This is a genomic window from Bacillus cereus group sp. MYBK5-2 (assembly GCF_051915685.1).
GTDB classification, from domain to species: Bacteria; Bacillota; Bacilli; order Bacillales; family Bacillaceae_G; genus Bacillus_A; species Bacillus_A cereus.
Map to the genome: position 1 here is coordinate 1,494,184 of NZ_JBQAFE010000001.1, position 57,671 is coordinate 1,551,854.

Consider the following 57,671-nt stretch of genomic DNA (forward strand, 5'->3'; position numbering starts at 1 on the left):
TTAGCTTCTTCAATTTTAAAAAGAGGACTTTGAATTTTATTTATAATATAAGTACTTTTAATGCGTTTACATATGATTTTATTAAGAAGCATTAAAATACTTTATCTGAAAAATAAAAAAAGATTGACAAGTTTATTGAGAAACATTATCATTTCGGTGTAAGATAGTAAATGAAAAACATTATCAATAAAATGGATTTTAAAGTAATGCGCACTTGACCAATTAGTTTAGTAAGTGTATTATTTTTTACAACACAACTGATAATGAAAATCAATATCAGTTGTGTCACTTAATGAAATTAATGTTTATGTGAAAGGATAGAGAAAATGAACTTAGGGGAATTTGATGGGAAAACAGTTTTAGTAACAGGTGCAGCACAAGGCATAGGCAGTGTTGTTGCCAAAATGTTTTTAGAAAGAGGAGCCACAGTTATTGCGGTTGATCAAAATGAAGAGGGGTTAAATGTACTCTTAAATCAAAATGAATTAAATAAAACACGTATGAAAACGTTTCGTTTAGATGTGAGTAATAGCGCTGCTGTTGAAGACATGGTAAATCATATTGCAAATGAAATAGCGCCAATAGATATTTTAATAAATGTTGCAGGGGTTTTACGTATGGGACCAATTCATTCGTTAAGTGATGAAGATTGGAATAAAACATTCTCTGTAAATACTACAGGGGTTTTCAATATGTCCCGAGCGGTAAGTAAAAATATGATGTTAAGAAAATCAGGGGCAATTGTTACAGTCGGTTCAAATGCGGCAAATACGCCGAGAATGGAGATGGCTGCGTATGCTGCGTCAAAGGCTGCAACGACGATGTTTATGAAATGTTTAGGACTAGAGCTTGCGGCATACAATATACGCTGCAACTTAGTTTCTCCAGGTTCTACTGAAACTGAGATGCAAAGATTACTATGGGCTGATGAGAATGGAGCTAAAAATATAATTGCTGGTTCTCAAAATACATATAGACTCGGAATTCCATTACAAAAAATTGCACAACCTTCAGAAGTTGCTGAAGCCGTGTTATTTTTAGCCTCAGATAGAGCAAGTCATATTACAATGCACAATTTATGTGTCGATGGCGGTGCTACGTTAGGAGTTTAATAAAAATTCAGGAGGTTATTATATTATGAATGAACATATAGCTGTAAAGGAATTGTCAGAAAAACTTTTAGAAGATTATAAGACTGAATCTTCATTCTTTTTTGCTTCACCAACTCGAACGATATTAGCAGAAGGAGAGTTTACTACAGTAAAGCATCGTGAAATTGAAAATTTCCCAGAGCTTGTGCAAGCGACATTAAGTAATGCGAAACAAGCTGGAAATCCAAATCCTATCGTTGTGGGTGCTTTGCCATTTGATCGTAGAAAAGAAGTCCAACTTATCGTACCAGAATATAGTAGGATTTCTGAGCGTTTACAATTGGATACAACAAATCAGCTTGAAACAAATGAGAACGTAACATTTGAAATGACGCCAATGCCAGACCCTGAAGTTTATATGAATGGTGTGAAGCAAGGAATTAAAAAAATACAGGACGGTGATTTAAAGAAAATCGTTCTATCCAGATCGTTAGATGTTAAATCTTCCGAAAAGATTGATAAGCAAAAACTTCTGCGAGAATTAGCAGAACATAATAAGCATGGTTATACATTTGCTGTGAATTTACCGAAAGATGAAAAAGAGAACAGTAAGACGCTAATTGGAGCAAGCCCTGAATTACTTGTTTCACGTAATGGTATGCAAGTTATTTCTAATCCGTTAGCTGGTTCAAGGCCACGTAGTGAGGACCCAGTAGAAGATAAAAGAAGAGCAGAGGAATTACTTTCTTCTCCAAAAGATTTACATGAACATGCGGTAGTAGTGGAAGCGGTTGCCGCTGGACTTCGTCCGTATTGTCATACATTACATGTTCCAGAAAAGCCATCAGTTATTCATAGTGAAGCGATGTGGCATTTGTCTACAGAAGTGAAAGGTGAACTGAAGGATCCAAATACTTCTTCTTTACAATTAGCAATTGCCCTTCATCCAACTCCAGCAGTTTGCGGAACTCCGATGGAAAAAGCAAGAGAGGCTATACAGCATATTGAGCCATTTGACCGCGAGTTCTTTACAGGAATGCTAGGATGGAGCGATTTAAATGGAGATGGAGAATGGATTGTTACAATTCGTTGTGCTGAAGTACAAGAAAATACACTGCGTTTATATGCAGGAGCTGGAGTTGTTGCTGAGTCAAAACCAGAAGATGAGTTAGCAGAAACATCAGCCAAGTTCCAAACAATGCTAAAAGCTTTAGGGCTAAGAGATAGTTCACTTAATGAAAAATAGGGGGAAGAAAGAATGCTAGTAGGTTATACAGAATGGCCAAAAGAATTTGCCGATCGTTACCGAGAAGAAGGATGTTGGCTTGGTGAAACATTTGGAGGAGTGTTAAGAGAGCGGGCTGAGAAATATGGAGATCAAATCGCGGTTGTAAGTGGTAAGAAGCATATAACATATAGTGAACTTAATAAAAAGGTAGATCGTTTAGCAGCAGGTTTACTGAATTTAGGAATAAAGAAAGAGGACAGAGTTGTAATCCAGTTACCTAACATTATCGAGTTTTTCGAAATATGTTTTGCACTATTTCGAATTGGAGCGCTTCCTGTCTTTGCACTGCCGTCACATCGAAGCAGTGAAATTAGTTATTTTTGTGATTTTGGCGAGGCGAGCGCTTACGTTATTTCAGATAAGGCTCTCGGTTTTGATTATCGAAAACTAGCAAGAGAAGTGAAAGAGAAAGTGCCAAATTTACAACATGTAATTGTAGTGGGAGAAGAAGAAGAGTTTGTGAACATAAATGATCTGTATATGGATCCCGTCTCATTACCAGAAGTTCAGCCAAGTGATGTTGCGTTTCTCCAATTATCAGGAGGCACAACAGGTCTTTCTAAATTAATTCCTAGAACACATGATGACTATATTTATAGTTTACGTGTTAGCGCTAAAATTTGTAATTTGAATGCAGAAAGCGTCTATATGGCAGTTCTTCCAGTAGCACACAATTACCCAATGAGTTCTCCAGGGACATTTGGAACTTTCTATGCGGGTGGAAAAGTGGTATTGGCAACTGGTGGTAGTCCAGATGAGGCCTTTGCTCTTATTGAAAAAGAAAAAGTTACAATTACAGCGCTCGTTCCGCCATTAGCAATGATTTGGCTTGATGCTGCATCTTCTCGTAATGCCGATTTATCGAGCTTAGAGGTTATTCAAGTAGGTGGTGCTAAGTTTAGCGCTGAGGTTGCAAGACGTATACGCCCTACATTTGGATGTACGTTACAGCAAGTATTCGGTATGGCGGAAGGATTAGTGAACTATACAAGATTAGACGATCCGGAAGAAATTATTATTCATACACAAGGTAGACCAATGTCTGCACTCGATGAAGTACGAGTTGTTGATGAAAATGACAACGATGTACAACCGGGCGAGGTAGGTAGTTTATTAACACGAGGTCCATATACAATTCGTGGTTACTATAAAGCTGAAGAGCATAATGCACGATCATTTACAAAGGATGGGTTTTATCGCACAGGTGATCTTGTAAAAGTAAATGAACAAGGATACATCATTGTAGAAGGAAGAGATAAAGATCAAATTAACCGTGGTGGTGAGAAAGTTGCTGCGGAAGAAGTTGAAAATCATCTATTAGCACACGATGCGATCCATGACGTAGCAATCGTATCTATGCCTGACGATTATTTAGGTGAACGCACCTGTGCTTTTGTTATAGTTCGCGGACAAGTTCCGGCAGTAAGTGAATTAAAAATGTTTTTAAGAGAACGTGGTATAGCGGCTTATAAAATTCCAGATCGAATTGAATTTATTGAATCATTCCCGCAAACAGGAGTCGGAAAAGTCAGCAAAAAAGAACTACGTAAAGTCATTGCTCAAAAACTTATTACAGTAAAACAATAATAAAAATCGGAAGGAAGTGATTAGATGGCTATCCCATCTATTTCAGTATATAAAATGCCAATTGAATCAGAACTACCAAAAAATAAAGTGAATTGGACACCAGATCCGAAACGTGCAGTACTTTTAATTCATGACATGCAAGAATACTTTCTTGATGCATATAGCGATAAAGAATCACCAAAAGTAGAACTTATTTCAAATATTAAAATGATAAGAGAAAAATGTAAGGAACTTGGTATACCAGTTGTTTATACAGCACAACCTGGTGGGCAAACGTTAGAACAACGAGGTTTATTACAAGACTTTTGGGGTGACGGTATACCTGCTGGACCAGATAAAAAGAAAATTGTTGATGAACTTACTCCTGATGAGGATGATATATTCCTCACAAAATGGAGATATAGTGCATTTAAAAAGACAAATCTATTAGAAATTTTAAATGAACAAGGAAAAGATCAACTCATTATTTGCGGTATTTATGCGCATATTGGCTGTCTTTTAACAGCTTGTGAAGCATTTATGGATGGTATAGAGCCGTTCTTTGTAGCAGATGCAGTTGCTGATTTTTCACTAGAGCATCATAAACAAGCATTGGAGTATGCATCTAATAGATGTGCAGTAACGACATCAACAAACCTACTGTTAAACGATTTACAAAGTGTAAAAGATGATGAGAGTGAAGGAATCACTATACAGGAAGTGCATGAACTAGTTGCACAACTACTTCGTGAGCCAGTAGAGAGTATTGATATTGATGAGGACTTATTAAATAGAGGGCTTGATTCGGTCAGAATTATGAGTTTAGTAGAGAAGTGGCGTCGTGAAGGGAAAGAAATCACTTTTGCAGATTTAGCAGAACATCCAACTGTTGCAGGTTGGTACAGTTTACTATCTTCACAAACAGCACAGGTGCTGTAACAAATAGACTACATAATAAAGGGGTAGTAAAGAATGCCTAACAGTCAAAAGATTCGTCATTCGTTATCATCTGCGCAGTCTGGTATGTGGTTTGCGCAACAATTAGATCCGCTTAATCCAATTTATAATACTGGGGAATATGTAGAAATAAACGGAAATATTCATCAAGACATTTTTGAATTAGCTGTACGTAAAGTTGTAATGGAAACAGAAGCACTTCATGTTCGCTTCGAAGAGGATGAAATTGGCCCATGGCAAGTTATTGAAGAATCACAGTTTCATATGCATTTTATTGACGTTCGTAAAGAAGAAAATCCTGAAGAAGCTGCTAAAGTATGGATGAAAAATGATTTATCTATGCCAGTCGATTTGAAAAAAGATACTTTATTTACTGAAGCACTTATTCAAGTTGAAAATAATCGTTTCTTTTGGTATCAGCGCATCCATCACATTGTGATGGATGGCTATGGATTTTCACTTCTTAGCCAAAAGGTAGCGAATGAGTATACATCACTTATAGAAGAAACAAACAAGAATGAAAAACCATTTGGTTCTCTTGCAAAAGTCGTGCAAGAAGATATTGAGTATCGTGAGTCTAAACAATTTCAGGAAGATCGTATTTTTTGGTTAGAAAAGTATGCAGATGAACCAGAAGTTGTAAGTTTGGCAGAACGAGCACCGAGAACATCAAATGGATTTTCACGAGAAACAGCTTATTTATCTAGTTCTAGCACGAAAACTTTACTAGAAGATATCAATATTTCGTTAACAAGTTGGCCGGAATTCATTGTCGCTATAACAAGTATTTATATGCATAAATTAACAGGTGAAAATGATATTGTTTTAGGTTTACCGATGATGGGACGTCTAGGTTCTGTATCTATTCATACACCAAGTATGGTAATGAATTTAGTTCCACTTCGTATTACAGTAACTCCAAATATAACTCTTGCAGAATTATTGCAACAAGTTTCTAAAGAAATCCGAGATGTACGTCGCCATTATAAATACCGTCATGAGGAATTAAGAAGAGACTTAAAGTTACTAGGTGAAAATCAAAGGTTGTTTGGACCGTTAGTGAATGTTATGCCTTTTGATTACGGGCTTAACTTTGCTGGAAATCGTGGTATTACGCATAACTTATCAGCAGGACCTGTCGATGATTTATCAATAAATGTATATAAACGTTTTGATCAAAATGAGCTAATGATTCATTTTGATGCGAATCCCGAAGTATATAATGGCGCGGAGCTAGCATTGCATAAAGAAAGATTTATGAATCTATTTGAATTAGTAGTAAATAATTATGAGAAAAACGAGTCGATTGGAAAAATAAACATTACTCTGCCTGAAGAAAATCATAAAGTTTTATTGGAATGGAATGAAACGAAGGAAGACGATGAGTTAATCAGTCTGCCTATATCATTTGAAAAACAAGTGCAAAAAAATCCCAATAAACTAGCGATTACTTGTGACGGTGTAAACCTTACGTATAAAGAGCTAAATGAACGAGCGAATGAACTAGCACATTATTTAGTAGAAGAAGGAATACGACCAAACCAGTTTGTAGCTTTAGTATTCCCTAGATCAATAGAAATGGTAGTTAGTATGCTAGCAGTCTTAAAGGCTGGTGCAGCGTATTTACCAATAGATCCAGAATACCCAGCAGATAGAGTTACTTATATAGTAAATGATGCAAAACCAGTTTGTATCATAACACATTCATCTGTTTCATCTAAGTTAGTTATAGAAAAGGATATGAAAAAAATTGTATTAGATGACGAAGAAACGAAACTAGCGTTACATACATATTCTCGTATGAATATAGCATGTAAGAATGATGTATCACTGTTAAACCCAGCCTATACAATATATACTTCAGGCTCAACAGGAAACCCAAAAGGTGTAATTGTTCCTATGAGAGGTTTAAGTAACTTTTTAATGGCTATGCAACAAAAGTTTTCATTAAATGAAAATGATCATTTATTAGCAGTTACAACGTTTGCATTTGATATTTCTGCACTAGAAATTTATTTACCTCTTATTAGTGGTGCAAGTTTAACAATTGCGCAAAAAGAAGACATACAAGAGCCTTCTGCATTAACGACACTTTTACATGAAGAAAGAGTGACCATTATGCAGGCTACACCGACGCTTTGGCAGGCGTTAGTAACTGATTATCCAGAGAAGCTACAAGGGCTAAGCATACTTGTTGGTGGTGAAGCTCTTCCAGCGCATTTAGCAAATAAATTACGAGAATTAGGTTGCTCAATAACTAATTTATATGGACCAACTGAAACGACGATTTGGTCTACTTTCATGAACATTGATGAAGGTGAAAAGGGTATACCTCCTATTGGAAAACCAATTTGCAATACAGAAGTGTATGTATTGGATGCAGGGTTACAACCAGTTCCACCTGGAGCTATTGGTGAATTATATATTGCAGGGGAAGGACTTGCAAGCGGATATTTAGGAAAACCTGAGTTAACAGCTGAACGGTTTGTTGCAAATCCTTATGGAGAATCAGGGAAGCGCATGTACCGTACAGGAGATCTTGTGAAATGGCGTAGTGATGGTGCGTTAGAGTACATTAGTCGCGCAGATCATCAAATTAAAATTCGTGGATTCCGAATTGAATTAGCTGAAATTGAAACGGTATTACAACGACATAAAAATATTCAACAAGCGGTAGTAATGGTACGAGAAGATCGTGCAAATGATAAACGCATCATTGCGTATATCGTTGCAGAAGAAAAGGAACCGATTAATCTTTCAGAAATTCGTTCTTATGTTTCAGAAAGTTTAGCGAATTACATGATACCATCAGCATTTGTTGTGCTAGAAGAATTACCATTAACGCCAAATGGTAAGGTGGATAGAAAGAAATTACCTGCTCCTGATTTTAATGGAATGAACAATGAGAGAGTTGCTAGAAATCCGAAAGAAGAAATATTATGTGATTTATTTGCAGAAGTACTTGGTGTCTCTCGAATTAGCATTGATGATAATTTCTTTGAAATGGGTGGACATTCACTTCTCGCATCTCGTTTAATGGCTAGAATTCGTGAAACGTTAAGTGTGGAATTAGGAATTGGGAAACTATTTGAATCACCAACTGTTGCCGAACTGGCGAAACAATTAAACGATGCAAAAAGTGCAAGACCAGCTATTCAGAAAGCAAGTAGGCCAAATGAAGTTCCACTTTCATTTGCACAGCGCAGGTTATGGTTCTTAAATTGTTTAGAAGGTCCAAGTCCTACTTATAATATTCCGCTAGTCATTCGTATGAATGGAATATTGAATCGGGAAGCATTACAAGGTGCTTTTTATGATGTAGTTGAGAAACATGAAACACTTAGAACAATTTTCCCTAACGTATTAGGTAGTTCCTATCAGAAAATTTTAGATATGGAAAACTTAAATCTAGAAATGGTTATAACTAATACATGTAAAGATGAATTAGAAAGTGTACTTTCAGAGGCGGTAAGATATAGCTTTAACCTCGATTTTGAGCCGGCAGTTCGTTTACAACTTTTTACAGTGAGTGAAAACGAACATGTATTATTAATTCTATTACATCATATTGTAGGTGATGGCTGGTCATTACAGCCGTTAACGAGAGATTTTACAGCGGCGTATAAAGCGCGATGTCAAGGGGACAGAATTCAGCTGGAGTCACTTCCAGTTCAATACGCAGATTATGCACTTTGGCAACAGCAATTGCTAGGTGATGAAACGACACCAGAGAGTCTTATTTCAACACAATTAGATTTTTGGAAAGAAGAACTTAAAGGTTTACCAGACCAAATGGAGTTACCTACAGATTTCCAGCGTCCAATTGAGACGAGTTACCGCGGGGAAACAATTCATTTTCATATAGATGAAGGTATGCATAGTAGGTTAGTAGAGCTTGCACGTGAGAATGGAGTTAGTTTGTTTATGGTATTGCAAGCAGGGCTTAGTGCACTATTTACAAGATTAGGTGCAGGCACTGATATACCCATTGGAAGTCCGATTGCTGGAAGAAATGATGATGTACTTTCAGATATTGTTGGTTTATTTGTAAATACATTAGTGTTACGTACAAATACTTCAGGAGATCCAAGTTTTAAAGAATTATTAAATAGAGTGAAGCAGGTAAACCTTGCAGCTTATGAAAATCAAGATGTTCCATTTGAAAGGCTTGTTGAAGTATTAAATCCAGTACGTACTCGAAACAGCCACCCGTTGTTTCAAGTTATGTTAGCTTTTCAAAATACACCAGAAGCAACGTTTCATGTACCAGATTTAGAAGCGAGCCTTGAAATTCAAAGCGTCGGTTCTGCAAAATTTGATTTAACATTTGAAATTAGTGAGAATAACGGAGTTGATGGTACTCCGAACGGTTTACATGGATTACTAGAGTTTAGTACCGATTTATATAAACGTGAAACGGTTCAAAAACTAATAGAACGATTCATTTTGTTATTAGATGATGCAGCTACAAATCCGGATCGATCAATTGGCACATTAGAAATATTAGCTGTAGCAGAGAAAAATACAGTGTTAGAAAAGTGGAATGGTGGTTTTCAAATTGCACCAGAAATGACATTGCCACAATTGTTTGAAAAGCAGGTTCATATAAATCCAAATTCTATTGCTGTTGTCTTTGAAGATAAGAAATTAACTTATGAAGAGTTAAATAGAAAAGCAAATAAAATAGCTCGATTCCTAATAGCAAAAGGGATTGGTCCTGATCAACTCGTTGCTTTAGCGATGCCAAGATCATTAAACATGGTTGTAAGCTTATTAGCTGTTCTTAAAGCTGGTGCTGGATACCTTCCGTTAGATCCAGATTACCCAGCAGACCGTATTTCATTTATGCTACACGATGCGAAACCATCACGTGTTTTAACGAATTCAGAAGTGGAAATTGAATGTGATGAGGCACTAAAAGTTTTAGTTGATGATGTGAAAGTACTAGCAGAAGTTGAGAAATATAGTGAAGAAAATATTGATGAAGTGGAACGAATTAAGCCATTATCTCCATCACATATTGCTTACGTTATTTATACGTCAGGCTCAACGGGTAGACCGAAAGGCGTTATGATACCTCATCAAAATGTAGTAAGACTTTTAGGAGCAACTGATCATTGGTTCCAGTTTGACGGAAACGATGTTTGGACGATGTTCCATTCATACGCTTTTGATTTCTCGGTTTGGGAAATTTGGGGACCTTTATTATACGGAGGGCGTTTAGTTGTAGTTCCACATACTGTAAGTCGCTCGCCGAAAGAATTTTTACAGCTTCTTGTTAAAGAAAAGGTTACGGTTTTAAACCAAACTCCATCAGCGTTCTATCAATTGATGCAAGCAGATCGTGAAAATGAAGAGATCGGCCAAAAATTATCTTTACGATATGTTGTTTTTGGAGGAGAAGCACTTGAGCTAAGTCGCTTAGAAGATTGGTATAGTCGACATCCTCATAACGCACCAAAGCTTATTAATATGTACGGTATTACGGAGACGACAGTGCATGTTAGTTATATTGAATTAGATGAAACTATCGTCTCTTTACGAGCAAATAGTTTAATTGGGTGCAGTATACCTGACCTTAAAGTGTATGTGTTAGACAACTATTTACAACCAGTCCCACCTGGAGTAGTTGGAGAAATGTATGTTGCAGGTGCAGGACTTGCGCGTGGATATTTAGGAAGAGCAGGATTAACGGCTGAACGCTTTATCGCAGATCCATTTAGCAAGCCAGGTACAAGAATGTATCGTACAGGAGACTTAGCTCGCTGGCGTAATGATGGGACGCTAGATTATATAGGACGTGCAGATCATCAAATCAAAATTCGTGGATTCCGAATTGAATTAGGAGAAATAGAAGCAGTCATAATGAAGCACCCTAAAGTTGAGCAAGTAGCCGTTATTGTACGTGAAGATCAACTAGGGGATAAACGGTTAGTTTCTTATATCGTTGCATCAAATAATGAAGCAATTGATACGAATGAAATGCGTCAGTTTGCTAGTGGTAGTTTACCAGATTATATGGTTCCATACGCTTTTGTAGTAGTAAATGAGTTACCTTTAACTCCAAACGGTAAATTAGATAGAAAGGCATTGCCAGCTCCAGAATTTATCGCATCATCTTCTAGTCGTGGTCCAAGAACACCGCAAGAAGAAATGTTATGTGACTTGTTTACAGAAGTGCTAAGTGTACCTCAAATTGGAATTGATGACGGATTCTTTGATCTTGGTGGTCATTCACTCCTTGCAGTGCAGCTTATGAGCCGCATGAAAGAGGCGCTTGGAGTGGAACTAAACATTGGTACTTTATTTGCAGCACCGACTGTTGCAGGGTTAGCTGAAAGACTTGAGATGGGGAATGGTCAAAGTGCACTTGATGTGTTGCTTCCATTACGAGCAAGCGGGGATCAATTACCACTATTTTGTGTACATCCAGCAGGTGGATTAAGTTGGTGCTATGCAGGACTTATGAAATCTTTAGGAACAGATTATCCAATCTATGGTGTACAAGCACGTGGTATTGCTAAAAATGAAGAACTTCCAAAAAGTTTAGAGGAGATGGCGGCGGATTACTTGAAACATGTTCGTGAAGTACAGCCTTATGGACCATATCGTTTATTAGGTTGGTCGCTTGGAGGAAATGTTGTGCATGCAATGGCGGCGCAACTACAAAATGAAGGGGAAGAAGTAGAATTACTCGTTATGCTTGATTCTTATCCTGGACACTTCTTACCAAATACGGAAGCGCCTACTGAAGAGGAAGCGTTAATTGCATTACTTGCTTTAGGCGGATATGATCCAGATAACATGGATGGTAAACCCCTTACAATGGAAAGTGCAGTTGAAATCCTTCGTAAAGATGGAAGTGCATTAGCAAGTCTTGAAGAAGAGACTATATTGAACTTGAAAGAAACATATGTAAATTCAGTAGGGTTGTTAGGGAAATATGTACCGAAAGTTTATAACGGAGATATCTTATTCTTTAGATCTACTGTTATACCAGACTGGTTTGATCCTATTTCTCCAAATACGTGGCTAAATTATTTAGACGGGCAAATTGTGCAGCACGATATTGATTGTAGACATAAAGATCTATGTCAGCCAGGTCCACTTACGGAAATTGGGCAAGTATTAGCGAAATATTTGCAGAATAAGAAAGGGGTAAGTAGAGTATGACGAATCCATTTGAAAATGATAATTACACATATAAAGTATTAATAAATGAGGAGGGCCAGTATTCTCTCTGGCCTGCTTTTCTCGATGTACCTATTGGCTGGAATGTCGTATATGAAGAAGCTAGTAGGCAGAGCTGCTTAGAATATGTTGAATATAACTGGAAAGATTTGAATCCACAAGGTAATCAAGTTCGCGAAAAAACATTAGTAGGAAAACGATAATGAAAGAAAAACTAAATCCAAAAGTAGTTGTAAGTATCGTTTATATAACTGCGATGTTTATGGCTGCGATGGACGCAACGATTGTAAATGTAGCACTGCAAACGATAAGTAGGGAACTACAAGTACCTGCATCTGCAATGGGGACGGTGAATGTTGGGTATTTAGTTAGTTTAGCTGTTTTCCTTCCGATTTCTGGTTGGTTAGGAGATCGTTTTGGTACGAAAAGAGTATTTTTAATTGCTCTTTTCGTATTTACAATTGCCTCTGCTTTATGCGGAATGGCTAACGATATTACTTCATTGAATATTTTCCGTATCATCCAAGGTGCTGGTGGAGGGCTTTTAACACCGGTCGGAATGGCGATGTTATTCCGAACATTTTCACCAGAGGAAAGACCGAAGATTTCCCGGTTCATTGTACTGCCAATTGCTGTAGCACCAGCAGTTGGTCCTATCATCGGTGGTTTCTTTGTAGATCAAATGTCTTGGCGTTGGGTATTTTATATTAATCTACCGTTTGGAATCGTTGCATTGCTCTTTGGACTTCTATTTTTAGCAGAGCATGTTGAAAAATCAGCTGGTCGCTTTGATTCGCTCGGCTTTATTTTATCAGCACCAGGATTTGCGATGCTCATATATGCGCTCAGCCAGGGACCATCAAAAGGGTGGATTTCTCCAGAAATTATGAGTACTGGGATAGCTGGGGGTGTATTCATTACATTGTTTATAATCGTAGAACTGAAAGTAAAGCAACCGATGTTAGATTTACGTTTATTAAAAGAACCAGTCTTTAGAAAGATGAGCCTTATATCATTATTTTCATCAGCTGGTTTACTAGGAATGTTATTTGTTTTTCCACTTATGTATCAAAATGTGATAGGAGTTTCCGCGCTGGAATCAGGACTTACGACATTTCCAGAGGCGATTGGATTAATGATTTCTTCACAAATTGTGCCATGGTCATATAAGAAATTAGGAGCTCGAAAGGTAATTTCTATTGGATTAATTTGTACCGTGGTTATCTTTGTTTTATTAAGTTTTGTAAATCACGATACGAATCCGTGGCAAATCCGCGCATTATTGTTTGGTATCGGTATTTTCTTAGGTCAATCTGTCGGTGCGGTTCAATTTTCTGCCTTTAACAATATCACGCCGCCTTCTATGGGGAGAGCTACTACTATATTCAATGTGCAAAATCGATTAGGTTCAGCAATAGGAGTAGCTGTTTTAGCTAGTATACTAGCTGGTTTTGGAAGTAATAACGCTCAATCCGATTTTTTACCATATCAAGCAGCATTAATTGGATCAGCAATATTTTTGCTCATAGCACTACTATTTTCTTTACGTATTTCCGATAAAGAGGTAATGTCAAAGAAGAAAGAAAAAACATTATCTGTATCAGAAAAAGAGAAAGTACTTGTCAATGAATAACAATATACGCATGCTTTCTTATGAAAATTGATATTCGTTGAATAAAGGAGAGTTTACATGATAGAAAGTAAAGTTGTAGATTCTATTCCAACTTTGAATGAGAATGATTGTCAAATATGGTGGGCAAGAATTTCGGATTTACAATCATGGCATTACAATTTACTAAATGATATAGAGCGAGAGAAAGCAAATTCGTATCATCATTCGGCAGATCGAGCTCGTTTTATAATAGGTTGCGTAGTAAGTAGATTAGTTCTCGGTAAGATACTTTCTATGTCACCAGTCCAAGTACCAATTGATCGAATGTGCTCAGTATGTAAAGTGCAGCATGGAAGACCACAATTACCAGAAGGTATGCCGCAATTATCCGTTTCGCATTCAGGTGAGTGGGTTGTCGTTGCTTTTACAAAATCTGCACCTGTTGGCATAGATGTAGAACAAATGAATCCAAATGTAGATGTTATGAAAATGGCAGAAGGTGTATTAACAGACATTGAAATAGCGCAAGTTATGAAACTGCCAAATGAACAGAAAATAGAAGGATTTTTAACATATTGGACTCGAAAAGAAGCGGTGCTGAAAGCGACAGGTGAAGGACTAATGATTCCGCCAGTACATATTACAGTATCAGCTCCAAATGATCCTCCAAACTTGTTGGTTTTTAAGGATAGACAAGAGTTATTAAATAATACAATGATGGAAGATGTAAAGCCTAGTTTAGATTATAGGGCCTCTGTTGCAATATTCAGTAAGGAAGTAACTGAAATTACGCAATTAGATGCGGCAGCACTTTTAAATCTTAAATAAAAAAATTATAGAAGAGGTGTTCCTCATGTTAGTAGCGGAAAATAGAAAGAATGAATTCACTTATAACGTACAAGCAATTAAAAATATTTTATTTTCTGGAGATACATCATCCATTCATGCTTTAGAAAAGCTTTTAAATGATACAGTTCAGTTTGATGTTCTTGAACAAGAGGCACTTGGTAGACAGTACATTCCGAAAGAAGCAAAGAATTTCTTTGATAAAGATGGAACATTTCTTTACCGTGTATCTAATGTTAGTTATAAAGGCAAGGTGTTATCTGAAAATCTAATTTTTGCAGACACTTCGTTTTTACCGGACGCAATAAAGAGTGAATTAGAGAGTGGAAATATTCCTGTTGAAAAGCTTATAGAAAAGATGGAAGTAAGAAGAAATGTATTATATGAAGGATATCAGCCATCTGGAAATATTATTGAATTGTTTGATGGATGTTCTGTTACAGCGAATGTGTATCCAACTAGAAAGTATCAAATTGTAAGTAAATGCAAATGTGTATTTTATATTTGTGAAGTGTATCATGCAGAGAATATAAAGCAATTGCTTAAATAAAAACAAGAAACCAGCCTATAAAATGGCTGGTTTCTTGTTTATTTAACAGCTTCTTTTAATTCTTTACCTGCTTTAAATGCAGGAACTTTACCAGCGGCGATTTGAATTTCTTCGCCAGTTTGCGGATTACGTCCTGTACGAGCAGATCTTTCGCGCACTTCAAAAGTTCCAAAACCGATTAGTTGAACTTTATCTCCAGATTGTAATGCATTAGCAATTGTGTCAAATACGGATTGTACAGCTGCAGAAGCGTCCTTTTGAGAAATATCAGCTGATTGAGCTACGTTTTTAATTAATTCTGTTTTGTTCATGTTTTCACCTCATAAAAAAATTTTTGGAATGAATGTTTTAGTATAATAGATAGTAAAGATAAAGCTATCACTATGATTAGATAGAATACTATATAATTATGTTAATTTCGTTGCAAGAGACTGAATCCCTTCTATTATTTAGGGATTAATTAAGAATCGATGCATATAAAAAGCTTTAATATGAGGATGAGGGGGAGTATATGAATGATTTTTCGTGAAAAAAATGAGAAGGAAAGTATATTAATTCGTCAACATGATCATGGTTTTTTAGCTGGAGAGATTGCAAAACATATAAAAGAAGACTTTTTTGAAAGTAAAACATATTTAAAAGAAACAGTTGATGCAATATATGAGCATGACAGAGGATGGATAGAGCTTGATAAAGTACCAATTTTGAATGATGCTAAAAATATTCCATATACATTTATGGATTGTCCAAGCCCATTACGTTTTGTTTTTTATACGATTGGTTTGAATGAAATTGAAAATTCTAATCCATACGGGGCATTGCTTTGTAGTAAACATTTTTTATCATTTCCACTAAACGAGGAAGATGAAGAGATGATGTCATTTTATAAACATGAATTAGAACGACAAAAAAGAATCTTGAAAACGTTAACAAAGGAACAGTTTGCGATGTTCGATAAACATTATAGATTATTAAAGTTTTGTGATGAACTTTCTTTATACGTATGTATGAATAAGCCTGGTGTCAAAAAGAAAGATGAAATTGACTTATTTAAAGATGGTTTTGAAGGAACAGAAATCTTTAATAGTAAAGAGGAGAAACTTATTCAAGCTGAATGGGTGGACGAGGAAACGATTCGGATTACACCATTTCCATTTCAAACGGAATTTTATACGTATGTAAAATATAAAACGATAAATAAGCATGAAATGAAAGAAAAAGGGATTGCAAAGGCTGATAGAGAATCAGAAATGAAGAAACAAACCATTCGTTTCATACAATAAGGAGGTAATATAAGTTGAAAGATTATATATTAAAACAGTGTGATTACCATGCTTGGGCTAATACTAGATTATTCAATCGATTAAAAGAGTTACCAAACCATGAGACGATTTTTAATGAGCAGATACAGAGTGTATTCCCATCCATTAAGGATACTTTTGTGCATATTTATATTACAGATCAAGTGTGGTTACATATATTGCATGGTAAAAGTATGAATGAAGCAATACAAGACCGAGAAGATTTACGAAAACAAATTGAAACTAAATCGTTACATGAATTAGAAAAAATGTTTGAAAACATGGCAAATCAATATAAAGAGTTTTTAATTACAATACAAGATGTGAATGCTGTATTTGTTATTGAGAATCCATATGTAGGGAAATTAGAAACTTCGATTTTAGAATTAGTGCAACATGTCGTAAATCATGGTACATATCATAGAGGAAATATAACAGCGATGATCCGTCAACTTGGTCATTCGTCAACAATGATGGATTTTGTACTGTATTTACATATGGTTAAAAAGCAGGGAGAGTAATATAGTTTGTAAAAAGGAGAGGCTTTAATTGTAGAAGTCTCTCCTTCTATTTTATCCGGCATTAATGGTAGATCGACTGATTAAAATTTTACTTTATTTATTAAGAAGCTTTATTTTCTTGTAATTGCTTAGCGTATTGTACAGCCTTATATGCATTGACTCTACCGTTTTTCCAGTACGTACCTGTACCACTAATTTTATCAGTAGTAGACTCAATAATTTGGCGGATTTGTGTATTGCTATATCCTTGATTTGCTAAAAGAGCTGCGACTCCTGCAACATGAGGTGTTGCCATAGATGTACCACTTAATGATTGATACGTACTTCCTTTATATGTTGAATATATATTTGAACCTGGTGCTGCAACATCTACCCAGCTACCATAAGTAGAGAATGAAGATTTTCTATCTGATTGATCTGTAGAAGCAACTGCAATTACTTCGCTGTAATAAGCAGGGTAATTAGCTTTTGTATTTCCAGCATTTCCAGCAGCTGCAACTATAACAGAGCCTTTATTCCATGCATATTGAACGGCTTGTTGTAATGCAGTACCACCATTTGGAGCTCCTAAACTTAAACTAATTACTTTTGCACCCGAATCAGCAGCTTCTCGAATACCTTGCGCTACAGCATCAAGAGTACCACTTCCTTGATTATCTAATACGCGGACAGCATAAATTGAAGTTTGTGGGGCAACACCAGCAATTCCGACGCTGTTATTCGTAAGTGCTCCAGTAATTCCAGCGCAATGTGTACCATGACCATTACCATCATCAGATGTATTGTCGTTATCAACATAATCATGCCCGTAAATTACTTTCGAAGCCAGATCAGGGTGTGAGCCTTGAACTCCTGTATCAATAATAGCTACTTTTACACCAGGATCACTTCGTTGGCTATCCCAAGCTTGTGGAGCTTGAATCTTTTGTAATCCATATTGATTATTAAAATATGGGTCGTTTGGAGTCCAAAAGGCGTGAACGTAATAATTCGGTTCTGCATATTCCACATCTGGATTATTTTTATAACTCTTTATTTTTTCTTTTACAGTACCTTTTGAAAATTGTACGACTTCAAAACCTAACTTATCATCTTTAGATAAGACATTAGCTCCGACAGATTTATGAAAAGATTGCACATTACTTAAAGATGCATTTTGTTTGAACTTAACGATTAATTGGTTAGGAACGTAATCAGTAGATGATGTTTCAGCACTTGAAGTATTCGTGTTAAAGAAGAAACCACCAATAATAAATGATAAAACAGATAGGAAAACAATGATTTTGTTTTTCAAAAGATTTTTCCTCCCTTTTCTTGGATGAGTTTTTCAGCGACACTTTAATGTCGCATTCCTTTTCAACTATATAGTTAGACCATACGATTTATGACATTTATGTGAAAAACTTTTGGAGGAATAAAAAGGAGTAAATATTGATATAAATATATTTTTAATGATAGTAATTAAGTAAAAGAGGGGATGAAAAAAGGAATGCTCATCATGTATGAGTCATTCCTTTTTTCATAGATTAACTTGCCTGTTTTTTATTATTTTCTTTCAATTTCTCTGCTTGTAAAAAACGATTCGTTTCAGCAACAACAATACTACTTAATCCAATTAGACCAATCAAGTTTGGAATTGCCATAAGTCCATTTGCAATATCAGCAAATGTCCATACGATTCCTAGCTTTAAATTAGCACCAATTGCAATCATGACAATAAAGATTGCTTTATAATATTTAACTGCACTTTCTCCGAATAAATAAGCTACACATTTTTCTCCATAATACGACCAACCTAAAATAGTAGAGTAGGCAAATAAAATAATTGCGATACCGAGAATCATACTACCAGCAGTACCAAATACAGATTGGAATGCAAGTGTTGTAGCTTCAACGCCAGTTTTACCAGATTTCCAAGCGCCTGTAGTGATTAATACTAGTCCTGTAATTGTACATACAATAAACGTATCTAGAAAAGTACCAGTCATTGAAACTAAAGCTTGCTTTGCAGGCGAATCAGTTTTTGCAGCCGCAGCAGCAATTGGTGCACTCCCTAAACCAGCTTCGTTCGCAAATACACCACGTGCCATTCCGATTTGGATAGCGGATGCAACTGTTGCCCCGATAAAACCACCAGCAGCTGCTGTACCATTAAATGCACCAGAAAAAATAAGTGAAAATGCTTCTGGAATTTGGTCGTAGTGATAGAAAATAATGATAAGACCAGCAATTATATAAAAGAAAGCTTTAATAGGAACGACATATCCCGTCACTTTCCCGATTTTTTTTACACCGCCTAAAATAACAATTGCGATTAAAAATGACATTACTATACCAGTTAAAGCAGGAGGGAAAGAGAAATTAATTCGCATTGCCTCTGCAACTGAATTAGATTGCACCATATTACCAATACCGAAAGAAGCAGTTGTACCAAATATAGCGAATAATATAGCAAGCCATTTCTTACCTAAACCACGCTCTAAATAATACATTGGTCCACCTGAATATTCACCATTTTCATTACTAACACGGTATTTCACTGCAAGTATTGCCTCTGCATACTTTGTTGCCATACCGAATAAAGCGGTAATCCACATCCAAAATATTGCACCAGGACCACCAATTGTAACAGCTGTTGCAACACCGGCTATATTTCCCATACCAATCGTTGCGGCCATAGCTGTCATAAGTGCTTGGAAGTGACTAATATCTCCAGAAGAAGAGGCATCTTCTGATTTTTTAAATGCTAGTTTGTGAGCGTATAATAGTTTACTAAACTGTAAACCTTTTAAACGCACTGTGAGAATGATACCTGTTCCAACGAGTAGCAACAAAGTTGGTAATCCCCACACGTATTGATTCAGTTGTTCTAATACTTTACTTACTGTCTCCATCTTTATTCTCCTTTTTTAGAAAAAATAAAAACCACTTCAAGTAAATGAAATGGTCTCTGGAGAAACAAGGGATAGAAAAATAAACCGATACAATCGGCTTTTTCTTTCGCTTGTCTCTGTCCTTTTACCTGAGAGATTATCCGCTAAAGTAGCGGATTTGCTCCTTCGGTGCTCGTTTTCCTCCGCGCTCTATGAAAGCGAGAGGGAGTCTCTCCAGAGATTCGTCCCCATGCAGTTCTACTTGTAACCAAGACCTGAGAGTTTCAAAGTTGGTATAACAACTTTTTGCCCCGTCGGTAGATCAATAGACCTTCTCCTGAATGGTTCATCCGAATTATAAAATTTATAAACACATTGATTGTAAATCAATAAAAACATTATAGACATACAAATTGTGAATTGCAATCATTTTTTATTTTAAAATAGTAAATAGTTTTATTTTTTTGTAAGTCCTAATTTATCTTCAACTTCATTTAAAGTAGATAAAGCGATGACAATATGTTGATCCGCAAGTCCTAAAGCTTGTTTTGTTTTTTCAATAGTTTCATTTGTTGGAGTAGAGTTATTTGCTCCGTCTATAATTAAATTTGCTGCATTTTTCATGAAATTTGATGCGGATTTAAACTGAGTTGTGAATTGAAGTAGTTGTTTTTGTATATCTATATCTGTTATGTTTTCTTCAATTTTAAGCGTGTCTATTTCGTTCATAATTGTTTCGTACTGTTTGGAAACAGCACTCATTGTAACTAATAGTTTATTTCGATCTACTGAATCTCCATTCGTGTTAATCTCTTCCCAGGCAGGTAACCAATCTTTTTCGATGATGTCATTATAATGAGTAGTCAATTCATTAATTTTAGGTTGTAATTTCGTTTTGAAAGTTTTTGTCTCCGCTGTTTCTACAGTTGCTTTTTCGCTGTTATTATTAACATTAGTAACGTAGAAAATTGTACCAAAAATGATGAAAATAGAAATAACAACTGTCCATTTAGTAAAAAGTAATTTCTGCAATATGTAACGCCTCCAAAATTTAAAAACTTATAATTATAATATATAACAATAATGTTGTTTAAAGTAGAGAAAATAGGTTAGAAATAATTTAAATTATGTCTTTTCTATACGTGAATAATTAAATTTAGTAAAATGATGAAAGTTATATGCGAGAAAAGAGGGTTTTTAGTGAAAATGAATAGAAGAAAACTGGTTTTAAGTATTTCAATGGCTATGTTATTAGTTGGTTTATTTGCACTCATATATGTAGACAAAGAATCTAAAATTAAAGATTTTCCAGTGCCAATGTCAGCAATCCATATTAACGATGATAAGGAAGAGGACTATCAATATATAAGTGTAATGCCTATTACAAAGGCAAATGGATGGGAGAACTTAGGGGAAAACGGGCATACTGTTAGTTTTAAAAAAGAGGAGCGGAAGGTAACTGTATTACATTATCCAGGAGAAATTACGTATTATTTATTTGAAAAATAATTGATGATAAGAGAGATAGGGAGTAGATGATAATGTAGGATTGTTTACTTTCTATCTTTTTCGGATTTTAATTCTGAATTGTTTGAATTTAAAATAGTATGCGTATAGAATAAAATAGTATATTTTATTGAATGATATAAATAGTAATACATAATTATATTATGTAAACTATAACTGGGATAAGAAAACAAAGTAAGAGATTTTAATTTTTATATTTTAGATGTATTTTTACACGGTAAGTATTCTCGTAATCAACTTACAACATTTACGGAGGGCATCAAATTTTGATTAAGTAATGGAGTTGATAACAAAAAAATTAATGTTTGTGTATATGGAAAAATAGAAAGTATGGCAAGTGGGAAATGGATTGGATCATAAGGGGGAATTAAAAATGTTACTAAAAACAATCTACTGTAAGGTGGAAGAAGAGAAAAAGGAATTGTTTTCAAATGCGCAAGAAAAATGGAGTGATATACGGCATCTAGATGGTTTTCATGGACAATTTGGTGGATGGTATGAAGATGAGGCATGTGTATTTACTTTATGGGAAGATAGAAGTACATATCAATCATTTATGAATGGTGCTCACGATACAATTTATGTAAATAGTAATCAAGAGGATACGTTTCTTTCGTGTGAAATTGAATTATTTCAAACGTTGTATGATATAACTGATACGCATTTGAAAGACGTTGTTACAGAAGGATCATTCGTAAGAGTTGCTATATGTGATGTAAAGGTGGAAAAGGAAAAGTATTTTTTACATAAGCAAGAAACAATTTGGAATAAAGGAATGGAAAAAGCAAAAGGAATGTTAGGTGGAGTAGTTGGGAAGTCTTTAAAAAATGAAAATCGTTACATAGTGTTAACGTATTGGAAAGATGAACAGACGCATCAACATTATGTGGAAGAGATTTTCCCAGATTTATATAAATTAGCTAATATTCATGAGGATATAGAAGAGATAAAAGGAAAACAAGCTGTATGTAAGGAAGAATGGCTTGTATATTAAACGCTGAAAAAGTGTATAAATGAATGTATAATAAAGATATTTTCTTATAAACAAGTAATTAATAGAAGACGTTATATACCCTTTCATGTTAATATATTTAAGTTATAATAGGAGGCTTACCCTTTTGTATTGTACGGTAGAAGCAGTGTGAGCTTGAAATTTTTTTAGAAAAGGATGTGCCTAATTTGCGTATCAATAAATTTATTAGTGAAGCTGGAAAAGCGTCTCGACGTGGAGCGGATAAACTAATTAATGAGAGAAGAGTAATTATTAACGGTAAGGTTGCAAAAATTGGTGACCAAGTGAACCCAGGTGATGATGTACGAGTAAATGGAGAGCAGCTTCGAATTGCTCGAGATCACGTATATATCGCTTTAAATAAACCAGTAGGTATTACATGTACGAGTGAAAAATCAGTAAAAGGTAATATTATCGATTTAGTGAATCATCCTTTAAGAATTAGTCACATTGGACGTCTTGATAAAGACTCTGACGGTTTAATTTTGTTAACGAATGATGGCGATATTGTTAATGAGATTTTACGTGCTGAAAACAAACATGAGAAAGAATATATCGTTTCAGTAGATAAGCCGATTACACCTGATTTCTTAGAGAAAATGGCAGCGGGTGTTAAAATTTTAGGAACAAAAACGCTTCCTTGTGAGATTACACAGTTATCAAAATATGAGTTCCAAATTATTTTAACACAAGGGCTAAATCGCCAAATTCGCCGTATGTGTGAAGCTTTAGGTTATCAAGTATACACGTTAAAACGTACAAGAATTATGAATATCGAATTGAATAATTTACCAGTTGGGCAGTGGAGAGATTTAACGAAGAAAGAGAAAAGACGTCTATTTGCAGACTTAAATTACGAACCACAAGATTGGTAAAATTGTGAAGTGAAACCAAAAAAATTTGGTTTCACTTTTTTAAATTAAATAAATAATTTTTTTAAACACTTGCAAAAATAAAATGAATAAGATATATTAAATAACAATAAATGGATGTTTTACAAAAAGCAAAGAAAAGGACATGAGTTATTTTACCCGGTTATACAGAGAAGGAAGGAAAGCTGAGAACTTCCTAACGCAGAAAAATAACTTACCACCTTAGAGCTGCACTAGGGAAATTAAGTATCTAGTGCCGTGTATGCGGCGTTATCGCAAAAGAAGCCATTATGTTTTTTGTGATGGGAATCTGGGTGGAACCACGGATATAAGCATATTCGTCCCTATATTTAGGGATGAATATGCTTTTTTGCATTCAATTTCATAATAAGCGAAGAAAAGGACACGAGTTATTTTACCCGGTTATACAGAGAAGGAAGGAAAGCTGAGAACTTCCTAACGCAGAAAAATAACTTACCACCTTAGAGCTGCACTGGGGAAATTAAGTATCTAGTGCCGTATAAACGACGTTACCGTAAAAGAAGCCATTGTTTGTTTACAATGGGAATCTGGGTGGAACCACGGGTAAAAGCACGCTCGTCCCTATTTTAGGGATGAGTGTGCTTTTTATTATGAAATGGAGAGATGAAAAATGAAAGAACAAATGATTGAAATTAAATTTCCAGATGGTAGCGTTAAAGAATTTGTAAATGGAGTTACTTTAGAAGAAATTGCTGGATCCATTAGCAGTAGTTTGAAAAAGAAAGCAGTCGCGGGGAAAGTAAATGATGGATTATATGATTTACGCCGAAATATTGAAGAAAATGCGGAAGTGGAAATCATTACTATAGATTCAAATGAAGGGGTAGAAATTGCAAGACACTCCGCGGCACATATTTTAGCGCAAGCTGTAAAAAGATTGTATGGTGATATAAATCTTGGAGTAGGACCTGTTATTGAAAATGGATTTTATTATGATATGGATCTTCCAAGTAGTGTAAACATAGAAGATTTACGGAAAATCGAAAAAGAAATGAAAAAGATCATAAATGAAAATATAAAGATAGAACGAGTTGAGGTTTCTCGAGAAGAAGCAGCTAAACTGTTTCAAGAAATGAACGACCGCTTGAAATTAGAACTTTTAGAAGCAATTCCTAGTGGGGAAAGTGTAACACTATATAAACAAGGTGAATTTGTAGATTTATGTAGAGGACCACATTTACCATCTACAGGTTATTTGAAAGCATTTCAATTAACTCACGTTTCCGGTGCATATTGGCGAGGTGATAGTAATAACCAAGTGCTTCAGCGCATATATGGTGTTGCATTCTCTTCTCAAAAAGAATTAGAAGAGTATTTACATTTCGTTGAAGAAGCAGCAAAAAGAAATCATCGTAAGTTAGGCAGTGAGCTTGAGTTATTTATGTTTTCTGAAGAGGCTCCGGGAATGCCGTTTTATTTACCGAAAGGACAAATGATTCGTAACGAATTGGAAGCATTTTTAAGAGAAATTCAAAAAGAGTACAATTATCAAGAAGTACGCACTCCGTTCATGATGAACCAAGAAGTATGGGAGAGATCAGGGCACTGGGGACATTATAAAGATAATATGTATTTCTCTGAAGTAGATAATAAAAGTTTTGCATTAAAACCGATGAACTGTCCAGGACACATGCTTATGTTTAAAAATAAATTGCATTCTTATCGTGAATTACCGATTCGTATGTGTGAATTTGGTCAAGTACATCGTCATGAATTTAGTGGTGCGTTAAACGGATTATTAAGAGTACGTACTTTCTGCCAAGATGATGCACATTTATTTGTAACTCCAAAACAAATTGAAGATGAAATCAAATCCGTAATGGCGCAAATTGATTACGTATATAAAACTTTTGGATTCGAGTATGAAGTAGAGCTTTCTACTCGTCCAGAAGATTCAATGGGTGATGATAAATTATGGGAGCAAGCAGAAGCGGCATTAGAAAATGTATTACAATCGCTAAATTATAAATATAGACTAAATGAAGGTGATGGCGCATTTTACGGGCCGAAAATTGATTTTCATATTAAAGATGCTTTAAATAGAAGTCACCAGTGCGGAACAATCCAGCTTGATTTCCAAATGCCAGAGAAATTTGATTTAAATTATATAGATGAAAATAATGAAAAGAAAAGACCAGTTGTTATTCACAGGGCAGTTTTAGGGTCATTAGATCGCTTTTTAGCAATATTAATTGAGCACTTTGGAGGTGCGTTCCCGGCATGGGTGGCACCAGTTCAAGTGAAAGTAATTCCAGTTTCAAATGCAGTACATGAACAATATGCCAATGAGATTGCACATAAATTAGCACAAGCTGGAGTTCGTGTTGAACAAGATGCACGAGATGAAAAATTAGGATATAAAATAAGAGAAGCACAAATGCAAAAAGTACCGTATGTTCTTGTTATTGGGGATAAGGAAATGGAAAACGGAGCTGTAAATGTACGTAAATATGGGGAAGAGAAGTCAGAAGTTATTGCGCTAGATGTATTTGTGGCAAGTATTGAAGAAGAAATAAAGAATAGAAAATATTGATTGTAAAGAAAACACACTATTAGAAATTAGTGTGTTTTCTTTTTTATCTTACAAAAATGTAAGGTAAATGTAAGCGAAATCGAGGGAACGAGTTGTAGAAAAATGAGAATATGAAGTAGGAAAAAGGTTCATGTTACAGGTGTAACTCTTTTTAAATGAATAATTAAAAAATTCTTAAGGATTCACATGACAAAATAATAAGAAATATGTGAGAAATTAATTTTATACAAAAGGGATGGAGTGAAAGAGATGTCAACAAATGTAGTTACTGTAGAAAGTGTAGAAAAAACGTATGGGAAAAGAAATGAGAATCAGTCAAAAGCATTAAGGGGTGTATCGTTAAGTATTAAAGAAGGAGAATTTGTCGGGATCATGGGACCTTCTGGGTCTGGAAAAACGACTTTACTTAATGTGATAAGTACACTTGACCAAGCGACAGGTGGTAGTGTGACGATAGCTGGTACAAATATTACTTCTATGAAGGGCAATGCGTTATCTGATTTTCGCTCTCAAAAATTAGGTTTCATTTTTCAAGATTTTAATCTTCTAGAAAACTTATCAATTTATGAAAATATAGCTTTACCACTTTCTTTGCAAGGCGTACCGTCAAGTGAGATTACTGGAAAGGTAAATGACGTTGCGAAGAAATTAGGCATCACCGAAATTTTAACAAAATATCCGACGGCTGTTTCTGGAGGACAAAAGCAAAGAACAGCGGCGGCCAGAGCTTTAGTACATAATCCAGCAATTGTATTAGCAGATGAACCGACAGGTGCGCTTGATAGTAAAAACGCAAAAAGTTTATTAGAAGCGATGCAAGATTTACATGAAAATCACAATGTAAGTATTTTGATGGTTACACACGATGCATTTAGTGCAAGTTATTGTGAGCGTATTTTATTTATTCAAGATGGTCTTCTTTATAAAGAATTAAATCGTCAAGGCACTAGAGAGAATTTCTATCAAGACATTTTAGGTGTGCTCGCTCATATGGGCTCAGCTGCTGAGTCTAAGTAGGGGGCGAAACTATGTTATTTAAATTATCACGTCATAGTATGAAAAAAATGTTAAAAGATTATATGGTTTTACTTATTGGCCTCGTTATTAGCATTAGTATTTTTTACATGTTCCAAACGATGGCGATGAATAGTGAATTTACGAAGGATAATAGTCTTATTAGTAGTATTAGACTCGTATTCTGGGTAGGTGCAATATTATTATCTTTCATTACTGTATTTTATATTATATATGCCAACTCTTTCTTGCTCACATTGAGAAGAAAAGAACTCGGTATGTACATGATGCTTGGTGCAAAAAAGAAAAAAGTAGCACAGTTATTATTTATTGAAACATTCGGTATGGGGATTGTCAGTATTATTATCGGTATTTTAGTAGGGATGTTACTTGCAAGTGTAGCAGGAAACTTTTTAATGAATGGAATGGAAATTTCAGCAAAAGGTAGTTATGCATCTGTATACACACCAGCAATTTTAGTTACAGCTATTTTCTTCTTAATACTATTTTTCATTACTGGCTTAATGAACAGTGTCCGATTGTTACGTAAAACTGAACTAGAGTTAATTCGTGAAGATGAAACACTAGATGAAGTGAAGAAAAGTAAAACTCGCATTATAATAATGACAGTACTTGGTGTATTACTAGTAAGTACAGGGTACTATTTTATGATCAATGTAAAAATATATGCTGAATTAGGTTTTATTATAGCGACCATCGTTACAACACTTGGAACATATTTTATCTTTAGTTCATTACTCCCATTTTTTGTGATGAAAATTAAGGGGAATAAAAAACGAAATGAAACTGGTCTAAATAGTTTTACATATGCACAGCTACGCTTTCGAGTAAATAGTTTATCGAGAGTATTAGGTACTGTAGCGATGTTAATTGCATTAGGGGCAGGTGCGATGACGGCAGGTATGGCTTTCCAAAAAAATGTAGGTATTATGACAGACTTTTCTCGTGTATATGATGTTGTAATTCATGATCCGAATGATCAAGACAAAGCTGCCTTGAAAGAAATGGAAATTGTTGAAGAAAGCAAGTACAAATATAAAGTAGATGGAGAAGCGGTTTATTATTTACGTAACGACTTAACTGCGAAACCACCACTTGTTTCAGACCATTTTGATACAAAAACGTTAAAAGAACCTGTTCGTAAACGTGTGACTGAACCTTTAACAGAACCTGTATATTCAGCTTTAGAGGCTCCTGAATTAGCAAAATTCCCTCGTATGCCAAAGGATTGGGAAGACGCAGTTGTAAGAGAGATACAAATTACGCATAATCAATTTAACGGAAAACCAGTAAGAATTGCAGACGAAGAGCATTATAAAGGAATTCAAGGAACAGAACACACTGTAACATTAGCAAAAGTAGATGATATGAAAAAATATAAACCGTTATTGATCGAAATAGACAAGAGACAAAAAGCACAAATTGAAAAAGCAACAGGTGAAAAGGTAGACTTATTTACGAAAATGACAATTTATCAGTTTATGAACAGCTTCATGAGCGGAACAATGTTTATGGGATTTTTCCTCGGAATTGCCTTTTTAGCAATGATGGCGAGTTCCCTTATGTTCAAAATATTAACAGGTGCTTCTCGTGATGTACGCCGTTATGAAATGTTACGAAAAATCGGTGTAAGACGTAGCATGTTAACGAAAAGTATATATAAAGAAATTTCATATTTATTTATCTTCCCAGCGATCATTGGCATTTCTCACGTTTTAGTAGGGCTTAACTTATTCAGCTTTATATTAGTTGACCCGTTTGTAAAAGTGTGGGTGCCAATAGGAATTTTCTTAGTCATTTATTTCATTTATTACTGGATAACTGTTCAACTTTATAAAGGTATGGTAATGCCGAAAGAAGAGGTAGCTAAATAGTTTATGAAAAGAGTCCTTGTGTTGAGAATAAGGGCTCTTTTTTTATGTTTTTTATTAAGAAGGAAAAGATTGGATAATGGTCGAAAAATATAATGTAACTTCCAATAAATGACTAAAACAATACTATTTTGTCGAGAGAAAGGATACGAAGTATGAAAGAAATGCTACAGTTATTTCGCAACAAAGTGTATGCACGTTTTTTTCTAGCAAATATTTTAGAGCGACTCGGTTCTATGATTGCTGGAATTTCTTTAATGTTTTATTTGCTAGATCAATACGGAAAACAACCAGTTTACGCAACGATGACACAAATTATGATTGCATTACCTGCATTAATCTTTTTTCTATTAGTAGGGACAGTAGTGAATCGTTTTGATAGACAACGTATATGTACAGTAAGTAACATATGTTGTTCGCTCTGTAATATTGGAATCCTAATTTCGCTTTATTACGGGATGATTATACTTGTCTTTATATTTTTATTTTTGGAAAATGCATGTATACAATTTTTCTCTCCATCAGAACAATCGATGATACAGGGAGTAGTTGAATCAGACCAATACGGTGCAGCAGCGGGTATTAATCAAATGGTAAATAGTTTGTATGCTTTGTTTGGTGTAGGAATTGCAACGATGGTGTACTGGACTTTTGGAATTTATGGGAGCATTTTAGTAAATACACTTACTTTTATTACGAGTGGTATTTTGATTCAAACGATCTCCATTCCAGAAAAAGTTCGTTTACCAAATGGTAGAACAAAATGGAAAGAAGTTAATTTGAAGATGTTAATAACAGAGTTTAAAGAAGGGATTAGGTATATATACCAAAATGAAACTTTAAAAAAATTACTTTTGGGATTTATCGTGTTTGGTTGATTATTTTTTGTTACGTGTTTATTCCAAGCTATTTTACTAAGTGGGAAAAAGCGAATTCAAGGTATGGTTGAAGATGTTTGTTTTTTCTGAATATTCTTTTTTAAAGGGGTAATAGTTATGTTGATGCGAACTGCTAAGTGGTGTGGGATTACTTGTTTACAATTATTCGCTGCAATTCTATGTATAATCTGTTTAGGTGCGCTCCCTCGATTATTTAAGGGATTACAAATTGATTTAATTGGTTTTTGGAACACGATTGTGTTTATTGGAGGAAAGTTACTCCAACCTTGGGAAATTACATATGGATTTCGAGATTCGAGGAAATTATTTCCGCAAATATGGATTCATTATTTAGAGACAATGTTTGTATTTATTTCGGCATTTTTACTGTCATTACTTATTGCGTATGTTCTCGTTGTGTGGGTATTACAACGGTCTCAATCAAAGCAACGAATGTGGAATGGGATTTTTGTTGTACTTGAAAGCATCCCAGATATTTTAATAATTTTATTATCGCAACTTCTAGTCGTAATAATCTTTCAAAAGACAGGCTTTATGCCAGTAAAACTAGCGGGGATTGGGGAGGAAAGGGCTCGCCTATTGCCAATAATATGTCTAACTTTGCCTACAACACTATTATTTATTAAGCTACTACTATTACGTTTCAGAGAAGAATTAGAGAAAGATTATAGTATATTTGCTAAAAGTAAAGGGCTTAGTTTACGACATATTTTAACAAATCATATTTCAAGAAATGTTTTGTTAACAACAATCTATTATGCAAAAACAAATATTTTATTTATGTTATCAAATTTATATATTATTGAATGGATATTTAATACGTACGGTATGTTTGTTTTTGTAAAAGAAAATTCGAAATTAGAAATATTTACAGTAAGTTTAATTATATTATACGTACCGCTTTTTATACTATTTCGTTTATTACATACGTTTTTACAAAATGTAATAAAGGAGCGTGTTTAGCATGTGGCAAGTTGTAAAAAGAGATGTGAGATTTTGGTTTGGTGTTACTTTTTTAAGCGTACTTATGATTGTTAGTATTGGAAATACTTTATTTTTCGATGGGAATATCCGTGAACTTACGATGATGTATAACGAAAAAGGAGAACTAGAGGCTGCTCCATTTTCACCGTCGAATAAATTTTGGTTCGGTAGTGATGAGAAAGGACGCGATCTTTTCCAGCTAATAATAGAAGGAGCGAAATGGACAGTTGGTGCGAGCGTAATTATAGCGATTCTACGAGTTATAGTTGGAGGAGGTATTGGTTTGCTTCTTGGTATGTATAGCAAACGTTCTTTTCCAGTTATAGCATCTTTTTTTGATCCGTTCAGCATTGTACCTATGGTTATGATTTCTTTTTTTGTGTTAAAGGAAGTTTTAGTGTTTGAAAATGGGACAGTACCAGAGCCGTTTCATTTAAGGGTAATATTTCAAATGGTTATCCTTACGTGTTTAGCGGTACCAACAATTATGTTATATACAGCGCAGGAAGTCCGTCGGATAAAAAGAGAAGAATTTATGATGGCAGCAACTGTGCTTGGGGGCAGTAAATGGCATAGAGTGAAAAATCACGTATGGCCACACGTATTACCAGCATTTTTTTTACTTGTTGCTCAACAATTTGTGAGTACTTTATTACTTCTCTTGCATCTTGGCTTGTTAGAGTTATTTTTTGGTGGAACAATTATCTTTGGTACAGAGGCAGATAGTGTAACAAAAGAATGGACCGGCCTAATTGGTCAAAACTTCCGTCATTTAACTACTCATACATGGATTGTACTTATACCGATTGCTTTTTATAGTATGACAATTTTAGCTGGAAATCTAATTAGTAATAGCATGCAAGATGCGATTAAGTTAGGAAATGTGAGAAAGCTAGAGAGGGAAAGTAAAGAATTACAAGTAGAGAAACAAGTACAACCAACTATGAATGACTTTTCTTTTTATAGAGAGATACAAAAATAAAAAAGATAGCTGAAGACAAATTGTTTTCAACTATCTTTTTTCGTTTAAAGTGGAGGTAAATCAATCTTACCTTCTTCAAATAATTCTTTTATCATATGCTTCGTATAACCAGCGGCTTGACCAAATGTGATTTTTGCTGGCATTGGTGCTTCGTTAGCATCTACAACTACATCAATAATACACGGTTTATTTTGTTTTACTGCATTTTCGAAAGCGGGAAGGAGTTCATCTAAATTCTCAACACGGTATCCAATACCTCCACACGCCTCTGCATATTTTGCAAAATCAGGGTTCGTTAAATCTGTTTCGAATTCGATATTACCCATAACTTCTTGCTCGAATTTAATCATCGCAATTTTATTATTGTTTAATACGACGACAACGATTGGCAATTTATATTTTACAGCTGTTACGAAGTCATTCATCGTCATTCCAAATCCGCCATCACCACAAACTGCAAATACTTGTTTATCCGGGAATGCAATTTTTCCAGCAAGAGCACCAGGTAAACCGCAACCAAGTGTTGCGAGCCAGCTAGAAATGACAAATTGCTGGTTTGTCATACGGAAGTGTCTTGCGGTCCATACTGTTACATTTCCGACATCGACTGATAGAATTGCGTCATCATGTGCTACTTGCTGCAGAGCATGCATAACGCGTTGTGGTTTAATTGGAATGGAAGAGTCTTCTTCTTGATCGTGTAATTTTTCTTCCCACTTTTTCATCATTTCTTGGTGATGTTCTAAGAAGGAATGGTCTGTGTGTTCTTCAACATTTTCAATTAACCATCGTAATGTTTTATCAGCATCACCAGCTAAACCAATATCTGTCGCATAACGTTTCCCGATTTGGGCAGGATCTGTATCGATATGAATTGTTTTTGCTTTTTCAGGTAAGAAGCCGGTGAACGGATAAGAAGTACCGACCATAATTAAAGTATCTGCATGCTTCATTGCTTCATAAGAAGGTTTCGTTCCAATTAATCCTAATCCACCAATACAAAGAGGGTGTTCATCAGGAATAATTCCTTTAGCTGGTAATGTAAGTACGATTGGAGCACCAATATGTTCTGCCAATGCAAGTAAAGATTCTCTCGCATGTTTTGTTCCTTTTCCAGCTAAAATCACAGGCCTTTTCGCTTCATTTATTGCGAGTTTCGCTGCATCTAAATCTTCTTTTTGTGGAAACAACTCAGGCAAAGTAAAAGAAGTATTTGTAACACGGGCACCATTTTTTACTTCGAATTTAGGGACATCATCTGGAATTGTAAGAACGGATACACCTTTTTTCGTATAAGCCATTCGAATTGCTTGATTCACTACGGCAGGTAGTTGCTCTGCTGACATAATACGCTGGTTATAAACCGCAACATCATCAAACATTCTTTCTAAATTTACTTCTTGGAAAAAGTCCGTTCCAAGTAAATCGGTTTCTACTTGACCTGAAATTGCTAGAACAGGGGCTTTATCGAGTTTCGCATCATATAAACCATTTAATAAATGAATAGCACCAGGTCCTGCAATTGCCATACAAACGCCAAGTTTTCCTGTTAATTTCGCATAGGCAGCCGCTGCTAATGCACCAGCTTCTTCATGGCGAACTTGAATGAATTTAATTTTATCTTGTTTTTTTCTTAAAGCTTCAATGATAGAATTAATGGAATCTCCAGGCATGCCGTATATGTGTTCTACTCCCCAGTCAATTAATAAATCAACTAATGCTTCACCGGCTGTTTTCCCAAACATAATTGTTCCTCCTTATAATAGGTAGATAACATTATGTTTTGGAAAAATAGGAAAAATATACAAATAAGAAAATTTATCTGGTTATTTGTAATCCAAGAATCAGTGTGGGAGGAACAAAAGTTTCACTTTAGCAACTTTAATGATGACCAGCGAATAAAGTGAACACTGTTATTAGTAAAAAACCACTAGTTGCCCACATTAGAAATGTAAGGAAAGAGAGCTGTTTCTTAGCTTTCCAAAGCATTTCATGAATTGTGACATATCCAAGTGAACCAATAGCACTTCCCATAATGAGGCCTTGCAGGTGAAGAGCTTTTCCTTCCATCAAAATGCCAAAAACTGTGCCAGTACCGAGAATAAGAGAAAGTAATAAAGTTGTTAATAAAAAGGAAATATATTTATGTTTTGTAAAAAGAAATGGAATAATTAAAGCTAATCCTTCTGGAATATGGTGAACGACGATTGCTATTAAAAAGGGAATGGCAGAGTCATTATGATTTATAAAAGCTGTACCTAACGCAAATCCACTCGGTATATTATGAATAAATATAGCGAAAGAGAGAAAAAGAAAGGTTTGCCATGCTTGTTGATCTTTTTTATGTATCATTGGATGGTGACAATAGTTATCTAATAAGCCCATAACTAAAATACCGATAGCTATACCAAGTATAGGTCCAATCATTTCATAGCTTGAAAATGTTTCAGGAATAATTTCAAGTGACAATAACCCAAACAAAATACCGCCACATAATGCGTATAAACGATGCATCTTTTCTTCAATGAGTTGGCGTGTTGCTACTCCAACAGCACCGCCTAATAGCAATCCACCGAACGAAAAAAATGTTACAATCATTGGGATCCATAAACGTTCCATAGTATCACACTCCGATTCTATTCCCTTATTTTTAGCTTACGAAAAGAAAAGTTAGATTAGTCCAAGTAATTGTGTTTGAGTATAGAGAAAAAAGTAGTGATTCGTTATAATCTATATATTAAACTTAAGTGAGGAAATGAAAAGGGGAATTGGTTATGCAACAAATTAAAAAAATAGGAAACTCATTTTGGTATATGACACCTGTTTCTGAAACAGATAGACCTATATTAGGAATGGTTGTTGGAAAAGAAAAAACGTTAATGATCGATGCAGGGAATTCAGAAGAACATGCACAATTATTTTTAGAAATGTTAAAAGAACAAAATGTATCAAATCCTGATTTTGTAGCACTAACGCATTGGCATTGGGATCATATTTTTGGATTATCTGTATTACGGAATGCATTAACTATTTCGCACGCTGAAACGAAAAAAGAAATGCAGACAATAGTATCTTATGAATGGACAGATGAAGCGTTGGATGCACGCGTAAAAGAGGGTACTGAAATTGAATTTTGTGCGGATTGCATCAAGAAAGAGTTTGAAGAAAAAGCGAGAAATATTAACATTATTCCTCCGGCCTTAACGTTCCAGGATCAAATGGAATTAGATCTTGGTGAGGTGACATGCGTGTTAAAACATGTGGGCGGAGATCATGCACATGATTCAGTTGTTATGTACATAAAAGAAGAAAAGATATTGTTTTTAGGGGACTGTATATATGCAGATATTTTTTCCTCGAAGTGGAACTATACGACGAAAAGAACGTTTGCATTAATAGATGAATTAGAAAAATTTGATGCTGAGACATATATTCTTTCTCATGGGGAAGCGATAAATCGAGAGGAGTTTTTACAAGAGATTCGCTTGTTAAAAGCAGTAGGAACTTATACAGAAGCTCATAAGGGCGATGAAGAGAAGATAAAGGCAGCGTACAAACAAGAACTAGATAGAGAATTAAATGAAGATGAGTTAGAAACAATAACGTATTTTGTCAATGGTTATGAAATGAATAATCTGTAAGACACTACATTAATCAAATATAATTAAATTGCACAAAAAGAGTATTGAAATTTAATTCAATACTCTTTTAAATATTAAGTCCCAAGCAATTTCTAAATTTTTTGGCTGGTTCATCATCTGGATTTATACCACTTTCAAAACTGGTAGTGAAAGGTAACCACTGCCAATCTTCGCATCCTACAAAAGCTACTCTTGACCAATTCTCAATGAATTCAATGAAATTATTCGCAATCTTATACCCATGTCCTTCTCCATCGTCGTGGCTTAGGTAAATTATTGGAGCATCTATATCATCTTTCATATCAAATGCTAAATAATCTCCATTTCCCACTTCACAAAATGCTAATTTGTTGTGCCAAACTACATCATATTCATCATCTAAATTTAAAAAAAACTCGTCAACCAAGTCTTTACGTTCTTTTTCGAATTTAGAAAGACTTTCTAAACTCCAGTGGGGTGTTCCGCAAAAAATATCAGTAAATTCATTTGGTAGCTCTACATCGTCAGGTAAAAACCAGCGTAAGCTAAAATTTCCTGAGAACTCTAAAAGTACTTTTTTGAAGCTATTTGGTAGTTTAATATCCAGTTTTTCTTCTACTTGGATTATTTGTTCAAGGGAAGATGGTTCATCTATATAAACTTCTTGAACTTCACCACCTATGTATTTAATTCTAGAAGTTATAATTTCTATTCGTTCTTTTAGTAACTCATAATCCATCTTATCACCTCATGTTATATTAATTAAAGTATATCATTCTTAATAAATTTTTTTCGTGTTATTGAGGTTTCAAGTAGCAGCTTTTTTAGCTAATTTAGTAATATATTCAAAGAAAACATCGTGTTTTACATAGTAAACGACATTTACAGGTCGTCCATTAGTAGTTTCCTCTGTACGTCCTTGGCTTGGTCCGTATGTATGAACAATACTATTAATTGTTTCAGTTTTTGCAAGGTTAGTGTTTCCGACAAGCGCGGTAGTTAGTACATCCCATAAATAGTAGGTAGAGTTCGTTGAGAAGTGAACGAGAGGGGGAACCATTGCATAGCATTGACCAAGGAAATCCATACCAATATACTTTCGTTCTTTTGCCCACTGTTCACGTATGTTTATAGTTAACGGAACTTGGTTTGTACTTTCTAGTGTCACTAAGTCGATTTTAATTTGTGCATCCCATACACGAGCCACTGCTTCAGGGTCCCAAAACGAATTCCACTCAGCTGTTCCATCATGCTCTGGTTCATGTACATTGCCTGCTGTAAGAAATGTACCACCCATCCAAACGAGACGTTCAATTTTATCTTCGATGATGGGAGTTTCATATAATGCACGAGCAAGGTCAGTTAGGGGCCCGGTAAATAATAAAGTTGTTTTTCCTTCCGTTTGTAGAAGTGTTTCTATTAAATGGTGATGTGCAGGCTTTGCCACCACGGGTGTTACAACTTTTCCAGACTCATTTAAAATTGGTAAAGCATCTACATAAAATGCATGCATCCGCCAGTCTTTCGGAAACGGGTTTTGCCCGCGAGAGTTTGAAGCGGCTACGGCAATATTACCTTTGCCGAAACGATCGATAATTTTACGACTGGCAGACATTACGGGTTCTAAATAGCAGTCTGCTGGGATAACAGATACACCGGTAAGTTCAACGTTTTCCATTTGAAGTAATAAAAATAATGAAATTAAATCATCTACGCCGCCATCATGATTGAAGTACACTTTTTTCTTCATTGTAATCTCCATCCTATATGATTTAGTTAGAAATTAAATATGAATTGAGGAGAAGTCATCAATAATTTCCACCACTTCAATTTCTCCATTAATCAGTAGCTCAGGAAGCTCATTTCTAATATTTCCTTTCCAATACTCTCTAGCTTGTTCGATTTTTTGAGAAAAAGGAATACCATCTTCTTTCGGTAAAAGATTCCCGTCACCTTCAAAAGAACTTCCGATTACTCGTAGTTTAACAATCTGCAAAACTTCTCGATTGTAAGAATCAAATAGCGCTCTCCATTTCAAAGCATCCTCATAGCTTTTAGCAGCGTATAAACAAGATAATCTGGAAGGGTATTCAGGGAATTCTTGTAGTCTAACCATTTCTACAATTGTTTCTCTAACTGCTCTAATTGTTTGATCCATATAATTCATAACTACTTTAGCATTTTCATTATTTATATGTAATTCGTTATTTTTATAGTGTTTATTTAAAATTTGTATGCCATCTTCACCATTAGCATTTAATTGTTCTCTTTCAAAAAAGAAATGGTATAGAGTATTGTGTTGATTTTTGTTAAAAGGAATGATTTGTCCGATATGCATTTTTTTCCTTGTTACGATGTGATATGCGTAAAATTCTGCTTCATTCATGGTTATCCTCCTAGTAATAATGTAATGCAATGTTAAATTTAGTAATTCAACATTGAAATATATAAAACCTTTATAAGTAAAAGTGAGAATTTGAGTTGAAAGTAAAGAAAATACATGAAAACGTTTTAAATTTGTTCACAAAATGTTCACTTACGAAGGGGGGGCAATGTCGATATAATGACAAAGACTCAAAGAGAGAGGATGATGAAATTTGCCAACAACAAGAAAGGAAAACCTCCAATTTGGCATGATGATGTGCCTTGGAATGGTTATCGTAATGACGTTTTACAATTTACTAATGAATGAAACAGGAGGATCAATTTATATTAAAGAGATTGCATTAGAACTATTAATTGGCTTTATTATTGCGCTATTAATTGAAATATTTATAGTTGGACCTTGTGCGAAAAAAATTGTATTCATGTTGCCATTTGATAAATCTAAGAAAATAAATATTATCGTTGCAATGGCGACAACTATGGTAATTGGAATGGTGTTCTTTATGTCATTTTTCGGTATGGCTATGATGCATTTACATGGTGGACTAAAAGGAGATTCATTTGTTTCAATTTATTTTTCGATTTTTATTAAAAATTTCATAATGGCATATCCATTACAATTAATTATTATGGGACCGCTTGTACGTTTCTTATTTGCAAAGTTTGTTATGAAAAAGAAATCTTTTAATGTAGCGTAATTTAAATTCATAAAACTTTATATATGAATAATTAACATAAACACATCTCGCATTTTTGAGGTGTGTTTTTTGTTCATTCCAAGTTATTTTCATAGTGATGTGACATTTGTCCTTTTGCGATTATAGGATGATGGTTTTTAATTAAGTCAGAAATAAAGGATGAGGAGATGATTTTTTGAAAGGTATTATATTTGCTGTTTTTGCGGGGATATTTATAACACTTCAAGGAACCTTTAATGCGAAACTTAGTTCACATATCGGTATATGGTCGACGAGTATTATAACCCATTTAATTGGATTCATTATTGCAACAACTGTATTTTTGTTAAAGAAAGAAGAGAAAGTAACAGATTTAAAGAGTGTGAAAAAAGTATATTTAGCAGCGGGTGCATTTGGCGGATTCATTATTTGTGCAGAAACGATGGCGATATATTCACTAGGAGTTACATTGACAGCTGGCACACTAATGGTTGCTCAATTGTTAACGGCAACAGTTATTGAAATGAAAGGACTGTTTCATATAAAAAAGATACAGATGGAGAGATATCATATTGTGGGAACAATAGTAATGATTATAGGTATTGTTGTATTTAATATGTAAATGAAAGGAGAAATGAATATGGAGGATAAATCAGCTTTAATTACGCATTATTTGAGAACCAATAAAACGCTCGAGATTTTTTCAGAAATAGATACAGCTTATTTTCAATTAAATCACTTTGAAAAAGGCGAGCTTATTTGCAATATAGATGACGAAATGGATCGTTTATATTTTGTTGTTAAAGGTAAAGTAAAAGTTTACACGATTACACCTGAAGGGAAGAAACTAATCCTTCGCTTTATCAATCCATTGGCCATTGTTGGTGATATTGAATTAATTCAAAATAGCAAAGCACATAATGTCGTTGAGGCTTGTTCAGATGTTGTAGCAATCTCTATTTCTAATACGGTTATTAGAAACAAGTTATTACATGATCCTATATTTATGAAGTTCTTGCTTGAAAACATTGCCAACACGTTAAAAATATCGACTCGTTTTACTGCTCTTAATTTACTTTATCCTGTAGAAGTACGTGTAGCTAGTTATTTGCTTTCAATTTCAACAGATAGTAACGGGAATATGTATAAAGGGGATTTGGATGCAACTTCAGTAACGAGTATTGCAGATTTTATAGGGGTAAGTTATAGGCACGTAATTCGGGTATTACAAAGATTTTATAATGAAAAACTAATTGAAAAGAGTAATGGAGTTATTGTAATTAAAGATTTTTCTAGAATGAAGGAAGTTGCTAAAGATAATATATATGAGCAATGAAAGGGAGAGGAAGATTTTGATTGGATTTAGTTTAGCTATATTAGCAGGAATATTAATTAGCGTACAATCTGTTTTTAATGCAAAAGTAAATGAAAATGTAGGACAGTGGTTAACAACTACATGTGTCCTTGGAATAGGTCTCATTAGTTCTATTCTATTTTATATCATTACAGAAAACAGTATTAACATTAAAGTGTATACTACAAATTATTTGTTTTATGTAAGTGGACTGTTTGGTATCGGGTTAATTATTTGTATAATGGGTGCAATAAAGAGCTTAGGCCCAGCATATACGGTGCTAATTAGTCTTATTACTCAATTGGTCGTTGCGTTATGCATTGATACATTCGGATTATTTGGAATGGAGAGTGTTCCATTACAAGTAAATAAATTAGTTGGTATAGGTTTATTAATTGTGGGAGTAGGAATTTTTAAAAATCTATTTTTGAATAAGAAAGCTATTCATATAAATGAGGATAGTGTCTAAAGAATATAAAGGGGAAAAGTGTAAATGGTCAGAACTTATACATTTAGATAGTAATAAGTGAGCGATGAGGAGAGAGGATAAATGAATCAGTTAATGTTGCAAGATGGTATACACTATTTGAAAATCAATGGGATTATGCATTGGTGTAAAGTTGCAGGGACAGCTCATAATACAGTCCCTCTTATTATAGTACATGGTGGTCCAGGTGGTAATCATTATGTATTCGAAAGAACGCTTGGTTTGAAGTTAGAAGGAAATATGACTGTAGTTTATTACGAACAAAGAGGTTGCGGACGAAGTGAGGCACCACAAGATGACAGTGAGTACTCAATCAATACTCTAGTCGAAGATTTAGAGGAATTAAGAAAGCAATTACATGTAGAGAAGATAAATTTGTTAGGATATTCTTTTGGTGGACAAATTTGTTTAGAGTATGCTTTGAAATATCCAAGAAATGTTGAACAAATGGTATTACAAGCACCATCGTTAGATGATTTAAATGATATGTATACTGTGCAGATAGAAGGTTTTCTACAAGTAACGAAAGGGGAAATGAAAGAACAAATATTGAAAATAAGTAAGTCGAAAATTGCGCTAAAAGAAAAATATAATCAAGTTTGGAGTATAGTTGATACAGAAAATGTAGATCAACTATTGTTTAAAAATGAAGAATTTGCAAAGCTAAATCGGAGTCTTTGGGAGGAAGGTCAGTTAAGTAATACAGGGAAGATGAGCAAAGTTATTTTTGGAACAAAAGCATCTTTACCGCTTATTGAGCGTATTAAAGGTTTAGAAATTGATACGTGTGTCATAGTTGGAGCGCATGACTATAACACGGGTGTAGGAATGAGTTATAGAATAACGAGACAATTGAAAAATGGTAAACTTGTTATATTTGAAAATAGTGGACATTTCCCAGATATCGAGGAGATGGATAAAGTCTGTGAAACGATTATTGAGTTTTTGGAATAAAAGGGGGATATTAAGATCGAACCGAATTAATAGAGTTGAATTGGCTATTGGGATATTAAATCATGTAATATGCTAATTGTTTACTTGTAATTGAGGAAGAATCAATTAGTGTATTTGGAAAATAAGTAAAAAAGATCTCGTAAGGTGGAGGTCTTTTTTACTTATTATTTAATATTTTGAACTTATATGAACTGAAGTAGAAGAGTATGATAAGCACTTTCAGGGAACGAGAATATAACCGAAAATAAAATATTACTAAACGTATATAACTAATGAATACAATGTCTTTTTCGGTTATTATGTTGTAAATAATTTTATGATAAAATCTTTTACATAATGAAATAAAGGGGTAGTATTCTATGGGTTATTTCTCAAATGGTTTATTAGTTTTGTTTGTGCTAATCGTATGCAGTTGTATATTTTTTGGTTAATAATATAATGAGAGTCTTATATAAAAAGAAGTTATCTTAAGTGAGATAACTTCTTTTTATTTTATATTGAGAAGGAATTCTATCTTTCTTATTGAAGTTTGTTCTAGTTATTTTTACATCGATCAGATTTGTGTAAAGGGAATTTTATGAAATATAAACAAGCCAGAGAATAGGGAGTATTTACATGGGAAATAGTATACGCTACACAAGTGAACATCCTACAAATTTTAATGGATTATTATCCTTATACGAATCTTTAGGATGGAATTCTCTTAAATTAACGGTTAACGAGTTAGAACGAATGTGTAAGCAAAGTTGGTATGCAATTTATGTTTTTGATGATAAGAGGTTAGTAGGGATGGGGCGTGTCATATCAGATAGAGTCATAACAGGCATTATTTGTGGAGTTGGTGTATTGCCAAAATATCAGTCCATTGGTATTGGGAGAGAAATAGTGGAACGATTAATCCAACACTGTGAACAAAACAAGGTTATTCCACAACTTATGTGTGTAGAAAAATTGCAATCTTACTATGAATCTATAGGGTTTGAAGCATTCTCTATTGGGATGACAAAACATATTATAAGATAGAGGTGCTTTATCCCGCTATTTGCCGAGTAGTAAAAGCTCCACGGATTAAAGTTTCACTTTATATTTTCAGTTTACTCGTACATATTTTCAAACTTCAACATAAAGGAGAATGGCTGTATGGAGATTGCTAAAGGGATAGAAATGTTACAACTTGAATTTCAAGAATTTGTTATTCATCCAATTCTTTTATGGGATGATGAAATGGCAGTATTAATAGATACGGGTTTCCCAGGACAAATTGAAGATATACAAGTAGAGATGGAAAAGGTTGGGGTATCATTTGATAAGTTAAAATTCGTGATTTTGACGCATCAGGATATTGATCATATAGGTAGTCTTCCGGAATTGTTGCAGTGCTGTCGAAGTAATATTAAAGTTTATGCGCACGGACTAGATAAGCCATATATCGAGGGGGATTTACCTTTATTGAAGGATGGAAATATAGAGAACCGACCAAAAGGAAAAGTGAGTGACACTGTGATTGACGGGCAAGAACTTCCGTATTGCGGTGGAATACTAATTCTCCATACTCCAGGGCATACTCCGGGGCATATTAGTTTATATTTGAAACAAAGTAAAATTCTTGTCGCTGGAGACTCGATGTATAGTGTGAATGGAGTGTTAGGAGGAGTTCATGCCCCAACAACTTTAAATATTATGGAAGCACGGCAGTCTTTGAAGAAGTATTTAAATCTAGATATTGAATCTGTAGTTTGTTACCATGGGGGATTAAGTAAGGAGAATATAAATGTTCAACTTCAAAATTTGTAAAAGGTAAAGATAATAATTTTTTAATAATGGATGCTAAAGTGTAGTCTAATTGTTGGTATATAAATAAAACACTTAAATGATAAAAAAGCATGTTTGAAAAAATTCAAACATGCTCTTTTATTAAAGCAAATTAGTTTAATATGAATGACCTAATCCGTTCCAATAAAAAGAAACGATTTCTTGTGCTAATTCATCTATATTTGCAAGAATAGGATTGTGATTTTCATCTTTAAAATTCCCAATAGATAATAAAGATACGAAAGCATGAGCCGCAAATTTAGCGTTTCCTTTCGGAATTTCTCCGATGTGCATCGCATTATCGAGTGCTTTTTCTAGTACTTCATACATATTATCTTCAGCATTTTTTAATTGTTTCAATTGTTCTTCAGATAACGACAGTTTTGCATCTTTCATAAAATTTTTCATATCAATATCCATCGTTGCGTGTAAGTAAACTTTAGCGAAGTCTAATAATCTTTCTTCTAAAGTTTTGTTTGTAGAGAGTATTTGAGACATATTCTCACGTATACGTACCATCATTTCGATCATAGTAGCGGTAAATAAATCGGCTTTTGTTGAATAGTAATAGTAGACAGTTGCTTTCGTAACACCACAAACTTTTGCGACCTCATCCATAGAAACGACTTGATAATTTTGTGTAAGAAATAAGCGGGTTGCTACTTCTAAAATGGTTTCTTTTGTAGATTTTGTATTTTTATTTTGACGCGGCCTTCCGAGAGGACGTTGTTTTTGTTCCAAATACATTCGCTCCTGACATTTATGATTGAGATAATTATAACATAATTTTCAATCATTCTTGATTAATTAACCGACCAGTATATATAATTAATAATGGAGGAAAAAAGGAAGGTGGGTTTTTATGAAAAAGCACCCGTTACATATGTTAGGGAGGCTTGTAGCAGGGAGAAATACGCAGTGGATCACTTTATCGGTGTGGGTTCTTATTACATTATTACTTTCATTTACGTTACCACAAGTAAACAGTACGAAAGAACCGAATCCGAAAAATTTACCTGAAACAGCTATGTCACAGCAAGCGGAAACGCTTATGAAAAAAGAGTTTCCGAATAATGCAGGGAATCCATTGTTAGTAGTATGGTATAGAGATGGTGGATTACAGTCACAGGATTATAAACTCATACAAGATGTTTATAAAGAGTTAAAATCTAGTCCTTTAAAAGAACAATCAACGTTACCACCATTTGATACAATCCCAGAGCAAGTATTATTAAAAAGTGCGTCAAAAGATGGTACATCATTTGTTACACCGGTATTTTTTAATAAATCTGCTGGTACGGATATATTAAAAGGAAATCTTGAAGAGTTTAGAAAAATAGTGAATAGTAAGGTGGATGAAGATCCATTTAAACAAAAAATAAGTGAATCTGGTTTACATGTTCGATTATCAGGACCTGTAGGTATTCAAACGGATGCAGTTAGTTTATTTAGTCAAGCAGATGTGAAATTGTTAGTGGCTACTGTACTACTAGTGTTAGTTTTGTTAATTTTACTGTATCGTTCACCAATTTTAGCGATTTTACCTATACTTGTTGTTGGCTTTGCATACGGTATTATTAGTCCTACACTCGGTTTTTTAGCTGATCACGGATGGATTAAAGTAGATGCCCAAGCGATATCAATTATGACAGTATTATTGTTTGGCGCTGGAACGGACTATTGTCTATTTTTAATTTCGAGATATAGAGAGTACTTGTTAGAAGAAGAAAGTAAATATAAAGCATTACAACTTGCGATTAAAGCTTCTGGCGGTGCAATTATAATGAGTGCATTAACTGTTGTACTTGGATTAGGAACATTACTACTTGCTCATTATGGAGCCTTTCATCGATTTGCAGTACCATTTAGTGTTGCTGTATTTATAATGGGAATCGCTGCTTTAACGATTTTACCAGCACTATTATTAATATTCGGTAGAATTGCATTTTTCCCGTTTATACCGAGAACAACTTCAATGAATGAGGAGTTTGCAAGAAAGAAAAAGAGGGCTGTAAAAGTTGAAAAATCAAAAGGCTCCTTTAGTAAAAAACTTGGAGATATTGTAGTACGAAGACCGTGGACAATAATTATGCTAACTGTATTTGTATTAGGCGGATTGGCTTCATTCGTACCACGTATTCAATACACATATGACTTATTAGAGTCGTTTCCAAAGGATATGCCTTCTCGTGAAGGGTTTACGTTAATTAGTGATCATTTCTCAGCTGGTGAACTAGCACCAGTAAAAGTTGTTGTTGATACGAAAGGCAAAGAGCTTCCTATTAAACAAGAACTAGAGAAATTTTCTTTCGTAAATACAGTGAAAGAGCCAAAAGAGGGAAAAGAAAATAAGCAAATACAAATGTATGAAGTTTCTTTAGCGGAAAATCCATACTCAATTGAAGCGTTAGATCAAATTCCTAAATTGAAAAGTAATGTAGAAAAAGTATTAAAAGATGCTGGGATTAGTAATGCTGAAGAGCAATTGTGGATTGGTGGAGAAACAGCTTCATTATATGATACAAAGCAAATTACGGAACGTGATGAATCAGTAATTATTCCAGTAATGATTAGCATTATCGCTTTACTATTACTTGTCTATTTACGATCGGTTGTTGCGACGATTTATTTAATTGTAACTGTTGTCCTATCATTCTTCTCAGCGTTAGGAGCAGGATGGATATTACTTCATTACGGTATGGGAGCGCCGGCCATTCAAGGTGCGATACCGTTGTACGCATTCGTATTTTTAGTTGCTTTAGGTGAAGATTATAATATCTTTATGGTTTCAGAAATATGGAAAAACAGAAAGACACAAAATCACTTGGATGCAGTAAAAAATGGTGTAATACAAACAGGTAGTGTTATTACATCGGCAGGTTTAATTTTAGCAGGAACTTTTGCTGTGTTAGGTACACTTCCAATTCAAGTATTAGTTCAATTTGGTATTGTAACTGCAATTGGCGTATTACTAGATACGTTTATCGTAAGACCGTTACTTGTACCCGCGATTACAGTAGTTTTAGGTCGATTTGCTTTTTGGCCAGGTAAACTTTCAAGAAAGAGTGAAGAAATACAAAAGGTGGATGCATAGTGAAAAAAGCCAAGGATATTTCCCTTGGCTTTTTTCAATGTAGTTAATTAATTTTTTGAAGTCAAATCATCAGCTGCAGCGTGATCAGCATCTTCAATTGTTGTTTCGGGCATTCCGTATAAGCCGTTCATTGCTTGTTCTTCAATAGTAAGGTTTGCAGTATTATTATTTTGAATAGATGTAGTATTTTCAGTAACATTTTCTTTTTTATTCATATTTTTTTCATTCATGTATGTATCCTCCAAATTTCATTTGATTTATCTATAGTATGTGGATGGATTTCCAGAAATATGTGAATTGATTCTTACATATGTTATATAATTAAATAAATAATTAGGGTCAAATGTATAAACTGTTAGGAGTGAACAATTATGGTGAAAGCAAGGGAATTAGCCTTCTAAAATAAAAAGAAAATTTTAGGAGGCTATTAGAATGAAGTTTCATGTAATTGATAGAGAAGATTGGAATAGAGAGCAGCATTTTGAGCATTATTTAAAGTTGAAATGTACATTTAGTATGACTGTGAATGTTGATATCACGATGTTATTAGGGGAAGTATATCAAAAGGGAATAAAATTTTATCCCGTTTTTATATATTTAATTTCTAGAGTAGTAAATAATCATAAAAAATTTCGAACATGTTTTAACGATGAAGGAGTTGTAGGCTATTGGGAGGAAATGATACCGAGTTATACAATCTTTCATAAAGATGATAAGTCTTTTTCAAGTATATGGACGGATTATTCAAGTGATTTCCGCACTTTTTATAATAATTATGAAGACGATATGAGATGCTATGCTAGTGTTCATGGTCTTTTCACGAAAGAAAATATTCCGCCTAATGTATTTCCGATTTCTAGCATACCTTGGACTAGTTTTACTGGATTTAATCTTAATATTAATAATGATGAAAATTTTCTATTGCCAATTATAACTTGTGGGAAATATTTTAACGATGGAAACAAGGTTATGCTACCAGTTTCATTACAAGTACATCATTCGGTTTGTGATGGATATGATGCGAGTCAATTTATAGAAGATTTACAGCAGTTAAGTAATACTTGCAACGAGTGGCTTAAGTAATATCTAATTTTTAATTATATAAAGTGAAACTTTAATCAGTGGGGTGTCAGCCCCCGCTGATTATTAGCCCGACCCCCACCTAACTTCTTTGCTTTCGCTGAATTTTGAGGTGGGGGTCCTACTGCCCGGCAAATAGCGGGATAAAATTGAAAATGAATAAAAGAAGAGAACATGTTTATATTACATGGTCTCTTTTTATTATTCATTAATATTAAGTAATCGTGGAAAATATAGGGTGATTTGTAGTTTAATAGTAAAGAGGGTGATTAGTGTTAATTTTCTTTGTTTTTAAAAAAATAAGGATATAAATGTTTTAATAGGGGGTAATAAAGTGAATTGATAATTATGCCATTCACAAAAATGGTTGGTTTGTAATAATGAAGGGGAAAACGAAAATGACGAAAATATCTATAGAAAAAGCTACAATTTTAGATGCTGAGAAATTAACAGAAATAATGAAAAGAACATTTGATGCAGAAGCAAAACAATGGCTATACGGCCAAGATGATGTCATTGATTATAACATTCAACCGCCAGGATATTCTTCAGTTGAAATGATGGAATATTCCATTGAAGAATTGGATTCTTTCAAAGTTGTAATGGATAAAGAAATAATCGGAGGGATAATAGTTACGATTTCTGGTAAGTCGTACGGTCGAATTGATCGTATTTTTGTAGATCCTGTTTATCAAGGAAAAGGAATTGGATCACATGTTATGAAATTAATAGAAAAGGAATATCCGAACATAAAGATTTGGGATCTCGAAACATCTAGTAGACAAATTAACAATCATCACTTTTATAAAAAGATGGGTTACCAAATGATTTTTGAATCGGAAGATGAGTATTGTTACGTGAAAAGAATAAAAACAAGCTCAAACAAAGCGAGTGTAGTTACAAATAAAGATATGAAAAATAGTCAATACGAAAACTGTAATTTAGCAAATACAGAGTATTATCAAGTGAATTTAAAAAACAGTTCATTTGTTGGTAGCAATATAATGAATATGAATATGAGTAATTGTAATGTAAGTCAATCCAAGTTTAGAAATATAAATTTTAGAAGGTCATCATATGCAGATTTAAATCTTTCTGGCAGTAAATTTAATTTGGTGACTTTAGGTGGAGTGCAATTTAAAAATACAAGTCTCGGAGATGAGAAGGAACCTATTGTATTCGATAAATGTGATTTGGAAGGTAGCACTATAAGTAATAGTAATCTGAAAAATATTGAAATAGAAAATTGTGATATAGTCGGCATGAAACTAAATGGTATTCTGATTGAAAATTTGCTTGATTTATATAACAAGGTGAAAAGTTAACCAAATCCATATAGTCGTTAATATTTTTGGAAATTAAGTATTATATCGAAATAATTATGTAAAAATGACATAAAGAAATACGGGCGAGAAGGTCATTCGTGAACGTTTCTAGAATACACACAAATATATTGTTATTTATATGGAGGAGAGAAAGATGGGAATCAACGTTAGAGCAGTAGAAATACAAGATGCTAGAGCAATTCATCGTATATGTATACAGGATGACGTTTTACCGTATATGGTTTTCTTACCTAGCATGCGTGTAGAAGCTATGGAAAATAGAATTCGAAATTTAGCACCAAATCAATTTGAATTTGTTGCAGAATATGATGGAGAAGTTGTTGGGTTTGTAGGTTTAACACAAAGTCCGGGCCGAAGATCTCATTCAGGCGATTTATTCATTGGAGTAGACAGTGAATATCATAATAAAGGAATTGGGAGAGCACTTCTTACGAAGATGCTTGATCTGGCTGATAATTGGTTAATGTTAGAGAGAGTAGAACTAGGTGTGTTAGAAACGAATCCAAAAGCAAAAGCTTTATATGAAAAATTTGGATTTGTAGAAGAGGGAGTAAAGATAGGGAATTTGAAAGCTCATGGAAAGTTTATTAATGAAATTATGATGAGTCGTTTTAGACCGAATGGTTTAATTGTACATAATGAATAGTTAAAAGCATGACAGTATACTGTCATGCTTTTTTATTAGAACTTGGCTGCAATAAAAATAATACTAAACCAATAAAAATAACGGTAATTCCTAGTCCTTGTTGTAAAGAAATGGTCTCATGCAATATAAAGTACGCTAGTATACAAGTGCCAATTGTTTCACCTAAAATACTCATTGAAATTACAGTAGCACCCATCCATTTTAATAACCAATTAAAAATGGTTTGTCCTAAAATTGTAGCAATGAAAGCTAATCCAATAAAGCACAACCAAGTTTGTGTAGAGTAATGGATGAAAGATTCTTGTTGCATGAAAGCAAATATGCCAAGAAAGCCAGCACTACTTCCATAACTAATTACTGAATAGGGTATAAGTGACAAATCTTTACGAACGTGTTGGCTAATGAAAAAATAAGCAGTAATGATACCGGCAGCAATAAATGCTAAAATATCTCCATATAAAGCTTCTCCACTAATTTGGAAGTCTTGCCAGCCAATGATGATACTACCTGAAATAGCGATGAGGCAACCAATAACCGCTCCTTTCGTAAATCTTTCCTTAAATAAAAAATAACCACCAATCATTGAGAACAAAGGTTGTAACGTTACGATAACTGTAGAGCTTGCTACAGAAGTATATTGTAATGATTCAAACCATAGTACATAATGTGCAGCTAAAAATAGCCCAGATATGAATCCGAATGTCCATTGTTTTTTCGTTAAAGTTTTTAGCTCATTTCGACTATTTTTATTAAATAGTAATAACGGTAACAGAATTAGTGTGGCAAAGAATAATCGGTAAAAAGCAATGATTGTCGCAGGAGCATCTGCCAATTTTACAAAGATTGCTGAAGTTGATAAGGCGAATACACCAAAAAATAGGATGAAATATGAAAGAATAGGTGATTTCAAAGTTTGTCCCTCCGATAGAGTGTTTATTATAATAAACTTAATACGATATAATGTACAAAGGTAAGTATATAAGTCCCGGAGATAATAGGAAAGGATTATTTGCCTTTGTTTAGTATGTCAGCACAAAGACAATGAAATATGCATTATGATGGATGAAAGGAAGTTTTACTATGATACATGATAGGCTTGGACAAACAGTATTAAGTTATCGTAAGAAAAATAATATGACAATTCGTGAATTCGCTGATTATGCAGGGATTAGTACATCACTAATTAGCCAAATTGAAAGAGGACATGCTAATCCTTCTTTAAATGTTTTGGAATTAATTGCAAAAGCATTAAATGTACCGCTGTTTACACTTTTTATTAACGATATTGATACAGATTCGCTCATTTCTAAGAAAAAAGATCGAAAAAAAGTATATCGGGAAAACAATGATCACATTGTATATGATGTATTAACACCTGATTTTATGAAAGCACGTATTGAAATGTTAATGATGGATTTAAATAAACAAGCAAATACAACAGAAAGCCATTATTCCCATGAAGATAAGGAAGAGATTGCTGTTATTATGAAAGGGGAAGTGTACGTAGAATTGGAGGGAAAAGAATATTTTTTAGAAGAAGGCGATGTTGTACGTATTCCACCAAATGTGAAGCATCGATTTTTGAATAAAAGTGATGAATCGAATCACATTTTATTTGTACTGACACCATCTTTAGGATGAAAATATGGTGATTTTTATTAGGGGAGAAAGAAAATGGAAAACAAAAGTATTTTAAAAGGCGGTTTAATCTAGTTTCTTTTTTTGTTAGTAGTATATTATTTTTTCAAATATGTAAGATTTTACATGCGTATTTTACTTTTACTAATTATGTAAGTAGGCTATACTGAAATACATACATTTTATTTTTGGAGAGATGTAAAACGACATGGAACTAGCGAAATTGGAAAAAGTAATTGAAATAAAAAAAGAAGAACTTTTATATTTAGTATCGGATTATGGAATTCAACATGAAAAAGTATTGGCATTGAGTCAAGAACTAGACAAATTAATCAATTACTTTATGTTTTTAAAATAAAGAGAACTATGACGGGGGTTGTAAATGTTATAGTTCTTTTTTATTAGGTAATTTGAAAATATATTAAAATATATTGTCTAATTTCTTACAGAATGCGCAACTTGCTAGTCGAATATAAGGACTTTTGGTTATAATAAAAAGGAATTATTAATTGTATCGGTTAGGAGCGCAGCACATATGAAAACAGTTGTTGTTATCGGTGGAGGTATAACGGGACTTTCTACTATGTTTTATTTAGAAAAATTAAAAAAGGATTATAATATCGATTTAAATTTAATTCTTATTGAGAAAGAAGAGTATTTAGGTGGTAAAATCCATAGTGTGGAAGAAAAGGATTTCATTATGGAGTCAGGGGCGGATTCAATCGTTGCTCGCAATGAACATGTTATGCCACTTGTAAAAGATTTAAATTTAGAAAATGAAATGGTATATAATGAAACGGGTATTTCTTACATATATTCTGAAAACATGTTACATCCAATTCCTTCTGATACTATATTTGGGATACCGATGAGTGCCCGGTCGTTGTTTAGCAGTACGCTAGTCTCAACGAAGGGGAAAATCGTAGCTTTAAAAGATTTCATAACGAAAAATAAAGAGTTTACGAAAGATACATCACTTGCTCTATTTTTAGAAAGCTTTTTAGGGAAAGAGTTAGTGGAAAGACAAATTGCTCCTGTGCTTTCAGGCGTATATTCTGGTAAATTGAATGAGCTTACAATGGCATCTACATTACCGTATTTACTGGATTATAAAAATAAGTATGGAAGTATTATTAAAGGTTTTGAAGAGAATAAAAAACAATTTCAATCAGCAGGAAATAAAAAATTCGTATCATTTAAGGGTGGACTATCTACGATAATTAATCGCTTAGAAGAAGTGCTGACTGAAACTGTCGTAAAAAAAGGTGCTATAACGACGGCTGTAAGTAAACAAGAAGATCGATATGAGATTTCTTTTGCAAATCATGAAACAATACAAGCTGATTATGTTGTTTTAGCAGCTCCACATGATATAGCGCAAACTTTATTACAGTCTAATGAGTTAAATGAGCAGTTTAATACATTTAAAAACTCATCTCTTATTAGTATTTATTTAGGATTTGACATACTAGATGAACAACTACCAGCTGACGGTACGGGGTTTATTGTAACGGAAAACAGTGATTTACATTGTGATGCTTGTACATGGACAAGTCGAAAGTGGAAACATACATCGGGTAAACAAAAATTATTAGTTAGAATGTTTTATAAGAGTACCAATCCGGTATATGAAACAATCAAGGATTACAGTGAAGAAGAATTAGTACGAGTAGCTTTATATGATATTGAAAAGAGTCTCGGAATTAAAGGTGAACCAGAAGTAGTTGAAGTTACAAATTGGAAAGATTTAATGCCTAAATATCATTTAGAACATAATCAAGCGGTTCAAGCATTGCAAGAAAAAATGACAAATCTTTATCCAAATGTATATTTAGCTGGTGCCTCATATTACGGTGTTGGAATTGGTGCGTGTATTGGAAATGGAAAGAATATTGCTAATGAAATAATGACTACATTAAATAAATAATACTGTAGAATAAATAAAAACTGTTCCTTCAGCAAAATGAAGGAACAGTTTTTATTTATTTTATTTGAATGGAAATTTTATTGTTTTTTACATTGTTTTCTTTTATTGTTAATGTTATTTCTCCAGATTCTTTAAATGAATACGGTGATAGTTGATAAATATCTTTTATATCATGTTTTTCTTGTAATTTACTTATCGGTATTAATACGATATTTGGCTTCCATGTTTCTTGTTTTCCTGAAGGATATTCTATAAGTATTACCGGATTTTTTAACTGCATTTTTTTCCAAGAGACGAAATATAGTTGAACTTCTGTATCTTTTTGTAATAATTCTTCGGAGAAATAACCGAATTCGCCTACATTACCGAAAACAGTGTAGTTTTGATTTTTTAATTTAATATCTAAATAACTAGGTTGATATGTTACTGCATGATAAGTTCCATATGAAAGTGAGAGTATGGCAGCGATTAAAATACCGATTGAAAATGTCTTAAAGCTATTGCCTTTAAAGTTAGTCATCATGAATGAGTTTGGTGTGAATTTTTTTGCGAATAAAAAAATAAGTAATATGAGTAAGAGGGATAAGCCGATGAATATATACATAGGAAATTTACACCTCCACAATAAAATAATATATTAACTATATTTTACCATAAATGTATGGGGGTATGGTGGTTGTTTGGAAGGAGAAAATGAAGAAACAATTTTTTTACAGTTCTTGATAATTTGAAATTCGATTTATGGAAATTATAGCGTAATGTTTGAGTAGTAATCAGAAGGTATCCAATTCGTGTATATAGAATAAAGAGGGAATGCGTCATTAGAAATGTTTGATTTATGGAACAATAAGGACTTTACTAATTATACATATTTTTTCTGATATAATGAATGAGTAGAGAGAAAGGAGTGATCCTATGGCATTTCCTATATTAGAAACAGAACGCTTACGTTTAGTTGAAATAGAACAATCTTATTGTCAAAAAATATATGAAATCTTTTCATTGGATGAAGTAACGTGTTATTACGGTATGAATTCTTTTACGGAGTTTGGACAAGCTTCACGTATGATCGAATCTTTTTCGAAAAATTACTTTGAGAAAAAGGCAATACGATGGGGAATTGCGTTAAAAGAAACGAACGTTTTAATAGGAACAATTGGACTAAACAATTTACAATTATGGAGTAAACGATCTGAGATTGGATATGACCTGCATCCTCGTTATTGGGGAAATGGTTATGCGTCAGAAGCGGCTCGAGAAATTATTGATTATGGGTTTAAAGATTTAGGTTTGTTTAGAATTGGAGCTATTACATATCCTGAAAATGTTACTTCTTGTAGAATGTTATCTAAAATTGGCTTTCAAAAGGAAGGTCTATTGCGCGGATATATTCATCAAGGAAATAAGCAACACGATGCATTATTGTATTCTATAGTACGAACTGATGTTGAGGACATAAATTTATAATAAAAAAAACCTCTTAATTAAAAGAGGTTTTTTTTATTATAAATTAACCTAATTTAGGTAATAAACGTTCTCCGCTTTTCATGCTACTTTTACATAAAGGGCATTTAGGCTCTTCTTCAAATGAAAAGTTCTTTCTCATCCATCCTAAACAATCCTCTGATTCACATTCCCAAACAGGGGTTTGTTCTGGTGGTACTTCTGCTACATCGTTCTTTCGATTGCGATACATGTAACCACTCCTTTTATGTAAAAAATTTTAGTTATATATTAAAAAGGTTGTTAACCTTGCTGGTAACAACCTTTTTATTGTTTGAATTATAGCTTTACAACGTTTTTAGCTTGAGGTCCGCGGTTACCTTCTTCAACTTCGAAGCTAACTTCTTGACCTTCGTCAAGAGACTTGAAGCCGTCGCCAGTGATAGCTGAGAAGTGAACGAATACGTCGTTACCGTCTGCAACTTCGATGAAACCGAAACCTTTTTCGCTGTTAAACCATTTTACTTTACCTGTTAATGTCATGGTAATGCCTCCTAAAAGTAGAAAAATTACAATATGATCGGCCTTATTTGAATGAAAATAAAAGTTCACATATTATCAAAAACCCATAAGGAGTACAAAATGTCCCTGATTGATACTTGATAATATGCAAAGAAAATATAGTGTTAAATTGACCTTAATTACTATCTTACAACAAATGGTGGGAAATAGCAAGTGCTGGTAATACCACTGAGTAATCTGGGTGATAATAGTAAAGGCACAAAGGCACCTCTTTTATTTATATATTATTCCTAATTTGGATTTATGCAAAATCATGTAAGAAAAACTTAGAGTAAATATTAATATTGCATTTTTTATGGTAAAATATGGTTGTTAACTGTTGGTAGTTAAATATTATAAAAGGAGAAAAGAAAGTGAAAAATAATTCATTTATAATAATTGAAGCAGCAAAAGCAGGGAGAAAAAAGGTGCATCCAGTCTTTGCTGTAATATTAGCCATTATATTTTTGACTTTAGGCGAACTTTTTATGTTATTTATGTTATTTTTACCAAAAGCTGAAACGATATTCATGAAAGGTATTTATGACAATGTTAGAATGGTGTTAACGTTTGGCGGAGCTATATTTATTTTATTTATATGGGTTCGTTTTGTAGAAAAAAGACCTTTTTCATCCATTGGCTTTTGGAAAGAGAAATGGATGAGAAAGTATTTAAAAGGTGCGTTAATAGGGTTTGTATTTATTTCAACGCCAGTTATTCTACTATTATTAATGGGGAGTGTGAAATTGCAAGTACAACATATTACCTCAACAGTAATAGTAGGAATAGTAGGATCTCTAGTTGCATTTTTAATACAAGGGGCAACGGAAGAAATTATTGTACGAGGTTGGTTATTCCCGGTTCTTTCTGTTAGAAGTCGTATATGGGTTGGAATAATTGTAACTTCATTTTTATTTGGATTTCTTCATCTACTTAATCCGGGAATTACAATATTATCTATATCGAATATAATATTAGTGGGTGTTTTCGCAGCTTTATACGTATTGAAAGAAGATGGTCTGTGGGGAATATGTGCATGGCACTCAATTTGGAACTGGGCTCAATATAATGTATATGGCTTTGCAGTTAGTGGCACAACTGTATATTCTACTCCAATTTTTAAGTCTATAACAAATGGACCAGAAACATTGCATGGAGGCACGTTCGGAATTGAAGGTAGTATCATTACAACAATCATGCTCACTATCGCTTCAATTGTTTTATGGAGAAAGTTATGGGGAAGAAAAGCGAAACAACGAAATTTTAGTTAATGAAAGAGGGGGAAACTATGGGGATAATAGCATTTGAGGGAGCAAGCGCTGTTGGTAAAAGTACCACGTGCCGTGAATTAGAAAAGAATTATGGTGCTTATATAATACCTGAAGTGAATTCTTTATTTGAAAGGCCAAAAAATGAACATAGAACATGGTATTTTGAAAAACAAGTTGAGCGCTGGAATATAGCTGTTCAGAAGTCAGAGCAATATGAATTAGTAATACTCGATGGGGATATATATCAACCACTTAGTTATAATTGGTGCTTTCATTTTGATATATTTAATCAGCCATTATCTTTAATAGAAAATTTTTATAAAGAAAAGATGATAAATAGGGAAATTGGTTTTCCGGATCAATATTTTTATTTATATACGAACGATGAAGAACTTAGAAAGCGGAAAGTATCTGATGAGACGAAAAGAAGAAGAAACTTTGAAAAACATTTACATATATCAAAATCGTTTCAGCGTTATTATGAAAATTTAAATACTGTTACAGATGGGTATTGTAAATTAATTGAGGCGAAAAGTGTAAGAAATAATGAATTAGAAATAGTGAGAAACTCAAAAAATTTGAACGTGTGTGAAGAAAGACGTTTTGATGTTTCGAGGTTAGATGCTATTACGAAGTGGTTAAAAGAAAATCGTGCATAAAAAAACAACGAGTGCCTTAAAAGGTACTCGTTGTTTTTTTATACATATGTAAAATTTGAACTCGAATTATATATTGTTCTTAAAATTTGTAAGTTTTCCTTTTCATGTTTCTTAATAGCTTTTGTATATGTAGGTAAGAAGAATTGAGAAAGATTATATTATTATGAAATAAACTCATATTTATGCATCTTCTTTAAATATTAGGCTAGCATATATTTTATAAATTTAAAATGAAATATTTAGATTGTGATTAGTATTTGAAAAAAGATATCTATTTTTGACAGAATAATCTTTCAATTAACCCTAAAAAGAAATACAATATAAGGAAATATACATATGGCTTGGGAAATAGAAATCATATAATAGATTTATCTCGTATTAACGATACTGGCAGTAAGCTTCAAAATTAAGTTGGGAGATTAATTGCATGTAAAAGTTAGGCTATTTTAACTAGTATGTAGTGTATCGAGTGTAAATTTTGAAAGGGGAATTAATGCAAAAATGAAAAAGATTATAATTTCAGATCTTGATGGGACTTTATTAAGAAGTGATAAAACAATTTCGCAGAAATCTATTAATATTTTGAGGGAATGCAAGAATAATGGAGACGAACTAATTTTTGCTACAGCAAGGCCTCCCAGAGCAATAAATCAATATATTCCCGACGTATTAACAAATGAAATTATCATTTGTTATAATGGAGCGCTTGTTCTTAAAGGTAATGATATTTTATATGAGATGATGATTCCTAAAAATATCATTTTAGAAATTATAGAAATAGGAAAAAAGTATAATCTCCATCAGATTTGTCTTGAAATAAATGATAAGTTGTATTCAAATTTTGATGTTACTGATTATTTTGGTAATGTACCGTGTAAAGTTATGGATGTAAGAGAGTTGGACTTTGAAAAAGCTTCGAAGGTAATAGTTTGTACTAAGGGCCCAATAAATAAGAGGTTTACTAAAGAATTGCCTATTGAGTGTAGTGCAGTCATTACAGATAACGGGACATTGTGTCAAATCATGCATGCAGAAGTTTCGAAATGGAATAGTATTCAACATGTTCTACAGCATCTAAAACGAGACGCATCCGAAGTGATTGCATTTGGAGATGACTATAATGATATGGAAATGATAGAGAAGTGTGGGGTGGGTGTAGCAATG

53 protein-coding genes, 1 pseudogene, 1 riboswitch and 2 other annotated features (1 of these 57 running past the window's edge) are annotated in these 57,671 nt (G+C 33.8%); of the genes and pseudogenes, 39 read left to right on the forward strand and 15 right to left on the reverse strand.

From position 1 onward, the window contains the following. The first annotated feature begins 326 nt into the window (after positions 1-326). From dhbA to ACTFP3_RS08010, 9 genes are read left to right on the forward strand one after another with little or no spacing between them, the layout of a single operon-like run. Positions 327-1,112 (forward strand): 2,3-dihydro-2,3-dihydroxybenzoate dehydrogenase, encoded by a 786-nt coding sequence (gene dhbA, locus ACTFP3_RS07970; RefSeq protein ID WP_440009915.1) that lies wholly within the window; start codon positions 327-329, stop codon positions 1,110-1,112. Positions 1,113-1,137: 25 nt separating this feature from the next. Continuing rightward, positions 1,138-2,337 (forward strand): isochorismate synthase DhbC, encoded by a 1,200-nt coding sequence (gene dhbC, locus ACTFP3_RS07975; RefSeq protein ID WP_087968040.1) that lies wholly within the window; start codon positions 1,138-1,140, stop codon positions 2,335-2,337. A gap of 12 nt (positions 2,338-2,349) precedes the next feature. Next, a complete protein-coding gene (locus ACTFP3_RS07980) occupies positions 2,350-3,966 on the forward strand; it encodes a (2,3-dihydroxybenzoyl)adenylate synthase (protein ID WP_266002495.1) in 1,617 nt (538 codons plus the stop codon). 24 nt (positions 3,967-3,990) lie between these two features. Next, a complete protein-coding gene (locus ACTFP3_RS07985) occupies positions 3,991-4,884 on the forward strand; it encodes an isochorismatase family protein (protein ID WP_266002497.1) in 894 nt (297 codons plus the stop codon). Between the two features lie 33 nt (positions 4,885-4,917). Continuing rightward, entirely contained in the window at positions 4,918-12,075 is a 7,158-nt protein-coding gene (locus ACTFP3_RS07990) for an amino acid adenylation domain-containing protein (RefSeq protein ID WP_440009919.1), read from the forward strand. Continuing rightward, entirely contained in the window at positions 12,072-12,296 is a 225-nt protein-coding gene (locus ACTFP3_RS07995) for an MbtH family protein (RefSeq protein WP_000184059.1), read from the forward strand. The genes ACTFP3_RS07990 and ACTFP3_RS07995 overlap by 4 nt, the downstream gene beginning before the upstream one ends. Then, a complete protein-coding gene (locus tag ACTFP3_RS08000; protein WP_163093469.1) occupies positions 12,296-13,726 on the forward strand; it encodes an MDR family MFS transporter in 1,431 nt (476 codons plus the stop codon). Before ACTFP3_RS07995 ends, ACTFP3_RS08000 begins: the two co-directional genes overlap by 1 nt. Before the next feature lie 57 nt (positions 13,727-13,783). Beyond that, entirely contained in the window at positions 13,784-14,533 is a 750-nt protein-coding gene (sfp, locus tag ACTFP3_RS08005) for a 4'-phosphopantetheinyl transferase Sfp (RefSeq protein WP_025709703.1), read from the forward strand. Between the two features lie 25 nt (positions 14,534-14,558). Then, complete coding sequence (locus ACTFP3_RS08010; RefSeq protein WP_000959125.1) at positions 14,559-15,101, forward strand: hypothetical protein; 543 nt, start codon at positions 14,559-14,561, stop codon at positions 15,099-15,101. Positions 15,102-15,139: 38 nt separating this feature from the next. Here the strand turns inward: ACTFP3_RS08010 and ACTFP3_RS08015 are convergent, their stop codons facing one another. After that, entirely contained in the window at positions 15,140-15,412 is a 273-nt protein-coding gene (locus tag ACTFP3_RS08015) for an HU family DNA-binding protein (RefSeq protein WP_001043905.1), read from the reverse strand. A gap of 204 nt (positions 15,413-15,616) precedes the next feature. Between ACTFP3_RS08015 and ACTFP3_RS08020 the strand changes: the two genes are divergently transcribed. Next, positions 15,617-16,384 (forward strand): DUF3891 family protein, encoded by a 768-nt coding sequence (locus ACTFP3_RS08020; RefSeq protein WP_290102461.1) that lies wholly within the window; start codon positions 15,617-15,619, stop codon positions 16,382-16,384. A gap of 14 nt (positions 16,385-16,398) precedes the next feature. After that, the gene (locus ACTFP3_RS08025) at positions 16,399-16,923 is read left to right on the forward strand and encodes a DinB family protein (protein ID WP_440009924.1); all 525 of its coding nucleotides are present in this window, start codon (positions 16,399-16,401) and stop codon (positions 16,921-16,923) included. 100 nt (positions 16,924-17,023) lie between these two features. Here the strand turns inward: ACTFP3_RS08025 and ACTFP3_RS08030 are convergent, their stop codons facing one another. The 3 genes from ACTFP3_RS08030 to ACTFP3_RS08040 all read right to left on the reverse strand — a co-directional run bounded on the left by ACTFP3_RS08030 (position 17,024) and on the right by ACTFP3_RS08040 (position 20,828). Further along, positions 17,024-18,217 (reverse strand): S8 family peptidase, encoded by a 1,194-nt coding sequence (locus ACTFP3_RS08030; protein WP_000790937.1) that lies wholly within the window; start codon positions 18,215-18,217, stop codon positions 17,024-17,026. Between the two features lie 232 nt (positions 18,218-18,449). Further along, the gene (locus ACTFP3_RS08035; protein ID WP_000451035.1) at positions 18,450-19,817 is read right to left on the reverse strand and encodes an alanine/glycine:cation symporter family protein; all 1,368 of its coding nucleotides are present in this window, start codon (positions 19,815-19,817) and stop codon (positions 18,450-18,452) included. A gap of 106 nt (positions 19,818-19,923) precedes the next feature. Next, a riboswitch (glycine riboswitch) is annotated at positions 19,924-20,044 on the reverse strand. 208 nt (positions 20,045-20,252) lie between these two features. Continuing rightward, a complete protein-coding gene (locus ACTFP3_RS08040) occupies positions 20,253-20,828 on the reverse strand; it encodes a hypothetical protein (protein ID WP_001170892.1) in 576 nt (191 codons plus the stop codon). Positions 20,829-20,960: 132 nt separating this feature from the next. Here ACTFP3_RS08040 and ACTFP3_RS08045 point away from each other — a divergent pair, with 132 nt between their 5' ends. From ACTFP3_RS08045 to ACTFP3_RS08085, 9 genes and pseudogenes are all read left to right on the forward strand, one after another. Further along, positions 20,961-21,305, forward strand: coding sequence for a hypothetical protein (locus ACTFP3_RS08045; protein WP_284996219.1), 345 nt, complete (start codon positions 20,961-20,963; stop codon positions 21,303-21,305). A gap of 391 nt (positions 21,306-21,696) precedes the next feature. Then, on the forward strand, positions 21,697-22,317 hold the full coding sequence (locus tag ACTFP3_RS08050; protein WP_440009928.1) for a DUF4937 domain-containing protein: 621 nt from the start codon (positions 21,697-21,699) through the stop codon (positions 22,315-22,317). A gap of 185 nt (positions 22,318-22,502) precedes the next feature. Then, positions 22,503-23,210, forward strand: coding sequence for a 23S rRNA pseudouridine(2604) synthase RluF (gene rluF / locus ACTFP3_RS08055; protein WP_001222170.1), 708 nt, complete (start codon positions 22,503-22,505; stop codon positions 23,208-23,210). Positions 23,211-23,332: 122 nt separating this feature from the next. Further along, positions 23,333-23,556, forward strand: a binding site (T-box leader). Positions 23,557-23,592: 36 nt separating this feature from the next. Then, positions 23,593-23,815: a binding site (T-box leader), on the forward strand. 44 nt (positions 23,816-23,859) lie between these two features. Then, positions 23,860-25,782 carry a threonine--tRNA ligase gene (gene thrS, locus ACTFP3_RS08060; protein ID WP_124749454.1) on the forward strand — a complete coding sequence of 641 codons (1,923 nt, stop codon included), beginning with the start codon at positions 23,860-23,862 and terminating at the stop codon, positions 25,780-25,782. A gap of 249 nt (positions 25,783-26,031) precedes the next feature. Next, complete coding sequence (locus ACTFP3_RS08065) at positions 26,032-26,799, forward strand: ABC transporter ATP-binding protein (protein ID WP_000106426.1); 768 nt, start codon at positions 26,032-26,034, stop codon at positions 26,797-26,799. Between the two features lie 11 nt (positions 26,800-26,810). Continuing rightward, on the forward strand, positions 26,811-28,691 hold the full coding sequence (locus tag ACTFP3_RS08070; RefSeq protein WP_049107700.1) for an FtsX-like permease family protein: 1,881 nt from the start codon (positions 26,811-26,813) through the stop codon (positions 28,689-28,691). A gap of 143 nt (positions 28,692-28,834) precedes the next feature. Continuing rightward, positions 28,835-29,563: pseudogene (locus ACTFP3_RS08075) on the forward strand (MFS transporter); the annotation flags it as partial. A 120-nt stretch (positions 29,564-29,683) separates the two neighbouring features. Next, a complete protein-coding gene (locus tag ACTFP3_RS08080; RefSeq protein ID WP_000929104.1) occupies positions 29,684-30,550 on the forward strand; it encodes an ABC transporter permease subunit in 867 nt (288 codons plus the stop codon). Position 30,551: 1 nt separating this feature from the next. Beyond that, positions 30,552-31,553: an ABC transporter permease subunit gene (locus ACTFP3_RS08085; RefSeq protein WP_440009932.1), complete on the forward strand. Its 1,002-nt coding sequence runs from the start codon at positions 30,552-30,554 to the stop codon at positions 31,551-31,553. Between the two features lie 44 nt (positions 31,554-31,597). Here the strand turns inward: ACTFP3_RS08085 and ACTFP3_RS08090 are convergent, their stop codons facing one another. Continuing rightward, on the reverse strand, positions 31,598-33,298 hold the full coding sequence (locus ACTFP3_RS08090) for a pyruvate oxidase (protein WP_166694979.1): 1,701 nt from the start codon (positions 33,296-33,298) through the stop codon (positions 31,598-31,600). 136 nt (positions 33,299-33,434) lie between these two features. Further along, positions 33,435-34,172 (reverse strand): ZIP family metal transporter, encoded by a 738-nt coding sequence (locus ACTFP3_RS08095; protein WP_000440615.1) that lies wholly within the window; start codon positions 34,170-34,172, stop codon positions 33,435-33,437. A gap of 155 nt (positions 34,173-34,327) precedes the next feature. On the opposite strand from ACTFP3_RS08095, the gene ACTFP3_RS08100 reads away from it, so the two are divergent. Continuing rightward, entirely contained in the window at positions 34,328-35,194 is an 867-nt protein-coding gene (locus ACTFP3_RS08100) for an MBL fold metallo-hydrolase (RefSeq protein WP_001184097.1), read from the forward strand. A gap of 67 nt (positions 35,195-35,261) precedes the next feature. On the opposite strand, the gene ACTFP3_RS08105 is transcribed toward ACTFP3_RS08100, so the two are convergent. The 3 genes from ACTFP3_RS08105 to ACTFP3_RS08115 form a co-directional block, all read right to left on the reverse strand. Beyond that, complete coding sequence (locus ACTFP3_RS08105) at positions 35,262-35,912, reverse strand: SMI1/KNR4 family protein (RefSeq protein WP_440009936.1); 651 nt, start codon at positions 35,910-35,912, stop codon at positions 35,262-35,264. Positions 35,913-35,981: 69 nt separating this feature from the next. Further along, complete coding sequence (locus tag ACTFP3_RS08110; protein WP_440009938.1) at positions 35,982-36,935, reverse strand: nucleoside hydrolase; 954 nt, start codon at positions 36,933-36,935, stop codon at positions 35,982-35,984. A gap of 21 nt (positions 36,936-36,956) precedes the next feature. Next, positions 36,957-37,559 (reverse strand): DUF2441 domain-containing protein, encoded by a 603-nt coding sequence (locus ACTFP3_RS08115; protein WP_001001045.1) that lies wholly within the window; start codon positions 37,557-37,559, stop codon positions 36,957-36,959. 211 nt (positions 37,560-37,770) lie between these two features. On the opposite strand from ACTFP3_RS08115, the gene ACTFP3_RS08120 reads away from it, so the two are divergent. The 7 genes from ACTFP3_RS08120 to ACTFP3_RS08150 all read left to right on the forward strand — a co-directional run bounded on the left by ACTFP3_RS08120 (position 37,771) and on the right by ACTFP3_RS08150 (position 42,824). Next, on the forward strand, positions 37,771-38,256 hold the full coding sequence (locus ACTFP3_RS08120; protein ID WP_016122471.1) for a DUF2798 domain-containing protein: 486 nt from the start codon (positions 37,771-37,773) through the stop codon (positions 38,254-38,256). 175 nt (positions 38,257-38,431) lie between these two features. Further along, positions 38,432-38,857: a DMT family transporter gene (locus ACTFP3_RS08125; RefSeq protein WP_006918615.1), complete on the forward strand. Its 426-nt coding sequence runs from the start codon at positions 38,432-38,434 to the stop codon at positions 38,855-38,857. A gap of 18 nt (positions 38,858-38,875) precedes the next feature. Beyond that, complete coding sequence (locus tag ACTFP3_RS08130) at positions 38,876-39,571, forward strand: Crp/Fnr family transcriptional regulator (protein WP_006918616.1); 696 nt, start codon at positions 38,876-38,878, stop codon at positions 39,569-39,571. A 16-nt stretch (positions 39,572-39,587) separates the two neighbouring features. Next, on the forward strand, positions 39,588-40,058 hold the full coding sequence (locus ACTFP3_RS08135; RefSeq protein WP_000579025.1) for a DMT family transporter: 471 nt from the start codon (positions 39,588-39,590) through the stop codon (positions 40,056-40,058). Between the two features lie 81 nt (positions 40,059-40,139). Next, positions 40,140-41,030 (forward strand): alpha/beta fold hydrolase, encoded by an 891-nt coding sequence (locus tag ACTFP3_RS08140; protein ID WP_440009943.1) that lies wholly within the window; start codon positions 40,140-40,142, stop codon positions 41,028-41,030. A gap of 615 nt (positions 41,031-41,645) precedes the next feature. Next, the gene (locus tag ACTFP3_RS08145; RefSeq protein ID WP_006918618.1) at positions 41,646-42,053 is read left to right on the forward strand and encodes a GNAT family N-acetyltransferase; all 408 of its coding nucleotides are present in this window, start codon (positions 41,646-41,648) and stop codon (positions 42,051-42,053) included. A 117-nt stretch (positions 42,054-42,170) separates the two neighbouring features. Continuing rightward, positions 42,171-42,824, forward strand: a complete 654-nt coding sequence (locus ACTFP3_RS08150; protein WP_006918619.1) for an MBL fold metallo-hydrolase — start codon at positions 42,171-42,173, stop codon at positions 42,822-42,824. A 135-nt stretch (positions 42,825-42,959) separates the two neighbouring features. On the opposite strand, the gene ACTFP3_RS08155 is transcribed toward ACTFP3_RS08150, so the two are convergent. After that, positions 42,960-43,583 (reverse strand): TetR/AcrR family transcriptional regulator, encoded by a 624-nt coding sequence (locus ACTFP3_RS08155; RefSeq protein WP_000436025.1) that lies wholly within the window; start codon positions 43,581-43,583, stop codon positions 42,960-42,962. Positions 43,584-43,704: 121 nt separating this feature from the next. Here ACTFP3_RS08155 and ACTFP3_RS08160 point away from each other — a divergent pair, with 121 nt between their 5' ends. Next, entirely contained in the window at positions 43,705-45,936 is a 2,232-nt protein-coding gene (locus tag ACTFP3_RS08160) for an MMPL family transporter (protein ID WP_016122476.1), read from the forward strand. A gap of 47 nt (positions 45,937-45,983) precedes the next feature. Here the strand turns inward: ACTFP3_RS08160 and ACTFP3_RS08165 are convergent, their stop codons facing one another. Continuing rightward, a complete protein-coding gene (locus ACTFP3_RS08165; RefSeq protein ID WP_016122477.1) occupies positions 45,984-46,166 on the reverse strand; it encodes a DUF4021 domain-containing protein in 183 nt (60 codons plus the stop codon). 202 nt (positions 46,167-46,368) lie between these two features. On the opposite strand from ACTFP3_RS08165, the gene catA reads away from it, so the two are divergent. The 3 genes from catA (at position 46,369) to ACTFP3_RS08180 (ending at position 49,008) form a co-directional block, all read left to right on the forward strand. After that, on the forward strand, positions 46,369-47,019 hold the full coding sequence (gene catA / locus ACTFP3_RS08170) for a type A chloramphenicol O-acetyltransferase (protein WP_000668526.1): 651 nt from the start codon (positions 46,369-46,371) through the stop codon (positions 47,017-47,019). Between the two features lie 377 nt (positions 47,020-47,396). Further along, positions 47,397-48,341: a GNAT family N-acetyltransferase gene (locus ACTFP3_RS08175; RefSeq protein WP_043924656.1), complete on the forward strand. Its 945-nt coding sequence runs from the start codon at positions 47,397-47,399 to the stop codon at positions 48,339-48,341. A gap of 154 nt (positions 48,342-48,495) precedes the next feature. After that, positions 48,496-49,008, forward strand: a complete 513-nt coding sequence (locus tag ACTFP3_RS08180; RefSeq protein WP_000512619.1) for a GNAT family N-acetyltransferase — start codon at positions 48,496-48,498, stop codon at positions 49,006-49,008. A gap of 22 nt (positions 49,009-49,030) precedes the next feature. Here the strand turns inward: ACTFP3_RS08180 and ACTFP3_RS08185 are convergent, their stop codons facing one another. Next, complete coding sequence (locus ACTFP3_RS08185) at positions 49,031-49,918, reverse strand: DMT family transporter (protein ID WP_044307221.1); 888 nt, start codon at positions 49,916-49,918, stop codon at positions 49,031-49,033. A 170-nt stretch (positions 49,919-50,088) separates the two neighbouring features. Between ACTFP3_RS08185 and ACTFP3_RS08190 the strand changes: the two genes are divergently transcribed. The 3 genes from ACTFP3_RS08190 to ACTFP3_RS08200 all read left to right on the forward strand — a co-directional run bounded on the left by ACTFP3_RS08190 (position 50,089) and on the right by ACTFP3_RS08200 (position 52,573). Then, positions 50,089-50,649, forward strand: coding sequence for a helix-turn-helix domain-containing protein (locus ACTFP3_RS08190; RefSeq protein ID WP_000581029.1), 561 nt, complete (start codon positions 50,089-50,091; stop codon positions 50,647-50,649). 205 nt (positions 50,650-50,854) lie between these two features. Next, positions 50,855-51,004: an aspartyl-phosphate phosphatase Spo0E family protein gene (locus ACTFP3_RS08195; RefSeq protein ID WP_000417698.1), complete on the forward strand. Its 150-nt coding sequence runs from the start codon at positions 50,855-50,857 to the stop codon at positions 51,002-51,004. 177 nt (positions 51,005-51,181) lie between these two features. Further along, positions 51,182-52,573 (forward strand): protoporphyrinogen oxidase, encoded by a 1,392-nt coding sequence (locus tag ACTFP3_RS08200; RefSeq protein WP_440009951.1) that lies wholly within the window; start codon positions 51,182-51,184, stop codon positions 52,571-52,573. 55 nt (positions 52,574-52,628) lie between these two features. On the opposite strand, the gene ACTFP3_RS08205 is transcribed toward ACTFP3_RS08200, so the two are convergent. Beyond that, positions 52,629-53,177 carry a hypothetical protein gene (locus ACTFP3_RS08205; protein ID WP_049107683.1) on the reverse strand — a complete coding sequence of 183 codons (549 nt, stop codon included), beginning with the start codon at positions 53,175-53,177 and terminating at the stop codon, positions 52,629-52,631. A gap of 311 nt (positions 53,178-53,488) precedes the next feature. Between ACTFP3_RS08205 and ACTFP3_RS08210 the strand changes: the two genes are divergently transcribed. Then, positions 53,489-54,040: a GNAT family N-acetyltransferase gene (locus ACTFP3_RS08210; RefSeq protein WP_049107682.1), complete on the forward strand. Its 552-nt coding sequence runs from the start codon at positions 53,489-53,491 to the stop codon at positions 54,038-54,040. 43 nt (positions 54,041-54,083) lie between these two features. Here ACTFP3_RS08210 and ACTFP3_RS08215 read toward each other — a convergent pair whose 3' ends face one another. Further along, positions 54,084-54,269, reverse strand: a complete 186-nt coding sequence (locus ACTFP3_RS08215; protein WP_000286203.1) for a cold-shock protein — start codon at positions 54,267-54,269, stop codon at positions 54,084-54,086. A gap of 86 nt (positions 54,270-54,355) precedes the next feature. Further along, positions 54,356-54,559, reverse strand: a complete 204-nt coding sequence (gene cspD / locus ACTFP3_RS08220) for a cold-shock protein CspD (RefSeq protein ID WP_000176366.1) — start codon at positions 54,557-54,559, stop codon at positions 54,356-54,358. 392 nt (positions 54,560-54,951) lie between these two features. Between cspD and ACTFP3_RS08225 the strand changes: the two genes are divergently transcribed. The 3 genes from ACTFP3_RS08225 to ACTFP3_RS08235 form a co-directional block, all read left to right on the forward strand. Beyond that, positions 54,952-55,848 (forward strand): CPBP family intramembrane glutamic endopeptidase, encoded by an 897-nt coding sequence (locus ACTFP3_RS08225; RefSeq protein WP_000794822.1) that lies wholly within the window; start codon positions 54,952-54,954, stop codon positions 55,846-55,848. Beyond that, on the forward strand, positions 55,848-56,507 hold the full coding sequence (locus ACTFP3_RS08230) for an AAA family ATPase (RefSeq protein ID WP_119683340.1): 660 nt from the start codon (positions 55,848-55,850) through the stop codon (positions 56,505-56,507). Before ACTFP3_RS08225 ends, ACTFP3_RS08230 begins: the two co-directional genes overlap by 1 nt. A 501-nt stretch (positions 56,508-57,008) precedes the next feature. Beyond that, positions 57,009-57,671 carry the 5' portion of a Cof-type HAD-IIB family hydrolase gene (locus tag ACTFP3_RS08235; RefSeq protein ID WP_016122481.1) on the forward strand. 111 nt of this gene lie beyond the right edge of the window, so only the first 663 of its 774 coding nucleotides appear in the window; the start codon lies at positions 57,009-57,011; its stop codon lies off the right edge, out of view.

What these genes read in the sequence shown, in the direction of transcription:
- ACTFP3_RS08195 (WP_000417698.1), top strand. Translation starts at nt 50,855, where the DNA reads ATGGAACTAGCGAAATTGGAAAAAGTAATTGAAATAAAAAAAGAAGAA.
- ACTFP3_RS08230 (WP_119683340.1), top strand. Translation starts at nt 55,848, where the DNA reads ATGAAAGAGGGGGAAACTATGGGGATAATAGCATTTGAGGGAGCAAGC.
- ACTFP3_RS08205 (WP_049107683.1), bottom strand. Translation starts at nt 53,177, where the DNA reads ATGTATATATTCATCGGCTTATCCCTCTTACTCATATTACTTATTTTT.
- ACTFP3_RS08085 (WP_440009932.1), top strand. Translation starts at nt 30,552, where the DNA reads ATGTGGCAAGTTGTAAAAAGAGATGTGAGATTTTGGTTTGGTGTTACT.
- sfp (WP_025709703.1), top strand. Translation starts at nt 13,784, where the DNA reads ATGATAGAAAGTAAAGTTGTAGATTCTATTCCAACTTTGAATGAGAAT.
- ACTFP3_RS07995 (WP_000184059.1), top strand. Translation starts at nt 12,072, where the DNA reads ATGACGAATCCATTTGAAAATGATAATTACACATATAAAGTATTAATA.
- ACTFP3_RS08070 (WP_049107700.1), top strand. Translation starts at nt 26,811, where the DNA reads ATGTTATTTAAATTATCACGTCATAGTATGAAAAAAATGTTAAAAGAT.
- ACTFP3_RS08215 (WP_000286203.1), bottom strand. Translation starts at nt 54,269, where the DNA reads ATGTATCGCAATCGAAAGAACGATGTAGCAGAAGTACCACCAGAACAA.
- catA (WP_000668526.1), top strand. Translation starts at nt 46,369, where the DNA reads ATGAAGTTTCATGTAATTGATAGAGAAGATTGGAATAGAGAGCAGCAT.
- ACTFP3_RS08020 (WP_290102461.1), top strand. Translation starts at nt 15,617, where the DNA reads ATGATTTTTCGTGAAAAAAATGAGAAGGAAAGTATATTAATTCGTCAA.
- ACTFP3_RS08065 (WP_000106426.1), top strand. Translation starts at nt 26,032, where the DNA reads ATGTCAACAAATGTAGTTACTGTAGAAAGTGTAGAAAAAACGTATGGG.
- ACTFP3_RS08180 (WP_000512619.1), top strand. Translation starts at nt 48,496, where the DNA reads ATGGGAATCAACGTTAGAGCAGTAGAAATACAAGATGCTAGAGCAATT.
- dhbA (WP_440009915.1), top strand. Translation starts at nt 327, where the DNA reads ATGAACTTAGGGGAATTTGATGGGAAAACAGTTTTAGTAACAGGTGCA.
- ACTFP3_RS08095 (WP_000440615.1), bottom strand. Translation starts at nt 34,172, where the DNA reads ATGGAACGTTTATGGATCCCAATGATTGTAACATTTTTTTCGTTCGGT.
- ACTFP3_RS07985 (WP_266002497.1), top strand. Translation starts at nt 3,991, where the DNA reads ATGGCTATCCCATCTATTTCAGTATATAAAATGCCAATTGAATCAGAA.
- ACTFP3_RS08145 (WP_006918618.1), top strand. Translation starts at nt 41,646, where the DNA reads ATGGGAAATAGTATACGCTACACAAGTGAACATCCTACAAATTTTAAT.
- ACTFP3_RS08165 (WP_016122477.1), bottom strand. Translation starts at nt 46,166, where the DNA reads ATGAATGAAAAAAATATGAATAAAAAAGAAAATGTTACTGAAAATACT.
- thrS (WP_124749454.1), top strand. Translation starts at nt 23,860, where the DNA reads ATGAAAGAACAAATGATTGAAATTAAATTTCCAGATGGTAGCGTTAAA.
- ACTFP3_RS08130 (WP_006918616.1), top strand. Translation starts at nt 38,876, where the DNA reads ATGGAGGATAAATCAGCTTTAATTACGCATTATTTGAGAACCAATAAA.
- ACTFP3_RS08000 (WP_163093469.1), top strand. Translation starts at nt 12,296, where the DNA reads ATGAAAGAAAAACTAAATCCAAAAGTAGTTGTAAGTATCGTTTATATA.
- ACTFP3_RS08160 (WP_016122476.1), top strand. Translation starts at nt 43,705, where the DNA reads ATGAAAAAGCACCCGTTACATATGTTAGGGAGGCTTGTAGCAGGGAGA.
- ACTFP3_RS08110 (WP_440009938.1), bottom strand. Translation starts at nt 36,935, where the DNA reads ATGGAGATTACAATGAAGAAAAAAGTGTACTTCAATCATGATGGCGGC.
- cspD (WP_000176366.1), bottom strand. Translation starts at nt 54,559, where the DNA reads ATGACATTAACAGGTAAAGTAAAATGGTTTAACAGCGAAAAAGGTTTC.
- ACTFP3_RS07990 (WP_440009919.1), top strand. Translation starts at nt 4,918, where the DNA reads ATGCCTAACAGTCAAAAGATTCGTCATTCGTTATCATCTGCGCAGTCT.
- ACTFP3_RS08190 (WP_000581029.1), top strand. Translation starts at nt 50,089, where the DNA reads ATGATACATGATAGGCTTGGACAAACAGTATTAAGTTATCGTAAGAAA.
- ACTFP3_RS08150 (WP_006918619.1), top strand. Translation starts at nt 42,171, where the DNA reads ATGGAGATTGCTAAAGGGATAGAAATGTTACAACTTGAATTTCAAGAA.
- ACTFP3_RS08140 (WP_440009943.1), top strand. Translation starts at nt 40,140, where the DNA reads ATGAATCAGTTAATGTTGCAAGATGGTATACACTATTTGAAAATCAAT.
- ACTFP3_RS08035 (WP_000451035.1), bottom strand. Translation starts at nt 19,817, where the DNA reads ATGGAGACAGTAAGTAAAGTATTAGAACAACTGAATCAATACGTGTGG.
- ACTFP3_RS08210 (WP_049107682.1), top strand. Translation starts at nt 53,489, where the DNA reads ATGGCATTTCCTATATTAGAAACAGAACGCTTACGTTTAGTTGAAATA.
- ACTFP3_RS08050 (WP_440009928.1), top strand. Translation starts at nt 21,697, where the DNA reads ATGTTACTAAAAACAATCTACTGTAAGGTGGAAGAAGAGAAAAAGGAA.
- ACTFP3_RS08010 (WP_000959125.1), top strand. Translation starts at nt 14,559, where the DNA reads ATGTTAGTAGCGGAAAATAGAAAGAATGAATTCACTTATAACGTACAA.
- ACTFP3_RS08105 (WP_440009936.1), bottom strand. Translation starts at nt 35,912, where the DNA reads ATGGATTATGAGTTACTAAAAGAACGAATAGAAATTATAACTTCTAGA.
- ACTFP3_RS08175 (WP_043924656.1), top strand. Translation starts at nt 47,397, where the DNA reads ATGAAGGGGAAAACGAAAATGACGAAAATATCTATAGAAAAAGCTACA.
- ACTFP3_RS08200 (WP_440009951.1), top strand. Translation starts at nt 51,182, where the DNA reads ATGAAAACAGTTGTTGTTATCGGTGGAGGTATAACGGGACTTTCTACT.
- ACTFP3_RS08045 (WP_284996219.1), top strand. Translation starts at nt 20,961, where the DNA reads ATGATGAAAGTTATATGCGAGAAAAGAGGGTTTTTAGTGAAAATGAAT.
- ACTFP3_RS08015 (WP_001043905.1), bottom strand. Translation starts at nt 15,412, where the DNA reads ATGAACAAAACAGAATTAATTAAAAACGTAGCTCAATCAGCTGATATT.
- ACTFP3_RS08080 (WP_000929104.1), top strand. Translation starts at nt 29,684, where the DNA reads ATGTTGATGCGAACTGCTAAGTGGTGTGGGATTACTTGTTTACAATTA.
- ACTFP3_RS07980 (WP_266002495.1), top strand. Translation starts at nt 2,350, where the DNA reads ATGCTAGTAGGTTATACAGAATGGCCAAAAGAATTTGCCGATCGTTAC.
- dhbC (WP_087968040.1), top strand. Translation starts at nt 1,138, where the DNA reads ATGAATGAACATATAGCTGTAAAGGAATTGTCAGAAAAACTTTTAGAA.
- ACTFP3_RS08100 (WP_001184097.1), top strand. Translation starts at nt 34,328, where the DNA reads ATGCAACAAATTAAAAAAATAGGAAACTCATTTTGGTATATGACACCT.
- ACTFP3_RS08115 (WP_001001045.1), bottom strand. Translation starts at nt 37,559, where the DNA reads ATGAATGAAGCAGAATTTTACGCATATCACATCGTAACAAGGAAAAAA.
- ACTFP3_RS08090 (WP_166694979.1), bottom strand. Translation starts at nt 33,298, where the DNA reads ATGTTTGGGAAAACAGCCGGTGAAGCATTAGTTGATTTATTAATTGAC.